Source organism: Jeotgalibacillus alimentarius (assembly GCF_000829445.1).
Lineage (GTDB): Bacteria > Bacillota > Bacilli > Bacillales > Jeotgalibacillaceae > Jeotgalibacillus > Jeotgalibacillus alimentarius.
In genome coordinates, this window is record NZ_JXRQ01000016.1 from 115,343 (window position 1) to 166,550 (window position 51,208).

53 protein-coding genes and 1 rRNA gene (1 of these 54 only partly in view) are annotated in these 51,208 nt (G+C 42.8%); 37 read left to right on the forward strand and 17 right to left on the reverse strand.

The window, feature by feature from the left end; genetic code table 11:
* The 3 genes from KP77_RS06880 to KP77_RS06890 all read left to right on the forward strand — a co-directional run.
* Positions 1 to 256 carry the 3' end of a DUF421 domain-containing protein gene (locus KP77_RS06880; protein WP_041121997.1) on the forward strand. 569 nt of this gene lie to the left of the window's left edge, so 256 of the gene's 825 nt are visible here — the last part of the coding sequence; its start codon lies off the left edge, out of view; it ends in the stop codon at positions 254 to 256.
* Between the two features lie 370 nt (positions 257 to 626).
* Positions 627 to 1,475: a YitT family protein gene (locus tag KP77_RS06885; protein WP_041121998.1), complete on the forward strand. Its 849-nt coding sequence runs from the start codon at positions 627 to 629 to the stop codon at positions 1,473 to 1,475.
* Positions 1,476 to 1,596: 121 nt separating this feature from the next.
* Positions 1,597 to 2,736, forward strand: coding sequence for a nitric oxide synthase oxygenase (locus tag KP77_RS06890; RefSeq protein ID WP_052474015.1), 1,140 nt, complete (start codon positions 1,597 to 1,599; stop codon positions 2,734 to 2,736).
* A 255-nt stretch (positions 2,737 to 2,991) separates the two neighbouring features.
* Here KP77_RS06890 and mreBH read toward each other — a convergent pair whose 3' ends face one another.
* From mreBH to KP77_RS06915, 6 genes are all read right to left on the reverse strand, one after another.
* On the reverse strand, positions 2,992 to 3,999 hold the full coding sequence (gene mreBH, locus KP77_RS06895) for a rod-share determining protein MreBH (RefSeq protein WP_041121999.1): 1,008 nt from the start codon (positions 3,997 to 3,999) through the stop codon (positions 2,992 to 2,994).
* A 283-nt stretch (positions 4,000 to 4,282) separates the two neighbouring features.
* Positions 4,283 to 5,959: a methyl-accepting chemotaxis protein gene (locus tag KP77_RS06900; protein WP_041122000.1), complete on the reverse strand. Its 1,677-nt coding sequence runs from the start codon at positions 5,957 to 5,959 to the stop codon at positions 4,283 to 4,285.
* 10 nt (positions 5,960 to 5,969) lie between these two features.
* A complete protein-coding gene (locus KP77_RS06905) occupies positions 5,970 to 6,947 on the reverse strand; it encodes a BMP family lipoprotein (protein ID WP_041122001.1) in 978 nt (325 codons plus the stop codon).
* A 150-nt stretch (positions 6,948 to 7,097) separates the two neighbouring features.
* Entirely contained in the window at positions 7,098 to 7,604 is a 507-nt protein-coding gene (locus KP77_RS06910; protein ID WP_041122002.1) for an acyl-CoA thioesterase, read from the reverse strand.
* Between the two features lie 66 nt (positions 7,605 to 7,670).
* Complete coding sequence (locus KP77_RS18125; protein ID WP_160289511.1) at positions 7,671 to 7,814, reverse strand: hypothetical protein; 144 nt, start codon at positions 7,812 to 7,814, stop codon at positions 7,671 to 7,673.
* A 79-nt stretch (positions 7,815 to 7,893) separates the two neighbouring features.
* Positions 7,894 to 9,123, reverse strand: coding sequence for an aminopeptidase (locus tag KP77_RS06915; RefSeq protein ID WP_041122003.1), 1,230 nt, complete (start codon positions 9,121 to 9,123; stop codon positions 7,894 to 7,896).
* Positions 9,124 to 9,311: 188 nt separating this feature from the next.
* On the opposite strand from KP77_RS06915, the gene motA reads away from it, so the two are divergent.
* The 6 genes from motA (at position 9,312) to KP77_RS06945 (ending at position 16,119) form a co-directional block, all read left to right on the forward strand.
* Positions 9,312 to 10,112, forward strand: coding sequence for a flagellar motor stator protein MotA (gene motA / locus KP77_RS06920; protein ID WP_041122004.1), 801 nt, complete (start codon positions 9,312 to 9,314; stop codon positions 10,110 to 10,112).
* Positions 10,099 to 10,929, forward strand: coding sequence for a flagellar motor protein MotB (motB, locus tag KP77_RS06925; RefSeq protein WP_041122005.1), 831 nt, complete (start codon positions 10,099 to 10,101; stop codon positions 10,927 to 10,929). Before motA ends, motB begins: the two co-directional genes overlap by 14 nt.
* A gap of 150 nt (positions 10,930 to 11,079) precedes the next feature.
* Positions 11,080 to 12,462, forward strand: coding sequence for an alanine/glycine:cation symporter family protein (locus KP77_RS06930; RefSeq protein ID WP_041122006.1), 1,383 nt, complete (start codon positions 11,080 to 11,082; stop codon positions 12,460 to 12,462).
* A 153-nt stretch (positions 12,463 to 12,615) separates the two neighbouring features.
* A complete protein-coding gene (locus KP77_RS06935) occupies positions 12,616 to 13,605 on the forward strand; it encodes a class I SAM-dependent methyltransferase (RefSeq protein WP_041122007.1) in 990 nt (329 codons plus the stop codon).
* 64 nt (positions 13,606 to 13,669) lie between these two features.
* The gene (locus KP77_RS06940; protein ID WP_041122008.1) at positions 13,670 to 14,182 is read left to right on the forward strand and encodes a type 1 glutamine amidotransferase domain-containing protein; all 513 of its coding nucleotides are present in this window, start codon (positions 13,670 to 13,672) and stop codon (positions 14,180 to 14,182) included.
* A gap of 143 nt (positions 14,183 to 14,325) precedes the next feature.
* Positions 14,326 to 16,119, forward strand: coding sequence for a methyl-accepting chemotaxis protein (locus tag KP77_RS06945; RefSeq protein ID WP_052474016.1), 1,794 nt, complete (start codon positions 14,326 to 14,328; stop codon positions 16,117 to 16,119).
* 45 nt (positions 16,120 to 16,164) lie between these two features.
* On the opposite strand, the gene KP77_RS06950 is transcribed toward KP77_RS06945, so the two are convergent.
* Together KP77_RS06950 and KP77_RS06955 are read right to left on the reverse strand one after the other, a co-directional pair.
* Positions 16,165 to 16,389, reverse strand: coding sequence for a DUF1128 domain-containing protein (locus KP77_RS06950; protein ID WP_041122009.1), 225 nt, complete (start codon positions 16,387 to 16,389; stop codon positions 16,165 to 16,167).
* Between the two features lie 65 nt (positions 16,390 to 16,454).
* The gene (locus KP77_RS06955; protein ID WP_041122010.1) at positions 16,455 to 17,813 is read right to left on the reverse strand and encodes an alanine/glycine:cation symporter family protein; all 1,359 of its coding nucleotides are present in this window, start codon (positions 17,811 to 17,813) and stop codon (positions 16,455 to 16,457) included.
* A 183-nt stretch (positions 17,814 to 17,996) separates the two neighbouring features.
* Between KP77_RS06955 and KP77_RS06960 the strand changes: the two genes are divergently transcribed.
* From KP77_RS06960 to KP77_RS06970, 3 genes are read left to right on the forward strand one after another with little or no spacing between them, the layout of a single operon-like run.
* Positions 17,997 to 18,425 (forward strand): hypothetical protein, encoded by a 429-nt coding sequence (locus KP77_RS06960; protein ID WP_041122011.1) that lies wholly within the window; start codon positions 17,997 to 17,999, stop codon positions 18,423 to 18,425.
* 17 nt (positions 18,426 to 18,442) lie between these two features.
* The gene (locus tag KP77_RS06965; protein WP_052474017.1) at positions 18,443 to 18,832 is read left to right on the forward strand and encodes a methyl-accepting chemotaxis domain-containing protein; all 390 of its coding nucleotides are present in this window, start codon (positions 18,443 to 18,445) and stop codon (positions 18,830 to 18,832) included.
* Positions 18,833 to 18,855: 23 nt separating this feature from the next.
* Positions 18,856 to 19,824 (forward strand): YihY/virulence factor BrkB family protein, encoded by a 969-nt coding sequence (locus tag KP77_RS06970; RefSeq protein ID WP_084218627.1) that lies wholly within the window; start codon positions 18,856 to 18,858, stop codon positions 19,822 to 19,824.
* A gap of 32 nt (positions 19,825 to 19,856) precedes the next feature.
* Here the strand turns inward: KP77_RS06970 and KP77_RS06975 are convergent, their stop codons facing one another.
* Both KP77_RS06975 and KP77_RS06980 read right to left on the reverse strand, forming a co-directional pair.
* On the reverse strand, positions 19,857 to 21,782 hold the full coding sequence (locus tag KP77_RS06975; protein ID WP_407637917.1) for a heavy metal translocating P-type ATPase: 1,926 nt from the start codon (positions 21,780 to 21,782) through the stop codon (positions 19,857 to 19,859).
* 219 nt (positions 21,783 to 22,001) lie between these two features.
* Positions 22,002 to 23,171: an MFS transporter gene (locus KP77_RS06980; protein WP_041122013.1), complete on the reverse strand. Its 1,170-nt coding sequence runs from the start codon at positions 23,169 to 23,171 to the stop codon at positions 22,002 to 22,004.
* Between the two features lie 183 nt (positions 23,172 to 23,354).
* Between KP77_RS06980 and KP77_RS06985 the strand changes: the two genes are divergently transcribed.
* A complete protein-coding gene (locus KP77_RS06985; RefSeq protein ID WP_041122014.1) occupies positions 23,355 to 23,735 on the forward strand; it encodes an OsmC family protein in 381 nt (126 codons plus the stop codon).
* A gap of 271 nt (positions 23,736 to 24,006) precedes the next feature.
* On the opposite strand, the gene yfkAB is transcribed toward KP77_RS06985, so the two are convergent.
* Positions 24,007 to 25,128: a radical SAM/CxCxxxxC motif protein YfkAB gene (gene yfkAB, locus KP77_RS06990; protein WP_041122015.1), complete on the reverse strand. Its 1,122-nt coding sequence runs from the start codon at positions 25,126 to 25,128 to the stop codon at positions 24,007 to 24,009.
* Between the two features lie 133 nt (positions 25,129 to 25,261).
* On the opposite strand from yfkAB, the gene KP77_RS06995 reads away from it, so the two are divergent.
* The 6 genes from KP77_RS06995 to KP77_RS07020 all read left to right on the forward strand — a co-directional run bounded on the left by KP77_RS06995 (position 25,262) and on the right by KP77_RS07020 (position 31,906).
* The gene (locus tag KP77_RS06995; RefSeq protein ID WP_039808085.1) at positions 25,262 to 25,450 is read left to right on the forward strand and encodes an SE1561 family protein; all 189 of its coding nucleotides are present in this window, start codon (positions 25,262 to 25,264) and stop codon (positions 25,448 to 25,450) included.
* A gap of 338 nt (positions 25,451 to 25,788) precedes the next feature.
* On the forward strand, positions 25,789 to 27,324 hold the full coding sequence (locus KP77_RS07000; protein ID WP_041122016.1) for a fumarate hydratase: 1,536 nt from the start codon (positions 25,789 to 25,791) through the stop codon (positions 27,322 to 27,324).
* An 88-nt stretch (positions 27,325 to 27,412) separates the two neighbouring features.
* Positions 27,413 to 28,177, forward strand: a complete 765-nt coding sequence (gene pdaA, locus KP77_RS07005; protein ID WP_041122017.1) for a delta-lactam-biosynthetic de-N-acetylase — start codon at positions 27,413 to 27,415, stop codon at positions 28,175 to 28,177.
* 63 nt (positions 28,178 to 28,240) lie between these two features.
* Complete coding sequence (locus KP77_RS07010; protein WP_041122054.1) at positions 28,241 to 29,107, forward strand: DNA-3-methyladenine glycosylase family protein; 867 nt, start codon at positions 28,241 to 28,243, stop codon at positions 29,105 to 29,107.
* Between the two features lies 1 nt (position 29,108).
* On the forward strand, positions 29,109 to 30,482 hold the full coding sequence (rlmD, locus tag KP77_RS07015) for a 23S rRNA (uracil(1939)-C(5))-methyltransferase RlmD (protein WP_235420689.1): 1,374 nt from the start codon (positions 29,109 to 29,111) through the stop codon (positions 30,480 to 30,482).
* 32 nt (positions 30,483 to 30,514) lie between these two features.
* On the forward strand, positions 30,515 to 31,906 hold the full coding sequence (locus KP77_RS07020; RefSeq protein ID WP_052474019.1) for an aldehyde dehydrogenase: 1,392 nt from the start codon (positions 30,515 to 30,517) through the stop codon (positions 31,904 to 31,906).
* 359 nt (positions 31,907 to 32,265) lie between these two features.
* Here the strand turns inward: KP77_RS07020 and KP77_RS07030 are convergent, their stop codons facing one another.
* Positions 32,266 to 33,171 (reverse strand): TIGR01777 family oxidoreductase, encoded by a 906-nt coding sequence (locus KP77_RS07030; protein ID WP_041122019.1) that lies wholly within the window; start codon positions 33,169 to 33,171, stop codon positions 32,266 to 32,268.
* A gap of 163 nt (positions 33,172 to 33,334) precedes the next feature.
* On the opposite strand from KP77_RS07030, the gene recX reads away from it, so the two are divergent.
* Positions 33,335 to 34,138, forward strand: coding sequence for a recombination regulator RecX (gene recX / locus KP77_RS07035; protein ID WP_041122020.1), 804 nt, complete (start codon positions 33,335 to 33,337; stop codon positions 34,136 to 34,138).
* Between the two features lie 37 nt (positions 34,139 to 34,175).
* On the opposite strand, the gene KP77_RS07040 is transcribed toward recX, so the two are convergent.
* Positions 34,176 to 34,835: an SDR family NAD(P)-dependent oxidoreductase gene (locus KP77_RS07040; protein WP_041122021.1), complete on the reverse strand. Its 660-nt coding sequence runs from the start codon at positions 34,833 to 34,835 to the stop codon at positions 34,176 to 34,178.
* Between the two features lie 396 nt (positions 34,836 to 35,231).
* Between KP77_RS07040 and KP77_RS07045 the strand changes: the two genes are divergently transcribed.
* The 5 genes from KP77_RS07045 (at position 35,232) to KP77_RS07065 (ending at position 37,129) form a co-directional block, all read left to right on the forward strand.
* Positions 35,232 to 35,540 carry a PadR family transcriptional regulator gene (locus KP77_RS07045; protein ID WP_041122022.1) on the forward strand — a complete coding sequence of 103 codons (309 nt, stop codon included), beginning with the start codon at positions 35,232 to 35,234 and terminating at the stop codon, positions 35,538 to 35,540.
* Positions 35,541 to 35,553: 13 nt separating this feature from the next.
* Positions 35,554 to 36,111 carry a DUF2812 domain-containing protein gene (locus KP77_RS07050; protein ID WP_041122023.1) on the forward strand — a complete coding sequence of 186 codons (558 nt, stop codon included), beginning with the start codon at positions 35,554 to 35,556 and terminating at the stop codon, positions 36,109 to 36,111.
* Between the two features lie 16 nt (positions 36,112 to 36,127).
* The gene (locus KP77_RS07055; protein WP_041122024.1) at positions 36,128 to 36,448 is read left to right on the forward strand and encodes a hypothetical protein; all 321 of its coding nucleotides are present in this window, start codon (positions 36,128 to 36,130) and stop codon (positions 36,446 to 36,448) included.
* An 85-nt stretch (positions 36,449 to 36,533) separates the two neighbouring features.
* The gene (locus KP77_RS07060; protein WP_041122025.1) at positions 36,534 to 36,869 is read left to right on the forward strand and encodes a YfhH family protein; all 336 of its coding nucleotides are present in this window, start codon (positions 36,534 to 36,536) and stop codon (positions 36,867 to 36,869) included.
* Positions 36,866 to 37,129: a YfhJ family protein gene (locus KP77_RS07065; protein ID WP_041122026.1), complete on the forward strand. Its 264-nt coding sequence runs from the start codon at positions 36,866 to 36,868 to the stop codon at positions 37,127 to 37,129. Before KP77_RS07060 ends, KP77_RS07065 begins: the two co-directional genes overlap by 4 nt.
* 30 nt (positions 37,130 to 37,159) lie before the next feature.
* On the opposite strand, the gene KP77_RS07070 is transcribed toward KP77_RS07065, so the two are convergent.
* Positions 37,160 to 38,143, reverse strand: coding sequence for a metal-dependent hydrolase (locus KP77_RS07070; protein ID WP_041122027.1), 984 nt, complete (start codon positions 38,141 to 38,143; stop codon positions 37,160 to 37,162).
* 144 nt (positions 38,144 to 38,287) lie between these two features.
* Between KP77_RS07070 and mutY the strand changes: the two genes are divergently transcribed.
* The 6 genes from mutY (at position 38,288) to KP77_RS07100 (ending at position 43,431) form a co-directional block, all read left to right on the forward strand.
* A complete protein-coding gene (mutY, locus tag KP77_RS07075) occupies positions 38,288 to 39,403 on the forward strand; it encodes an A/G-specific adenine glycosylase (protein ID WP_052474020.1) in 1,116 nt (371 codons plus the stop codon).
* Positions 39,400 to 40,146: an enoyl-[acyl-carrier-protein] reductase FabL gene (fabL, locus tag KP77_RS07080; RefSeq protein ID WP_041122028.1), complete on the forward strand. Its 747-nt coding sequence runs from the start codon at positions 39,400 to 39,402 to the stop codon at positions 40,144 to 40,146. Before mutY ends, fabL begins: the two co-directional genes overlap by 4 nt.
* A gap of 58 nt (positions 40,147 to 40,204) precedes the next feature.
* The gene (locus KP77_RS07085) at positions 40,205 to 40,387 is read left to right on the forward strand and encodes a gamma-type small acid-soluble spore protein (RefSeq protein ID WP_041122029.1); all 183 of its coding nucleotides are present in this window, start codon (positions 40,205 to 40,207) and stop codon (positions 40,385 to 40,387) included.
* Positions 40,388 to 40,513: 126 nt separating this feature from the next.
* Entirely contained in the window at positions 40,514 to 40,750 is a 237-nt protein-coding gene (locus tag KP77_RS07090) for a YgaB family protein (protein WP_041122030.1), read from the forward strand.
* Positions 40,751 to 40,883: 133 nt separating this feature from the next.
* Entirely contained in the window at positions 40,884 to 41,429 is a 546-nt protein-coding gene (gene ntdP / locus KP77_RS07095) for a nucleoside tri-diphosphate phosphatase (RefSeq protein ID WP_039808126.1), read from the forward strand.
* 256 nt (positions 41,430 to 41,685) lie between these two features.
* Positions 41,686 to 43,431 (forward strand): ABC transporter ATP-binding protein, encoded by a 1,746-nt coding sequence (locus tag KP77_RS07100; protein WP_041122031.1) that lies wholly within the window; start codon positions 41,686 to 41,688, stop codon positions 43,429 to 43,431.
* Between the two features lie 39 nt (positions 43,432 to 43,470).
* On the opposite strand, the gene KP77_RS07105 is transcribed toward KP77_RS07100, so the two are convergent.
* Positions 43,471 to 44,586: an FUSC family protein gene (locus tag KP77_RS07105; protein ID WP_327063108.1), complete on the reverse strand. Its 1,116-nt coding sequence runs from the start codon at positions 44,584 to 44,586 to the stop codon at positions 43,471 to 43,473.
* 137 nt (positions 44,587 to 44,723) lie between these two features.
* A complete protein-coding gene (locus tag KP77_RS07110; protein WP_041122033.1) occupies positions 44,724 to 46,010 on the reverse strand; it encodes a glutamate-1-semialdehyde 2,1-aminomutase in 1,287 nt (428 codons plus the stop codon).
* Between the two features lie 76 nt (positions 46,011 to 46,086).
* Here KP77_RS07110 and KP77_RS07115 point away from each other — a divergent pair, with 76 nt between their 5' ends.
* The 4 genes from KP77_RS07115 (at position 46,087) to perR (ending at position 49,350) form a co-directional block, all read left to right on the forward strand.
* Positions 46,087 to 46,491, forward strand: coding sequence for an ion channel (locus KP77_RS07115; protein ID WP_052474021.1), 405 nt, complete (start codon positions 46,087 to 46,089; stop codon positions 46,489 to 46,491).
* Between the two features lie 49 nt (positions 46,492 to 46,540).
* Positions 46,541 to 47,011 carry a thioredoxin-dependent thiol peroxidase gene (bcp, locus tag KP77_RS07120; RefSeq protein ID WP_041122034.1) on the forward strand — a complete coding sequence of 157 codons (471 nt, stop codon included), beginning with the start codon at positions 46,541 to 46,543 and terminating at the stop codon, positions 47,009 to 47,011.
* A gap of 219 nt (positions 47,012 to 47,230) precedes the next feature.
* Positions 47,231 to 48,772, forward strand: a complete 1,542-nt coding sequence (locus KP77_RS07125; protein WP_041122035.1) for an AbgT family transporter — start codon at positions 47,231 to 47,233, stop codon at positions 48,770 to 48,772.
* A gap of 131 nt (positions 48,773 to 48,903) precedes the next feature.
* On the forward strand, positions 48,904 to 49,350 hold the full coding sequence (gene perR / locus KP77_RS07130; protein ID WP_041122036.1) for a peroxide-responsive transcriptional repressor PerR: 447 nt from the start codon (positions 48,904 to 48,906) through the stop codon (positions 49,348 to 49,350).
* Between the two features lie 39 nt (positions 49,351 to 49,389).
* On the opposite strand, the gene KP77_RS07135 is transcribed toward perR, so the two are convergent.
* Complete coding sequence (locus tag KP77_RS07135) at positions 49,390 to 49,755, reverse strand: YgzB family protein (RefSeq protein WP_041122037.1); 366 nt, start codon at positions 49,753 to 49,755, stop codon at positions 49,390 to 49,392.
* Between the two features lie 154 nt (positions 49,756 to 49,909).
* Here KP77_RS07135 and KP77_RS07140 point away from each other — a divergent pair, with 154 nt between their 5' ends.
* Together KP77_RS07140 and KP77_RS07145 are read left to right on the forward strand one after the other, a co-directional pair.
* Entirely contained in the window at positions 49,910 to 50,770 is an 861-nt protein-coding gene (locus KP77_RS07140) for a nucleotidyltransferase-like protein (protein ID WP_041122038.1), read from the forward strand.
* A 356-nt stretch (positions 50,771 to 51,126) separates the two neighbouring features.
* Positions 51,127 to 51,208: ribosomal RNA gene (locus KP77_RS07145) — 16S ribosomal RNA — on the forward strand; the annotation flags it as partial.

Below are 51,208 nucleotides of genomic sequence, written 5' to 3' on the forward strand. Positions count from 1 at the left end.
TATCGAATGGCTGCGGGAGCAAATGAGGAAAAAAGGGGTCAGCATGTCAGATGTTTTTTTAGCTCAGATCAGTCAGGACGGAAAGATATTTCTCGATCTCTATGATCGTACTGAAAACCAGAGGGAGCTGATCTCCCTGCTTAAGGAATGCAGAGAGGACTTTATAAAAATTAGCAGAAAACTTCCTGAAAAAGAAGGGCTGTTATTTTATAAAAATGCTGAAATGATTGAGGGCTTTGCGAGAATTGTACGCTAAAATGTATGAATATTCACATGCAGGAATCATTAAAAATATCTGAAAACGTGCACGATTCTGTATGCTGGTTTCCTCCTTTACATGCCTGCTAAGAGCGCGTATAATGCGTTTTTGTGATTGAAAAAACGCTAATGGCGCAGCTGGATTGGCCCTGCACTTTTAATATAGGCTTTATTAAAGTCCAACATTGTCTTAGCACAGCTGGTGATTGCAGCGGAAGGGGACGACTCCAGCAGGAGAAGTCGGACAGGTGAGACCCCCGCAAGGCGAAGTCTGAGGAGGCTCACCGCCGGCCCTGCGGAAAGCGTTCCCCTGAAGCGGAAATCAACAGCCGACTTTAACAGAGTTTTAATAAAAGGAGGCATTTCGTATGACTAAGAAGCTTTTTACGTTTTTGATGATGAATCTTGGTGCGTTTTTTGTTGCTGTGAATGTTCATTTTTTCTTATCTCCAAATAGCCTGGCAACCGGTGGCGTCAGCGGGATGTCTATTGTGCTGAATTCATTGTTCCAGGGAATATCAATTGGACTATTTATGATTCTTGTTAATATTGTATTATTTATTTTAGGTGTAATTTTCCTTGGCTTTCAATTCGGTACTAAAACGATCTATACAAGTTTTGCGCTGTCAGGTTATGTATGGCTTCTTGAGCTGGTTGCGCCAATTAGTGCGCCGCTCAGTGATGATATTTTAATCCAGCTGATCATTGGTCAGTGTATTGCTGCGATCGGTATGGGGATTGTATTTCATCAGCGCGCATCAACCGGCGGCACTGACATTATTGCTATGATACTGAATAAATATATTAAAATTGAGATTGGCAGAGCTGTGTTATTTTCCGATCTTGCAGTAGCATTGTCATCTTCACTGCTATTTGGACCGCAGGCAGGTATGTATGCATTCTTCGGTGTGATCTTGAATGGTCTGATGATTGACTACACACTTCAGCAGTTCAATGCGAACAAAGAAGTGGTGATCATCAGTCAGAAGAGTGCACTGATTCGTATGTTCATTGTAGGGGAGCTTGGCAGAGGCGCAACGATCCACACGGCAAAAGGTGCCTTCAATTATGAACAAAAAGAAGTAATTACAACAATTCTAGGACGTAAGGATTTATCGCGTCTGAAGAATTTTGTTGGTAAGCAGGATGAAAAAGCATTTATTACTGTTCACAATATGAATGAAATACTCGGGCAGAACTTTAAGAGGCTCGCCTAATACAACCCCGCAGCGATGGCTGCGGGATTTTTTGTTCAACAAAACGTGCATATTCATTTCATCATCATTTGATTATTGTGTGTTAAGATGAGCCATATATCAATACAGGGTTGTGATGAGAATGGCTGAAAATCCATTGTATATAAAAGCGAAATCTTTTATTGAACAGTTTTATCAGGAGAATAAACTTGATGATCAGGCCTGTCTCAGAAGGTTGTCTGAAGTCAGTGGATCAATTGAGGAGTGCGGAACATATGAGCATACATATGAAGAGCTTTCATATGGAGCTAAGCTTGCATGGCGGAACAGCAACCGGTGTATCGGGCGTTTGTTCTGGAACAGTCTGAATGTTTTTGACAGGAGACATGACGTTACAGAAGAGCAGGTAAAGAAATCATTGCTTGAGCATATTGAAAGTGCTACAAACGGCGGTAAAATCCGTTCATCAATTACGATATTCGCCCCTTCTCAAGGAGGCTCAGATCCAGTCAGAATCTTTAATCACCAGTTAATCAGGTATGCTGGATACAAACAGGAAGATGGAACAGTCGTTGGAGATCCTCATTCTGTAGACATGACAGTTTTTTGTCATAATCTTGGATGGAAAGGTGAGGGGACGGCATTTGATGTTTTACCAATTGTGATTCAGATAAAGGGTCATGATCCATATTATTTTGACATTCCAAAAGAGCTGGTGAAGGAAGTTGAGATTACACATCCTGATTCCGAAAGCTTTAACGAACTGGGGTTAAAATGGTATGCAGTGCCGATTATATCTGAAATGAAGCTTGAAATCGGAGGCCTGGAGTATAAGGCAGCGCCATTTAACGGGTGGTATATGGAAACTGAAATTGCTGCCCGCAACTTTGCAGATGAAGCACGTTACAATGTGTTGAAAGATACTGCCAGAGCATTTGACATCGATACCAGCATGAATGCATCAATGTGGAAAGATCGTGCCATTATTAAACTTTGCACAGCTGTTATGCACGCTTTCAAAAAAGCAGGTGTCAGCATCACGGATCATCATACAGCGAGCCAGCAGTTTGAGCTGTTTGAACGTATGGAGCAGGAACAAAACAGAGAAGTAACAGGGGACTGGACATGGCTGATCCCGCCTGTCTCACCTGCTTCGAGCCATATCTTCCATAAACAGTACAACAACACCTGGAAGTCACCAAACTTCTTCTATCAGCCGTCTATGCTGGACGAAAAAAAGAAATTGAAGCATGGATGTCCGTTCTCTTATCATCAGCAGTGAACCGTCTTACTAAGATATTTAAAATGGACTAATTTGTCTGAAAGATCAATTGTTCTTTATTAAATCAGAGGTGAACGAAGCGGAAGGCGGTGACTCCGGAGCGATAAGCGGGACAGCTGAGACCCCGCAAGCGAAGCTGAGGAGGCCATATCGGACCACAAAACGGTCCACCGCTCGGAAAGCACCGCCTGCAGCGCAGTGAACCGGTTGTAAAAAAGAGACTGAGGGATAATCTCAGTCTCTTTTATTCATCCATTATTTAGCTGCTTTTTGAAGTTTATCAATCACCGATAACGACTTTCCTGTACCAATAGCAACTGATTCAAGCGGGTTAGGTGCGATATGCACAGGAACCACGATTTCTTCACTCAGCCATTGCTGAAGGCCATTCAACAGGGCGCCGCCGCCAGTTAGAATGACACCGCGATCAACGATATCACCGCTGAGTTCAGGAGGACAGTTCTCAAGTGTGGAGCGGATTGCTTCTAAGACACTTAATAGAGATTCCTGAATAGCAGATTGAACTTCAGTTGATTGCAATGTAATGGTTTTTGGCAGACCTGTTACAAGATCACGTCCGCGGATTTCCATTTCTCTTGCTTCGTGAGCAATTGGTGCGTGGCCCACTTCCATTTTGATCTGTTCAGCAGTGCGCTCACCAATTAACAGGTTGTACGCTTTTCTGACATGCTGAACGATATCCTCATCCATTTTATCTCCTGCAACGCGGATTGTATTACAGGATACAACGCCGCCATAAGAGATAATCGCGACTTCAGTCGTTCCGCCGCCGATATCCACGACAACGTTTGCGACAGGCTCACCTACAGGAAGGTCTGCACCAATTGCAGCTGCTACAGGTTCTTCAATTAAGTGAACGTGCTTTGCACCGCTGTGCTTCACAGCATCCTGGATTGCTCTGCGCTCAACAGAAGTAGCGCCGGATGGTGTACACACGACTACGCTTGGCTTACGCAGTGAAAAGCCCATTTTTTTACCGATTGAAGCCATAATGTGCTTCAGCATTTCAGTCGTCACATCAAAGTCAGCAATTACGCCGTCTTTTAACGGGCGGACTGCCACAATGTTTCCAGGTGTTTTACCGATCATACTTTTAGCGTCTGTACCGACAGCTAACACTTTTTTCGTATTCACATCGATCGCAACAACCGATGGCTCATTCATAATGATTCCTTTACTTTTACTATAGACAAGTATATTAGCGGTACCTAAGTCGATACCGATTTCAGCGTTTGAAAGCATTTTTCATTCCTCCGTTATCATCGTCATCCGTCATATAACTGGTTTCTCAGAGTAGTATAGACTAAATCAGGTGTCACGTAGAGTGACAAAGGTAGGGAAGGGAGAATGTTACATCTTAAGAGCTCGAGATTTAATGATAAAAACAAAGGCAAAATCCCTTCAAATCAGTCATTAATAATAAGAGATTTTCATTGGTCAGGTGTTTTGTAATAAAACAATAATAAGTTTGTAACGAAAAAAACCCTTTCAGAACTGTTTCTGAAAGGGTTTTGAAAGGATATTCCTAACTTTTATCACCGTCAGTGGGTAATTTGAATCTGCTCATTTCCTGCTGCATGTTATGACTCATGTCCTGTAATCTCATAATAGATTCTCTCACTCTTCCAAATGATACCTGCTGCTCATCTGCTGAAGCTGAGATTTCTTCAGTGCCGGCAGCCGTTTCTTCTGTCACTGCTGAGACATTTTCCATCGCGGCAGTGACTTCGGACGTATAGGAAGCGGATTGCTGCATACTTGAAGTCAGAGAGTGAAGTTCGCGGTCAATTTCCTGAACGCTCTGAGCAATTTCCTCAAATGCCTGTTCAGTCAGTCCCATCGAATGCAGCTGGTCTGAAGACAGCGTCTGTCCTTTATCTGCCGCCTCTGTCATACCGGACATTCCACTCTGAATATTACTTACCATGATATTGATCTTTTCAGTTGCTTCAGCAGATTGCATGGCAAGTTTTTTCACTTCATCTGCAACTACTGCGAATCCTTTACCCTGTTCACCTGCTCTGGCAGCTTCAATCGCAGCATTCAATGCTAGAAGATTCGTTTGATCTGCAATATCTTTCACAAAACCTGCAGCTTCCTGAATTTCGGATGTGAAAGATGAAAAGGCTGCAAGCTCTTTTGAAATAAGCTGTGAAGCCTGTGAGCTTTCAAGTGTAAAACTTTTTTGACGCTCCAGTGATTCCCGACCCGCCTTTACAGCAGTCAAAGCCTGACTTCCTTTTTCAGCAGATCTTCCTGCCAGAGATTCACTTTCAGTAAATGTCTGATTTAATTCAGACATTTTTTCTGAAGTTGATTGGATGTCCTCAGAAATTGCCTGACTACCTTTAGCAAGATCATCAGTAGATGCAGCAATCTGGTTTCCGCTTTCTTCAAGCTCACTGATTTTCCCGGATACGTCTTTAGCGAACGCTGCAACATTCGTACTTGTATGATCAACGGATTGAACCGTTGTTCTCAGACTGATAATCATTTCTCTAAATGAATGTGATAAGCGGCTGATTTCAAACTTTGACTGATCGGAATCCTCAGCAATATCAACCGTCAAGTCACCCTCAGCAACTCTTGATGCCTGAGAGAGCATTGTGTGTAACGGACGGGTGATCCGGTTGGATATAATCGTGGCTGCAGCAATAGAAATGCCGATGATGAGCACAATCGCACTTAAAGAGATCGTTACAATCAAAGAAATTTGACCTGCTGTTTCCGCTAACTTATTACTGTACCAATCATCTGCAAGCACCTTAAGATACCAGATATCATTAATGATGCCGCCTACGCGTGCAGACTGGCGGCTGGCTTCAGCCACATCACCCTGATCAAGAGCAGTACCAGCAGCATACTCAAGTTCTTCAAATTTATTCCGAACCTTCATGATCTGACTGTTCAGGGCTTGCGAGGGAAGGGAATCAGTCAGTTCATCAATCAGAATGAATGTCTGATCCATCTGATTCTGTGTAGTGAGCCGGTTATTTTCAGTAGGACTCAGGCTGAAATTGGCCAGAGACTGCTGAATGATCAATAGCTCACTATTCAACTGTTCGAGGTCAGTCAGTACTTTTGCATCTTCTTCGCCTGAAGAGTTCAGGCTGACCATTTGCCAGACAATAAATAAGATGATCGCTGTTGAGAGGATCAGCGGGATTAAAGATAATAAATATAATCGTTTTTTCAGTGTCATGATAGCTCCTTTACTGAACAGTTTCAGGGACGTCGATCTCACCTGAAATAATTTTCTTGCGGGTATCCATCATCAGTGCCTGGCCGGTAGCATCAAGCTGTATCAGCCTTATCTCAGCGAGTCCGACGCCGTCTTCTGCGAGCCCAAGATTATAAAGATCAGCAGAAAGTTTTTCTTCAGTTAATTCCTGAACCATATTAAAAACAGAAGTGTTAATATTTTTCACCATGGATGTGACAACAGATTGTTCAGCTGTATAAAACTGATCAGTATCAACCCCGGCTGTATAAATGCCATTTTCCTGTGCTTCAAGGATCGCACCTGTACCTGTATAGCCTGCTGCCGGGTAGATGAAGTCCGCGCCTTGTTCAATCTGCCTGCTGGCAATTGTCCGGCCAAGATCTGCATCACCAAAGTCACCTGCGTAATCTGAAATGATCTGAATATCCGGGTTAGCCATCTCAGCACCTGCACGGAATCCGGCTTCAAACCGTTCAATCGTCGGAGCCTCAACACCCCCGATAAATCCTATAACCCCTGATTCAGAAGTAAGTGCAGCAAGCGTGCCGATGAGATAACTGCCTTCATGATCTTTGAATGTCATTGAAATAATATTGTCTGCTTCAGACACGCCATCGATCAGTACATATTGCTGATCAGGAAAATCGGCTGCCGTCTGTTCAAGTGCTTCCTGGACTGAAAAACCCAGTCCGATAATCAGGTCATAATCCTGAGCGGATAATTCCTGAAGATGCTCCTCATAATTTCCTTCAGGGGCTTCACGATAATCAAACAGGATATTTAATTCATCCCGTGCACGGACTAGCCCTTCAAAGGCACCATCATTAAAAGAACCGTCTCCAAGACCGGTATCTGATAATAAAATGCCGACTTTAGCGGCAAACGCTGTTTCACTTTGCTCCTGTCCTGAACAGCCTGATATGAGAGCAGTCAGCATCAGAACAGCAATACATAACATTTTTTTCATATAAATCCTCCACTCGATAGAATAAATCATGCAGTCTGAAGCATTGATGTCAGACCTCTTATGAACACACTATTACTATCGACAAAAAACCCCTCACTTTAAATAAAAGTAAGGGGTTTTAATAAGAAAACTTTGAATAAATTTGTCAGATTATTCAATCGGTTTCGGTGTGAAAAATTGAGCGAGCTCCTGGCTGTGTTTCTTTCTTGCCTTACGGTGTTCAGCTCGATTTTCCGCTGTTTCGTTCAGCCATTTTTCTTCTTCTGTTTCAGGGATAACATCCTGAACAGGAATTGGCTTGCCATTATTGTCGATTGCCACAAACGTTAAGAAAGAAATGGCTGCTACTGACTGATCACCGGACAGCAAATTTTCGGTTGTGACTCTAACAAAAACTTCCATTGAACTCTTGCCCGTGTAGGACACAAACGATTCAAGTGTCACTGCGTCACCAACCCGGATCGGTTTCAAAAAGTCTACTGAATCAGTAGAAGCTGTAACAACTAATGACCGTGAATGCTTTGTAGCCGCAATTGAAGCTACATTATCAATATAGGCCATCAGCTGGCCGCCAAACAATGTTCCGTGATGATTTGTATCAGGCGGAAGGACGTGACTTGTCTGAATGGTTCTGCTTTCTTTCATTGTTTTTCCCATGTGATCAGCTCCTCTAAAAAACCAGACCTCCCGGCTGCATTGCGCAGCAAAGAAGTCTGGTGGTTATTAATATTCGTTATTTTCAGGTCTCGGGTCAATTCTTTCTGCATCCTTTGAATTTAGAGGAATACGCAAAAAGTACATTAACGCTGCACCTACCAGTCCGATCAGAGCACTGAAACCAAGCAGTACTGAAGTCATATAAGCCATCAGCTGGAGCCTCCTTTCACCGTACAAATAATTGTATCAACAATATTATAAATGAAATCCGGTGATTAGGGAATGTTTTTTAAAATGCCCAGTCGCCATTTCTGAATACAGGTTCTGAAGAGCCGTCTTCTGAGATACCATCAATATCCATTTTGTCTGATCCAATCATGAAATCCACGTGAGTAATACTTGAATTCAGACCTTTATTTGCGAGTTCTTCCTGTGAAGCCGTTTTCCCGCCTTCAACACAGAATGCATATGCGCTTCCGATTGCAAGATGGTTTGAAGCATTTTCATCAAACAGTGTATTGAAGAACAGTACATTAGATTGAGAAATTGGAGATTGATGTGGAACAAGTGCCACTTCTCCAAGACGGTGTGACCCTTCATCCGTCTCGATCAATTTCTTCAGAATGTCTTCTCCTTCTTCAGCCTGCACATCCGTGATACGGCCATTTTCAAATGTAATCTTGAAGCCGTCAATAATATTTCCGCCATAGCTTAAAGGCTTCGTATTCGTGACATATCCTGATACACCGTCTTTATGCGGAACGGTGAATACTTCCTCCGTCGGCATATTTGCCATAAATGTGTGACCTTTTTCATTCACACTTCCTGCACCCGCCCAGATATGGCCTTCAGGCAATTCGATCGTCAGGTCAGTTCCAGGAGCTGTGTAGTGAAGTTTTTTATACTTCTTAGCATTCAGATAATCTGCTTTTTCATGCAGCGTTTCGTCATGTTCTTTCCATGCTGCAACTGGGTCCTGCTGATCAACTCTGACCGCTTTGAAAATCGCATTCCACAGCTGATCAACCGCTTCGCTTTCTTCAGCGTCAGGGAATACCTTCTTCGCCCAGCCCGTTGAAGGAGCAGCAATGACTGTCCAGCTGACTTTATCTGACTGAATATACTGGCGGTACTTTTCAAGTGCCTGTCCGGCAGCTTTCTGGAAGTCAGAAATACGCTCGGAATCCACACCTTTCATCAAGTCAGGGCTTGCAGATACGATATTCATAAATGCTGCACCTTTTTCAGCTAATGCTTCACGCTCAAGCTTTTTCCATTCAGGAAATTCGCTGAAGGAGTCAGCAGGTGCCAGTTCATAGCGCATACGGGATACTTCATCGTCAGCCCAGTCTACAAAAACCTGACGCGCGCCGGCTTCATAGGCCTTTTTTGTTACAAGGCGGACAAACGGTGCATTCTCAATTGATGCACCTATGTAAAGCAGCTGATCTTTTTGAATATTGACTCCGACTCTGACAGCAAGGTCGGCATACTTTTCAAACATTTCTGAGTGACTCATATCAAAAACCCCTTTATAAGTAATTAGTTCCACTAAACATTTTAACAGTCAATGAACAAAAATCAAAAAATAACGACAATTACATTCTTTTTTCATGATATGTATAAGGAGAAAGTTCTAAAGTCGACAGTATTTTTACCGATATAGACTATGTAGAGATAGAAATCTAGTGATTGTGGGTGAATGTATTGGATCGATCCTCGCTTATTGGCGTCATCTTGGGACTGATTGCAGTTGGTGTTGGTATGGTATTAAAAGGTGTACCTGCTACAGCTCTGTTAAACGGCCCTGCTTTTATGATTATTATTTTAGGGACAGTGGCAGCAGTAATGATTGCTTTTCCGATGTCGGAATTAAAAAGAGTTCCTAAATTGTTTGGCGTAATTTTCAAAGAACCAAAAGGCACTGAAGTCCGTGACGTAATCCAGATGTTTGGTGAGTGGGCGGAACTTGCAAGAAAAGAAGGACTGCTTGCATTGGAATCAAAAACATCTGAAATTGAAGAACCGTTTTTAAGAAACGGACTTGGACTTGCAATCGATGGTCAGAATGCAGACTATATCAGAGATGTTCTGACAGAAGAAATCGATGCAATGGAAGAGCGTCACCTTTCAGGCGCTGCAATTTTTTCTCAGGCTGGTACTTATGCGCCGACGCTTGGTGTTCTGGGTGCTGTAGTAGGTCTGATTGCTGCGCTTGGTAAAATGAATGACACGACTGCACTTGGAGAAGCCATTGCAGCAGCATTTATCGCAACCCTGCTTGGTATTTTCACCGGGTATGTATTATGGCATCCATTTGCCAACAAATTGAAGCGTAAATCAACTAAAGAAGTCATGATCAAACAAATGATGATTGAAGGAATTCTATCCGTTCTCGAAGGTGAGGCGCCACGGGTAATCGAACAGAAGCTTGCCTCTTATCTGCCTGCGAAAGAGCGAGAGCAGCTGATGTCTGAAGGCGGTGGAAAAGCTGATGAAGAAGCGTAGAAAGAAAAAACATGATGAGCATATGGATGAAAGCTGGCTGATTCCCTATGCTGACATACTGACACTGCTGCTTGCTCTTTTTATTGTAATGTTTGCAAGCAGTACAGTGGATCAGGCAAAGTTTAACCAGATGTCACAGGTATTTAATGAAATTTTTGGCGGCGGGGAAAATGTCCTCGATTACGCAAGTCTTGTAGAAACTGATGATACAGAAGATGATATTGATTCTGAAGCCGGTGCTGAAGCAGAAGAAATGACCGAGGAGGAAAGACAGATTCAGGAATTCCTTCAGGAACAGTCAGAACGTGAAACGGCAGCTGCCGCTGATATGGAAGAGCTTGAAGAAATCCAGGATCAGATCGAAGAATATATCGGGACAAACAGTCTCGGTGAAACGTTTGAAACTGAGCTGACTGACGAAGGCTTGCTGCTAACGATCAGGGATAATGTTCTATTCGCGTCAGGTTCTGCTGATGTGAGATCTGAATACAGCAACGTTGCTCAGGACGTGGCAGGGCTGCTTGAATTCGACCCGCCAAGGAATGTGATTATTACCGGTCATACAGACAATGTTCCAATCAGTACTGCATCCTTCGGTTCGAACTGGGAGCTGAGCGTCATGCGTGCAGTCAACTTTATGAAACTCATTATTGAAAACCCTGACCTGGACCCACGCTGGTTCAGTGCAAAAGGCTTCGGTGAATTCCAGCCGATTGCATCAAATGATACTGAAGCAGGCCGCTCACAAAACAGACGTGTTGAAGTATTAATTTTACCGCGTGTAACAAGTGACGGAACTGTAACGAATACACCTTAACTGCCGCTGATTGCGGCAGTTTTTTTGTGCTTATTTTGAGGGGGATTGTTCTAAATCATGTGTAGATTTCTTTTTCTTCCGTTTAACTTCTTATATGTAGGGAAAAGGACTACAGCTTCCGTATTATACTAATTTTAGGAGGAGATTCTATTGGAGGGATTTATTAATGTCGTTACAACGTTTTCTGCCTGGCTTTGGGGAATACCGTTAATAGCTGTTTTACTTTTTTCAGGACTTTATATGACTTTTAAACTCGGTTTTTTTCAATTCAGACATCCGCTATACATATTTAAACAAACCTTTGGCAGTGTAACGAAGAAACCAAAGGGCAAAGGAACGGTTACACCATTTCAGGCGTTAACGTCCGCTTTATCATCCACAATCGGGGCTGCAAACATTGTCGGGGTTCCGGCAGCGATCATGTTTGGTGGGCCGGGTGCAGTTTTCTGGATGTGGGTGATTGCACTTGTCGGTATGTCACTGAAATTCTCAGAAAGTGCACTGGCAGTACATTACCGTGAAAAGAATGAAAAAGGCGAGTACGTAGGCGGACCAATGTATTACATGACAAAAGGTCTCGGTATGAAGTGGCTTGGCATATGGTTTTCATTTGCACTGATGCTAGAATTAATTCCAAGTGTAATGGTGCAGGGGAACTCAGTAGCCAATACAGTGAATGAGTCCTTTGGTGTTCCTGTACTATGGACAGGAATCATCATCGCCGTTTTAATCGGTATTATTGTTTTTGGCGGTATCAAGAGAATCGGTCAGGTGACGCAGGTTGTCGTACCGTTTATGGCTTTAATCTACATTGGCGGTGCCCTTGTTATTTTATTTATGAACCTTGGTGCATTACCTGAATTCTTCACGTTAATTTTCTCGAATGCTTTTTCACCGGCTCCTGTCATTGGCGGCTTTGCCGGGGCAGCACTGGTTGATGTCATCCGATGGGGCTTTGCGAGAGGGCTGTATTCAAATGAAGCAGGTCTTGGTACAGCACCAATGGCTCACTCAGCTGCTACTACTGATCACCCCGTCAGACAGGCATTCTGGGCTGTATCAGGTATCGTAGTGGACACGCTGATCATTTGTACAGCTACAGCATTTGTCGTGCTGTCATCAGGTGTATGGACAGATGAAGGCGCAATGGAAAACAGTAGTGCATTAACAACGATTGCATTTGCTGAATACTTTGGTGAATTCGGCAGTATTCTCGTCACAGTCTCGCTTGTATTCTTTGTATTTTCAACTATTCTTGTGGTCATATTCTATGGTGCAAAGCAGGCAGAGTTCCTGTTCGGTCTGAAAGCGTCATATGCCATTCAGGCAGTGTATCTGATTGCGATTGTATTCGGTGCAGTCGGTGCTGCAGAATTGATCTGGAACTTCCTTGATATTATGCTTGCAGCTATTCTTTTACCGAATATCCTGGCGATCTTATTACTCAGCAATAAAGTGAAAGAACTAAAAACAGAGTTTTTCACTTCAGATAAATATTATTTGAAGGATATTGGTAAAACAAAAGGAAAGTAACGTGCGCACATCCGTCTATCCGGCGGATGTGTTCTTTTTTATAAACATAAGTTTCTAAACAGTGAATTAAGGATACACAATAGAGTAAGAATGAAAAATGATGTCATAAATAGTTACGAATAGAAGTGAGCGCGGGAAGAGGAGGGGTTTTGGATGATTAAAGACCTTAATAATATGTGGAAAGCACGAACGTGGATGAAAACGAATGTACCATTTTTATATAGCTGGCATGCCTATGTGGGATATGAGCTTGATTTATTCGAAGCGTTCAGACGGCCAGTCAGGGTTGAAGATGTTGCAGATGCTTATGACCTCGAAGAAGAACTGCTTACTCAGTGGGTGGAAGTCGGAATTGCGTTAAAGCATCTGAAAAAAGATGATAAAAACAGGGTGAAAATCTCAAAAGCCTGGAAGTTACCGGGTTCAAAGAAAGATAGCCCTTCTTCAGGGGACCTGTTAAAAGAAATGATGGAACTACATATTCCTTCCCTTTTACACTATCCCGAACTGATGAAAGAAAAGAAGAGACAACATTTTGATAATGAAAAACACGGCTCAACAGTGGCAAAGACGTCCACGCTTCTTGAGATGCTTGCATTCCGGCTGATTAATCAGAATGTGAAAAAGCATCAGACAGACTCGATTCTCGATATTGGATGCGGTGAAGGCGGGTACCTGCTGAAGCTTGCGAAAAAGCACCCAGATATGAACCTGACAGGTATTGAAATCAATGAAGAAGTAGCAGATTCAGCGAAAAAAGCAACAAGTGACTTTGACCGGATTCATATCGTACAGGGAGATATTCATGAATATGAACCTGACCGGAGATTTGATTATGTCATGGTCAATAATCTATTACACTATATTCAGCCTGAGGAGCGGAAAGACTTCTTCAGTAAGATCAAAAATATTACTGAGAAGGATGGGATCATCACCATTATTTCCCCTCTGCAAAAAGCTAAATATGGAAAACAGTTTTCAAGTGCATTTAATAGTTTCTTTATGACATTTGATAATTTATACCCGATTCCTTCAGAAGAAGAACTCCGAAAGATCGCGGAAGAGTGCGGTTTTGAACAGCAAAGTCCTTTCCCCGTTATTCGCGAGGGAGGCTGGTTCTTCATCAAGTGGATTAAGAAGTAAAAGGTTTAATGAGGTAAATATGTGGAATATATACATTATAGATAAATAAAAGGAGATGTTATAAATGGCTAAAATTGCAGCACTATTAACTGATCAATTTGAAGATGTAGAATATACAGATCCGGCGGAAGCGTTCAAAAAAGAAGGACACGAGGTCGTGACCATTGAAAAAGAATCAGGAAATACCGTCAAAGGAAAACAGGGAGAAGCTACAGTAACAATTGACAAGTCTATTGATGACGTGAACCCTTCTGACTTTGATGCGCTATTTATACCAGGCGGTTTCTCACCTGACCTGTTAAGAGGCGACGAGCGCTTTGTAAAATTCGCTAAGGCGTTCATGGATGGTAACAAGCCGGTACTGACGATTTGTCACGGCCCGCAGTTACTGATTACAGCTAAGACACTTGAGGGACGTAAAGCTACAGGCTTTAAATCAATCAAAGTGGATATGGAATATGCAGGTGCAGAATATCATGATGAAGAAGTCGTTGTCTGCGGCAACCAGCTGGTAACAAGCAGAGACCCTGACGATATTCCAGCGTTCATCAGAGAATCATTAAAATTAATTTCATAAAACAATTTAACTGAGTCCTTAACAGGGACTCAGTTTTTTTGCGAAAAAATTTCGGAGGATTCTAAAAACTATGTTCATTAGGTCGATATACATATATAATAGATGTAGTTCTTTGAGATTACATAATGAAGGGGGATCGTTTTGTGAAAAAGTTAAAATGGAAGCTGATGTCGGCATTTTTTATTCTTGTATTATTCATAGGTGGATTGGCTGCTTTTAATGTTTACTCAATCACAAATATCAATGAAGAAACTGAAAACCTGATTGAAGAAGAGCTGATGCTTTTATCAATCGATCAGGAAATGAAATTCAATGTGTCACAGCAGATTGCTCTGACACGGGGATATGTATTATATGGGGAACCCGATTACAGCGAAGGTTTTGATGAACTTGCGGCCGTGAATGATGAATTAGCTGAGACGCTGCAGGGTTATGACGTCAGTAAAGAAATGAAATCAGTGCTGACAATTACAAGAGTCTGGCAGGAGGGTGTCAGAGAACGCGTATTTTCAATGTATGACAATGGCAGAGAAGAGGACGCAAGAGTTCTTTTCAGAGCTAATTTTGAGCCGACTGCCAGAGGGATCATGGATAGTCTTGAAAAAATTTCAACAGCCCGTGAAGCAGAGATGGATCAGGCCGGACAGGCAATTATACAAAATGGTCAGCAGACAATTACAACGATTCTGGTGATCAGTGGGGTTGTGATGCTGTTAGCGATTTTAATGAGCGTAATCGTAGCCGGACAGATTACAAAACCGATCAGTATGGTGACGAAAAGAATGAAAGCGATTGCGCGCGGGTCTCTTCCTGCTGAATCTTTACATACTAAAAGCAAAGATGAAGTTGGACAGCTGGTTCATGCCGTCAATGATATGAATCAGCAGTTAAGAGATCTTGTCAGCGGCGTATCAGGCGTTTCCACATCTGTCCTCGAAAAAGGTAATCACCTTTCAGAGAGTGCTGAAGAAGTCAGAGAGGGAAGCCGTCAGATCGCAGTGACAATGAGTGAATTAGCAGACGGGGCCGGTGTGCAGGCGGAGTCATCGTCATCTCTCAGCGAAAAGATGAATGGATTCATTTCAGTGATTAAGTCATCTGCTGAAAAAGGAACCGAGGCTCAGGAAAAGACTGATGATATGCTGGAGCTTTCCAGAGACGGCGGCGTAAAAATGAATGAGACGATTCGCACTGTCAACGGAATTAACACGAGCTTTAAAGAAGCAATGGAAAAAGTGAACGGTCTTGATACACAGGCACAGAGTATCTCTAAGCTCGTACAGGTAATCCAGGACATTGCAGATCAGACAAACCTGCTTGCATTGAATGCGGCGATTGAAGCTGCGCGTGCAGGTGAACATGGAAAAGGTTTTGCGGTTGTAGCAGATGAAGTGAGAAAACTCGCGGTTCAGGTATCCGCATCCATTTCAGATATTACAAGTATTATCGGTTCTATTCAGAAAGAATCAAAAGATACAGTTGCTGTCCTTCAGGATGGATACGGAAAAGTAAGTGCCGGAGCTGAACAGATGGAAGAAACATCTGAGTCATTCACTAAGATTGACGATCAGGTGAAAGCGGTATCTGAGCAGATGAAAATGATTGCTGCTTCACTATATGAAATTGTTAATGGCTCTGAAGAAATGCATCAGGAAATTGAACAGATTGCATCAGTATCTGAAGAATCAGCAGCGGGTATTGAACAGACAAGCGCGAGTGCCGAGGAATCAAGCACGACAATGGAGATGGTCTATGATTCTTCAAGAGCGCTGATTCATGATGCAAGAGACCTCAGAGATCGAATTGGCATGTTCAGAGTTGAAGAGTCAACTGTTGCAGAAGAGACGCCTGATGAAAGTACAGAAACAGACAGCTATGAAGAAAGTGATGAGGTTGCAGAAAACGAAGAGCAGGAGAATAAAGATCAGGCATCATAAAAAGAAGAGGACACCACTTAAGGTGTCCTCTTCTTTTACAGCTGATTAAGCTTTTCTCAGATTGCCGAGTTCTTCAGCAATTGCCTGCATTTCACTTGGGCTGAAAGTTTCTCTTTTCATCACCATTGTATACAGTGAATGGAGTTCTTCGTACTGCTCTTCATCGAAAGCAGATACTTTAAGTGCTCCAGCGTTTACTATGCGCAGACGGTCTTTGATTTTTTCAACCATATATTCAGCATTTTCAGTACTTTGAACCGTTAAATCCATATTGATCAGTCCTTTCATTCACTAGATACAATCTTTCCATGCTTCAAAGGATCTGTCAATACGCATTAAGCGGCTTTACTCTGTGCTTTTTCTTCTTTGATCTTTTCACGGATGCGTTTTGTTTCATATGCAACGACGCCGGAAAGTCCAAGAAGTCCAATCAGGTTAGGGAATGCCATCAGACCGTTCATTACATCTGAGAACGCCCATACAACATCAAGTGTTGCGACTGAACCAACCATTACTGCAATAACGAAAAGCAGACGATAGAATACATTAAATTTCTTTGTTCCTACAAGATACTGGAAACACTTCTCTCCGTAGTAAGACCAGCCAATAATTGTAGAAGAAGCAAAGAAGATCAGTCCGACTGTAACAATGATTGGTCCAAGACCACCAAGGAAGTATTCAAATGATGCAGATGTTAACGCACCACCCTGTAAGTCTCCTCCTTCATACAGACCGGCCATAACAATCGTTACACCTGTAATTGAACAGATAATCAGCGTATCGATTAATACCTGAGTCATTGAAACAAGTCCCTGACGTCCAGGCATATCAGTTTTTGCTGCAGCAGCAGCGATTGGTGCAGATCCAAGACCAGCCTCATTCGAGAATACACCACGTGCTACACCATAACGGATGATTGCTCCGATCACACCACCGGCAATGGCTTCATTACCGAATGCAAGTGAGAAAATTGTTGCAAATGCAGAAGGTACTAAATCAAAGTTTAAGATCATAACAATAAGTCCTGCAAGTAAATAAAATGCTGCCATAAAAGGAACAAAAATAGCTGTTACTTTACCAATACTCTTAATACCGCCAAGAATAACAAGCGCCGTAAAGATTGTCAGCGCAATACCGGTAACCCATGTCGGGATCGAGAACGTATCCTGCACGACATCTGATACAGAATTCGACTGTACCATGTTTCCGATACCAAAAGCAGCGATGGCACCAAAAAGGGCAAATAACACACCGAGCCATTTTTGTTTCAGACCACGTTCAAGGTAATACATCGGTCCACCTGACATTTCGCCATCTTCATCCTGAACACGATACTTTACCGCTAAAACCGCTTCAGCATACTTAGTAGCCATTCCGAAAATAGCAGACAGCCACATCCAGAATATTGCTCCAGGTCCACCAAGCACAACAGCTGTTGCAACACCGACAATATTACCGGTACCGACAGTTGCTGCCATCGCAGTCATCAAAGACTGAAAGTGAGAGATATCACCTTTGGATTTATTGTCCTGATTGCGGGAAAAAGCCAGCTTGAGTGAATAGCCTGTTAATGAGAACTGAACCAGTCCAAGACGGAATGTCAGGTAAATACCCGTTCCGACGAGAAGGATCAGCAGCGGCGGCCCCCATACGAGTCCACTGATTTCATTCAGAAAATCTGTAAAGCCTTGCATCTAATTTCCCCCTTACGTCTTTTTACAGGTCATAAATATGAACAAAATATGTATGCCTTACATTAAATATTCCGAAAATTCACCCCTTGTTGTCAAGTTTTTTTTAAATATACAGTGCTAAAAAGGTTTCAAGTCAAAGGGCTTAGGAAATAGTAAACCATATCCTGTATAAGGAGAGAGATGATGAAAACAGTATTATTCCTTGTACAGACTCACTTGTCAAGCTGTTCATTACTGGCTGCGGAATTTGTAAAGGTAACTGACCAGCAGGTTCTGTTGAGAGGTACATTCGCGTGGCAAAGTCAGGAAATGTCGGAATATTCTTTTGAAGGAATGAGCGGCTCTGCTATCGAAGAAGAGTTTTCAGAGTTCAGGCAGCTGCAACGGAAAGAACTTGAAGAGGTACAATGTATAGTCGTAAGTGAATCAGCTGAGGAAGCTCTCATCCACCTGTTAAAGTCAGCATCAACAACACCTGAGGTCGTCAGCATACGAGACCTTGGCGGAAAGCGGGAATCAGAGTTGGATGATCTGCTGATGCAGGGTCAGACTGAGAAAGCACTGAACGACATAAAGCAGAAAAGCCTTATACTGCTTGAGAAGTTGAATTAAAAATTGGAGGAGAAGACATGGCGAAAAACAAATTACCGGCAGCAATTATAATCGGGGCAGTTACCGGAGGCATTTTAAGTATGCTTGACCCCGGTACAAGAAAGAAGACTTCTGAATCATTAGCCAATACAAAACGATCAATTTCCTATTATTCAAGAAATCCTCAGGAGCTTTCTGAAAGAGCTTCACAAAAAGCGGAACAGTGGAGGGAAATGGCAGAAAAAATTCAGGAGGATATCGCTTTCCTTTCAGAAAAATATGAAGAAGTTAAAGCGATGGCACCTGAATTGAAAGAAACTGTTCAGGAAACAAAAGAAGCATTTACAGAAGATCAGCAGCATTCAACTTCTGCAAGTACATTGCCTCAGGGCGGTCCAGGTGGACTTCCTGAAAAAAAGACGATGTAAAATCTGACTCCAGGAGGGATGGAATGACTTCGCACAAAGACAATCCCGCTCCGGATCGCCAGCAGGAAGGTGAATGGAAGGAAGGAAAGAAAAACAGACATTTAGAAGATATGTCAGAGGCGGTACATAAAGGTGGACGGGAAGGACATTATGAAACGTTCACAGGTTTTGTAAAAGCTGTTCTTAGACGATTTACAGAAACAGATACACCCGGACTTGGTGCGCAGCTTGCCTACTACTTTTTGCTATCATTATTTCCATTACTTATCTTTGCGCTGGCATTACTGCCATACCTGGATATTACTCAGGCTGAATTACTGGACATGTTCAGGGAGTTCGCGCCGGGGGATGCTATGGCGCTGATTGAGTCAACGATATCGGAGGTAGCAACCGGTGAGAGTGCCGGGCTTCTTTCTGTGGGTATCTTAGGAACACTTTGGTCAGCCTCTAACGGAATGAATGCAATTATGAAGGCCTTTAACCGTGCTTATGAAGTAGAAGAGACAAGAGCTTTTTATATGGCGCGTGGAATGGCGGTCGTGTGGACGATTGTCATGGTGTTCATTTTTGTGGTCGCTTTGTTACTTCCTATTTTCGGTGAGCAGATTGGAGAATTAATTTTCTCATGGTTTGGTCTTGGAGATCAGTTTATGACAATCTGGACGATCCTGCGATTTGCTATTACACCATTTGTATTATTTGTTGCATTTGTCGGCTTATATGCATTTGTTCCAAATGTGAAAATCCGTTTTATTTCTGTGATTCCAGGTGCTTTGTTTGCTGCGGTCGGATGGTTGCTGACTTCTTCACTGTTTTCGTTCTACGTCAGCAGTTTCGGGAATTATTCAGCATCTTACGGAAGTATCGGTGGCATCATTGTACTGATGATCTGGCTGTATCTGTCGGGTATCATTATTCTTGTGGGTGCACAGGTTAATGCGACAATGGCTGCAAAACGCCGTCATAAGCCAATTGTTCCAAAAGAAGCATAACAAAAAAGGGTGAGGCGATCTCACCCTTTTTCTTATGCTTTGAGAAGCCGCAGGCCATTTAAAATGACGAGAACTGTACTGCCTTCATGACCGATGACTCCAAGTGGAAGATCAAGTGCCTGAAAGAAGTTAGAGGTGATCAAAAGCGCGATCACTGCAATACTGAACACGATATTCTGTTTAACAATCCGGTTCATTTTTTTAGACAGACGGATCGCTTCAGCAATTTTTTTCAAATCATTTTTGACGAGGACAATATCGGCTGTTTCAAGTGCAATATCAGATCCTGCACCCATGGCTACGCCGACTGTCGCTGTGGCAAGTGCAGGTGCATCATTTATTCCGTCTCCAACCATAGCGACAGAACCGTATTTTTCTTTCAGCTTCTTCATTTCATTTACCTTTACACCCGGAAGGCACTCCGCTTTAAACGTATCAACACCTGTTTCCTTTTGTATAACAGCAGCTGTGCCTTTGCTATCGCCAGTCAGCATCACAGTATAAATACCTGCAGATTTCAAATACTTCACAGCGTCAATTGTTTCCTGTCTCACCTGATCCTTCAGTGCAATCAGACCGATTACTTCAATACTTTTTTCAATCAGGACAACTGTTTTACCTTCTTTTGAGAGTTGTTCAATCTGCTCCAGCATGTCTTGTGCGATCATGTTCCGGTCAAACCAGTCAGGCTTCCCGATGCTCCACACCTCATTGTCACGGATAGCTCTCAGACCAAATCCTGTTACATCCTCTACAAGATCCATCTTGAGTGAATCAGGGATATGCTTTTCTTTTGCAAATGTAACAACTGCCTGAGCGAGCGGATGATTAGATTGCTGTTCAATCGCCGCTGTCGCTTGTAAAACCACTGTCTGATCCAGGTCCTGCCGGATGAACCAATTTGTCACTTTCGGTTTACCTTCTGTTAATGTGCCGGTTTTATCAAAGGCAATTGCTTTAATCTGATTCAGGTTTTCAAGGTGCACGCCGCCTTTGAATAGTATCCCTTTTTTCGCCCCGTTAGAAATGGCGCTGAGTGATGCGGGCATAATGGAAGCAACCAGCGCACAGGGTGATGCCACTACGAGAAGTACCATGGCTCTGTAAAAAGTTTCTTCCCAGCTCCAGCCGAAAAAGTAGTACGGAAGAAACATCATTATTACTGTAAAGCCGAGCACTGATTTTACATATCTTCCTTCAAACCTTTCTATAAATAATTGTGAAGGAGACTTCTCACTCTGCGCAGATTGAACCAGCTCAATGATCTTTTGAAACATCGTCTCATGATTCTTTTTTGTCACCTCAGCCTGCACAGCTCCAGTTAGGTTGACTGTACCGGCAAAGATTTCGGAAGCTTTTGATTTCACAACAGGCATTGATTCTCCGGTGAACGCAGCTTCGTCTACAGATGTCTGGCCTTTTGTAATTAAGCCATCAGCCGGAATTCTTTCCCCGGGCTTTATGCTGATGATATCCCCGGGCATTAAAGAAGAAGCACTTACCTTTACTTCCTGACCATCAATGAGCTTCCATGCTTCTTCGGGTTGAAGGTCAAGAAGGGAAGAAATTTCACTTTTACTTTTATTCAGGGTGTACGTCTCAAGTGCACCGCTTAATGCAAAAATGAAAATCAGGATTGCCCCTTCAGTCCAGTAACCGATCCAGGCTGCTCCGAGTGCCGCAATAATCATTAACAGTTCAACATTTAAATCTCTATTTTTAATCGTGTTAGAAATCCCTTCAACTGCCTTGAAATAGCCGCCGGTGAAATAAGCAGTAATATACATACCTGCTGACGCTGTCGTATAGCCTTCATGCATGAGGAGCCATGCAATGATAATGAGCACACCGCTCGTTATGGCCATAACTAATTCAACGTGCGTTCGCAAAAAAGTCAGACGGCCGGTTTTTGATGTTGAAGGAAGAGGTAAAGTATGTGATTTAACCAATGTTGCCACGCCCTTTCAAGTACGTATTGAGAAAGAGAATCGAAATCAATAGCCTTAAAAAACAGCGAATGCTGCTGTCAAATGACAGCAGCATAGAAAGCAGTTTATATTAAATTTTGATAAAGCAGTCAGCAGTATTAGTGACCTGCACAGACTAAACAGTGCCGGATCATTTGAGTCATATATCGTACTTTTATTATACCACTTTGTTTAATAGAAATGTATATATTAAGCAGTTACATATTTCTTTCGCAGTGAGAATGCAACAAGACAAAGTCCAATCGTGATCAAAAGGGCTGAGATAAAGTAAAAGAACCCTTCAGTGAAAAATTCTATGATCAACCCGCCGATTGCAGGTCCGCCTATACTGCCAAGACTGAAAGCAACTCCACACATAATATTGCCGGCTGGAAGCAGGTTTTTTGGCAGCAGATCTGTCATATAGCTGATGCCAAGTGAAAAAGTAGAACCGGTTGCCATTCCAGCCGTGAAAAATGCAGCCGTCAGCCATAGAGGGGAGGACCCTGCAAGACCTGCTAACACAAAGAAGAATGCACCGGCAAACAGCACACTCATTAAAATGCGATGCCGGCCAAATTTATCACTCAGCATCCCAAGCGGCAGCTGAAACACAATCGCCCCAATTGAAAATGCGGGAAGGATATAAGCAATCGCACCAGCTTCAATTCCACTCCTGAGTGCGTAAATTGGGAAATTACCATGCAGGGAAGCTTCAAGCAATCCATAGCTGAGTGGAGGCAAAAATGCGACCCAGGCATATTTCCATACCTGACTGAATCTTTTCATCGTGCCAAAAAATGAAGTGGATTCGGATCCGCCATGATCAGGAAAGTCATTCCTGAGTAAAAAGACAAATCCCCAGGTCATAAAGGTCATGATCCCGGAAACAATAAAGGGGAGTGTAGGGCTAATTTCAATGAGCTTACTCATTGCCGGTCCAATCGCGAATCCCAATGAGAAAAACAAACCGTAGACTGCAATATTTCTACCCCGTCTGTCAGCTTCTGAAAATGAAGTGATCCATGTCTGAGTAGAAAAATGCAGCATATTATCCCCAATCCCAATAAGCAATCTCAGTACAAACCAGAACCAAAACGACTGCCAGAGTGGAAAAGCAAGAAGGGACAGTCCAACCACAAGTCCCCCGGCAATGATCATCGGCTTATATCCAAAACGCCTGAGCGGTGCTTCCATTAATGGTGAAGCAATTAAAATTCCTATGTATATCCCTGTTGCATGCAGCCCGTTCATCGCAGAAGACACGCCCTGCTGTTCAAAAATAATCGCAATTAAAGGAAGAAGCATCCCCTGGGAAAATCCTGAGATTGCGACAATCCCAACTAATATCCAAAACCGAACTCTTGGTGAAACACCCATATTAAAACTCCTGACATGTGTAATAGTCTAATAAATTTTTAAATCGTATCATTAAAGTTGAATGTTGTACTAGCGTAGATCATGCCTTGATGCCGCAATCGTTTTCAAGCAAAATAATCGAGATCTAAAATAGACAACGCTATAATCTTACTATATTCACTCAACAGAAAGAAGGAGATTGCAATGGAATTTAATATGAAAGAAGGCGGATTTACAACAAACCTTGAATATGGGGAGCTTCATATTTCAGGAAACGAAGAATACGGATTCCGCCCTTACCAGCTGCTAGTATCATCGGTGGCTGTATGCAGCGGTGGCGTACTTCGTAAAGTACTTGAAAGAATGCGTATAGAATTCTCGGATATAAAGGTGTCAACAGAAGTGGAACGTAATGAAAAAGAAGCAAACCGCGTAGAAAAAATACACATGCACTTTACGATTACTGGAGATCTGAAAGAAGAGAAAGTAAAGAAGGCGCTTGAGGTTACACGCAGAAACTGTTCAATGGTTCAGTCAGTGAAAGACAGCATTGATATTACAGAGAGCTTTGAAATCAAAGCATAATAAAACCCGGTTTATTCTTAATTAAAAGAGTAAACCGGGTTTTATGGTATTCGTATCTTTATGCTTCTTTCCATATAAACGCACTTTTTATTTCACAAGCGCTTCTCATCACTCTCCTTTACGAAAGGTTTTCTCAGAATGATCTGAAGCAGCCCCCCTTTAATGAATGTAAATGAAGTATAGCACGAATTTTAAATAGTGTAAATATTCAAAATAGATAAATAATTAAAAAGTACCGGATTGATGAAAAATCCGGTACTTTGGTTTGAACCTATTTTGTCAGCAGGGCACTTCTTTTCGTAAAGTCTGCTCCGCTATAATACATATCCTTTACAAGAAGGTTAGGACCAAGACAGCTGACAGCTGGGCAATGGCAGTTGACGCTTTTTGCATCCTCAGTTGTCATCCACCTGTTAAAGACATCAGGCAAAGTGTCCTGTTGGATATTTCCGAGCGGTGGCGTATTGTTAAAATCAGTCACGATCACGTCTCCTGTAAACACATTCACGTTTAACCTGGATCGGCCATCCGGATCATTTCTGACAGTTACGTTCTTTTCACTGTAAAGTCGCTGAAGCAGCTCCCGATCTTTTTCAGACGTGCTGCAGGCGTAAAATGGCAGCGTGCCAAACAGCATCCACGTCTTCTGATCGCGGGTATCAAGTAAACGTTCAATCGCTTCGCGTGTTTCTTCTAGTGAAAGTGTTTCAAGTGATTCTGCGAATGAGCTTGGATACATCGGGTGAATTTCATGTCTTGCACACTTCATATCATGAACCACTTCCCGGTGAATTCTCTCCATGTGCGGCAGCGTTTTTTTATTCAGCATCGTTTCAGCAGAAACCATGATACCTGCTTCACTCAGTGCACGGCTATTTTCGATCATTTTTTGGAAAAGTGCTGCGCGCTGTGCTTCAGAAGGCTTACGCTCCATTCTCGCAAACCCGGTATGGATGAATTCATCAACGGTTCCCCAGTTATGTGAAATATGTAAAACGTCCAGATAAGGAATGATCGGCTCATAGCGCTTCAGATCAATCGTCAGATTTGAATTCATCTGTGTGTGGACGCCTCGTTCATGGGTGTATTTCATGAGCGGCAGAACTGTGTTCTCTACAGATTTCTTCGACAGCATCGGCTCACCGCCTGTGATACTGAGCGTTCTGAGGTGTTCGATCTCATCAAGACGCTTTAAGATTAAATTCATATCCAGCGTTTCAGGATCTTTATTAGACAGGCTGTAACCAACCGCACAGTGCGCACATCTCATATTGCAGAGCGTCGTTGTTGTAAATTCCACATTGGATAAAGTCAGCTGTCCGAATTGCTTCATATCTTCATAAGCTTCCCATGGATCGTAGGAAGTTGTAATTGGCTGTTTTGTTATAGTCATCGTATGATCTCCTTTTTAAGTACATTTGTTAGTATGGAAAAACCGTCTGTATAAGTCAATGAATATTCAGGGAAAGTTGCAGAAATGAGCAGAATCCGTTACGATAAGGACGGATTTGAAAGGAGTGAGAGGCATGGGTAATGCTATTCACGATAATGACTCTCAGGTACTATACCTGAAGCAGCGTTTATCAATGTTTTTAGAAGTGCTGGAATCCGTAGATGCAGAAAGTACAGATCTTGAAGATATCGATCGCATGATTCAGATGCTTGATGATTTGGAATTAAAGGTACAGCAGTTTAAAAAAGACGATAACGAATAACAAAACAGGCCTTCCGGGGTCTGTTTTTTGTTTTATAACGGATATCATCGTAGAGAGGGGCTGGAATACGACCACAACAGAGCTCGATGCGACTACAACCAGGTGGAATACGACCACAACAGAGCTCGATACGACCACAACCAGACGGAATACGACCACAACCAAAGAAAATACAACCTCCGCTGGCAACTATTCGACCTTCATCATAATGGGTATCCCATGCTAACCAGTTCATTCAATGTTTCTATTTTCGAAAACGTTTCCAAACACCCTTTCCTTCAATAAAGCACCGGGTTATAATAAATCCGTTGAGTTTTGGGAGAGGGGTATACATACAGATGAATATTGAAGCATTGGAAAACAGTGTATATGAATTAATCGTGGAAACATCCACTAACCTGCCAAAGGACGTGCGCCGTGCGATTCGCAAGGCGAAGGCGCAGGAGAACGCAGGGACACGTGCAGCAATGAGTCTTGCAACGATCACACAGAATATCCAGATGGCAGATGAGAAAGTTTCGCCGATCTGTCAGGATACGGGGCTTCCGACTTTTAAAATCAAAACCCCAATCGGTGTGAATCAGCTGGAAATAACCAAAGCGATTAAGCGCGCAATGGTACGTGCCACTGAAGACGGCAAAATGCGTCCAAATTCAGTTGATTCAATTACAGGAGAAAACAGCGGTGACAACCTTGGGGAAGGATTACCGGTGATTAAATATGAGCAGTGGGAAAAAGATGATATTGATATCCGTCTGATTTTAAAAGGCGGCGGCTGTGAAAATAAAAACATTCAGTACAGCCTGCCATGTGAACTTGATGGTCTAGGCCGTGCCGGACGCGACCTCGATGGCATCCGTAAGTGCATTATGCATTCTGTCTATCAGGCACAGGGACAGGGCTGCAGCGCAGGTTTTATCGGTGTGGGGATCGGGGGAGACCGTTCTTCAGGATACGACCTTGCAAAAGCACAGCTGTTCCGTTCATCTGAAGATGTAAATCCGAATGAGGATCTTAGAAAGCTTGAAGAATATGTCATGGACCATGCAAATGAGCTTGGTATTGGTACAATGGGCTTTGGCGGTGAGACGACACTGCTTGGCTGCAAGGTTGGTGTTATGCACCGTATCCCTGCAAGCTTCTTCGTCTCAGTTGCTTACAACTGCTGGGCATTCAGACGCCTTGGTATTACAGTAAATCCTGAGACTGGAGACATTCAGGAATGGCTGTACCAGGAAGGTGACAAAATTTCATTTGATGATGATCAGGCAGAAACGCCTGATGAGAAGCCTGAAATTGTTAAGTTGTCTGCCCCGATTTCTGAAGACCAGATCCGCACCTTAAAAGTAGGTGATGTCGTACAGATCGACGGCATGATGTACACTGGACGCGATGCGATCCATAAACATTTAAGCGATCACGACGCACCTGTAGATCTGAATGGTCAAATCATTTATCACTGCGGTCCTGTCATGATGAAGGATGAGGAAGGAAACTGGCACGTGAAAGCAGCCGGTCCTACGACATCAATCCGGGAAGAGCCTTATCAGGGAGATATCATGAAGAAATTCGGGATCCGTGCTGTGATCGGTAAAGGCGGTATGGGACCTAAAACGCTCAAAGCGCTTGAAGAACACGGAGGCGTCTACCTGAATGCAATCGGAGGAGCCGCACAGTACTATGCAGACTGTATCCAGGGCGTTGAAGGCGTTGACCTGATGCAATTTGGCGTGCCGGAAGCAATGTGGCATCTGCGTGTTAAAGGATTCACAGCTGTTGTAACAATGGATTCACATGGAAACAGCCTTCATAAAGACGTTGACCAGTCATCTCTTGAGAAGCTGTCACGCTTTAAAGAGCCTGTATTCAGATAAATTCCGAAGCACTCACTTATAAGTGGGTGCTTTTTCTATGTATACCACCAATCCAACTGCACAATTTAATGATAGAAGGGAGGTTCATATGAAAACACTTTACTCAATTATAGTGGTACTTTTTTTATTCCTGGGCTACTCACTGTCAGTCTATGCCCAAACTCATCACTGGGGGTTCAAGCGGTCTGCGGGCGGCGAACAGCCTGATGCGGGCGCTGTGTATAATGACTTGCTTGAAAAGCACGGCGCTTACTATAAAGGGTCTCCAGATGAGAAGATTGTATACTTCACATTTGATAACGGTTTTGAAAATGGTTATACAGAAAAGATCCTTGATGTACTGAAAGAAGAGAAAGTGCCGGCGACATTTTTCCTGACGGGTCACTACCTTGAAAGTGCAGCGCCGCTGGTAAAAAGAATGGCAGATGAAGGTCATATCATTGGCAACCACTCCTGGGGACACCCTGACTTTTCAACACTCAGTGAAGCGCAGATGAAAGAGGAGTGGGCGAAGGTTAAAAAGAAAACTGAAGAACTGACCGGACAGAAAGAAATGAAATATGTCAGGCCGCCTGAAGGGGTATTTAATGAGCTATCGTTAAAAGTTGCAAATGATGAAGGCTATACGCATGTTTTCTGGTCGCTGGCATTTGTAGACTGGTATCACGAAAAGCCTCAGGGGGCAGATTACGCCTACAATGAAATTATGAAACAGCTGCATCCGGGTGCTGTGATTTTGCTTCACACCGTCTCTTCTGACAATGCCGGCGCGCTACAGCGGGTTATTCATGATATGAAGAAGCAGGGGTACTCATTTGAAACGCTTGATCACCTGACAAAGAATCCTTCTTAAAACGGGCAGCTGCCCGTTTTTTTAATGGGTGCATGTTATAATCAGAAAAAAGGCGTGAAGCAGATGTGGCAGCATGAAATAAATATAAAAGGCCCATACGATTTTGAACGTGTACTGGACAGAATGCGACTCGATCCGCTTGTTGTAATTGATCAGGCAAATCTGCGTCTTTCCCTGCCGGTTGAAATTGAGCACAAACAGGCAGTACATATTACATTTACAGGAAGCGTGGATTCACCTTCTTTCAAAGTGGAAGGCAAACATGACCAACAGGCAGCCATTCAGGTTGTAAAACGGGTGCTGCAGCTTGAGCGGGGACTGCACGAGATACATGCGCATTTTAAGGATTCATCACTCAAGGCGATCTTTGAAGAGCATGCAGGAACGCCACTTGTACTCGAGCCGACACCATACAGCTGTCTGTTAAAAAGTGTGATTCATCAGCAGCTGAATATGTCTTTTGCAGCGACATTGACAGAGCGGTTCGTTAAAACGTTTGGTGAGCAGGTGGATGGCGTATGGTTCTATCCTGATCCTGAAAAAGTCGCAGATATCCCGCTTGAAAAGCTGAGGGAAATGCAGTTCAGCCAGAGGAAAGCTGAATATTTGATCGGAATAGGTGAAAAAATCACCTCAGGAGAGCTTGATCTGAATGCACTCAGTCAAGAGGATGACGGAGAAGTCATCAAACAATTAGTGAAGATCAGAGGAATTGGCCCCTGGACCGCTCAGAGTGTGCTATTATTTGGGTTTGGCAGAATGGATATTTTTCTGCCGGCAGATATCGGTATTCAAAATGCATTGAAAAAGCATTTTCAATTAGATGATAAGCCTGCTTTGGATGACATGGAGGTTTGGCTTAAGGACTGGCGTCCGTGTTCGAGCTATGCCTCCCTTTATTTATGGCGGAGCATTGAAACAGGGAAGTGAAATGATGAAACAGGTTGATATAGAAGTGAAGCAGGAATTCCCGCTGACGATCAAGCGTCTCGGCATTAATGGTGAAGGCGTCGGTTATTTTAAAAAGCAGGTTGTTTTTGTGCCGGGTGCACTGCCTGGAGAAGAGGTTGTTGCTGAGGTAACAGATGTTAAACCAAAGTTTGCAACAGCTAAAATTAAAACAATCCGGAAAGAATCACCTGAACGTGTTCAGCCTCCTTGTCCTGTCTATGAAGCCTGCGGCGGATGTCAGCTGCAGCACGTGACATACAGTGAACAGCTGAAGTTCAAAAAAGATCTGATCCACCAGGCGCTCGAACGACATGCGAAGGATCTTGCAGACAGCATCGAAGTAAAAGATACAATTGGAATGGAAGATCCGTGGCGCTACAGAAACAAAAGCCAGTTCCAGATGGCAAAACAGGGTAAAAAGGTCATTGCAGGCCTTTACAGTATGAACTCCCACGAACTGGTTGATATCAAAGAATGTATTGTGCAGCGTAAAGAAACGAATAAAGCCACTCAGGTTGTCAGAAAACAGCTTGAGAAGCTCGATATTCCCATTTACAATGAGCGCACGAAAAAAGGCTGCGTCCGTACAATTGTGACGCGTGTTGGTATTCATACAGGTGAAGTACAGATCGTGCTTGTCACAGCTGATGAAGAGCTGCCGAATAAAGACAAGCTGATCACACAGCTTGAAAATAAAATGCCTGAAGTAAAATCGATTATGCAAAACATTAACCCGACTTCAACTTCAATGATTTTCGGAAAGAAAACAGTGAAGTTATCCGGTAAGGCGACGATTGAAGAAAAACTTGAAGAATACACGTATCACTTATCTGCACGCGCATTTTTCCAGCTGAATCCTGTTCAGACGGTAAAGCTGTATGACGAAGTAAAAAAGGCAGCTGCACTTACAGGGAAAGAAAAAGTAGTGGATGCCTACTGTGGGTCCGGAACAATTGGTCTCTGGCTTTCAGACGGAGCATCAGAAATCCGCGGAATGGACGTCGTGAAAGAATCGATTATAGATGCCCGTCAGAATGCGCAGAATCACGGCGTGAAAAAGTACGATTATCAGGTCGGGACTGCAGAAGAGTGGATGTTCAAGTGGAAAAGAGAAGGTTTTAAGCCGGATGTAGTGGTTGTGGATCCGCCGAGAACCGGGTGCGATGAGAAACTGCTTGATACAATTCTTTCTCTGAAGCCGAAAACATTCGTCTATACGTCATGTAACCCATCGACACTGGCAAAAGATTTGAAGAGACTGTCGGGACAGTATAAAATTGAATCTATTCAGCCAGTCGATATGTTTCCTCAAACAAGCCAGGTTGAAAGTGTCACAAAGCTTGTATTGAAGTGAAGCTGATTCCTGCTGGAAAAGGAGGAACAATAGTGGATATTCAGACAAAAGAAGATGTTCAACAGATCATTGATCAACAAAAGACATTCTTTCACAGCGGTGTCACGAAAGATGTAAAGTTCCGTATCAGCCAGTTGAAGAGGATGCAGCGGGTGATTAAAGAGTATGAACAGGACATTCTTGATGCTTTAAATAAAGACCTCGGCAAAAATGAATTTGAAGGGTATGTCACAGAAATCGGTTTTACACTAAAAAGTATTAAGACCATGATTAAAAACGTAAAAGAATGGTCTCAGGACGAAAAGGTGAAAACACCGATTTTCCAGATGCCTTCAAAAAGTTTTATTATGAAAGAACCATATGGCAGCGTATTAATTATCGGGCCATTCAACTATCCGTTTCAGTTACTGATTGAGCCGCTTCTTGGCGCGATGGCAGCGGGGAACTGTGCGGTGCTTAAGCCTTCTGAAAGCACACCTGAAACAGCAAAAGTTGTACGTAAAATGATTGAAGACAACTTTGATCCGGCATATCTGAAGGTCGTTGAAGGTGAGAAGGAAGAGACATCTCTTCTGATCAATGCACCATTCGATTATATGTTCTTCACGGGCAGTGTGCCTGTCGGTAAGATTGTCATGGAAGCCGCTTCTAAAAACCTGGTGCCACACACACTCGAACTCGGTGGGAAAAGTCCAACAATTGTTGACGAAACTGCCGACCTTGATAAAGCGGCACGAAGAATCATGTGGGGTAAGCTGATCAACTCAGGGCAGACATGTATCGCACCTGACTATCTGGTGGTGCATGAATCAGTGAAAGATGAACTCGTTGAAAAGTTGAAAGAAACGATCTATGAATTTTATGGGGACGATATTCAGCAAAACGATGAATTTGGCCGTATTGTTAACGAAAAGCACTTCGACCGTCTTCAGGACATCATCAACCGTGACAAGGACCTGATTGTGTTCGGCGGGAAAACTGACCGTGATGATAAATATATTGAGCCGACGATTCTTGACGGTGCTGACTGGTCAGCTGCAGCGATGGAGGATGAGATCTTTGGTCCGGTTCTTCCTGTACTGACGTATACAAAGCTTGATGATGCGATTAACATGATTAATGAACATCCGAAGCCTCTGGCGCTTTATGTGTTCACAGAGAACAGTCATAATGAAAATCAGGTGCTTGGCCGGATTTCATTCGGCGGAGGCTGTGTGAATGATACGATCAGTCATGTATCGAATGAGTACCTGCCATTTGGCGGTGTGGGTCATTCGGGCGTTAATGCGTATCATGGTAAACACAGCTTTGATACGTTTACGCACCGGAAGAGTATGATGAAGAAGAGTACGAAGGTGGATGTGAAGTTAGCATTCCCGCCTTATAAAACGAGTCTGGATACGATTAAGAAGCTGCTTGGATAAGTAGGGCAGTTTTCAATAACGCGTCCCTGTTCCGTGGAGGACTGCGCTTTCCTGCCCCCGGGCGGTGAGCCTCCTCGAGCTTCGCTCTGCGGGGTCTCACCTGTCCCTTCCTGGGGCGGGAGTCTCCGTCCTCCACTCCACAGGTCCGCTGAGTCAAATGAAAAAGGAAAGAATGCTGTCTGTATAAAGCACTCTTTCCTTTTTTATTACATAATTTTAAAGTAAAAACTAGGTGAGCGTAGTGGAAGGCGGTGACTTCGGGACGATTAGCGGGATAGCTGAGGAGGCTCAGCGACCGCCGTCCGGAAAGCACCGCCTGCAGCGCAGCGAACCGGTTACTAAGACTGAGGCATATACTATTATTTATCATAAATCTCCTTCAAAGCATCATGCAGCAACGGATATTTAAAGCTAAAGCCGTGTTCTTCAAGTACTTTAGGAAGCACTTTGTTTCCTTCAAGAACGAGCGCGCTTTTGTCACCGAGGGCAATCTTCAATGCAAACCCCGGTACAGGCATCCAGTGCGGGCGATTGAGGACTGATCCGACTGTTTTGCCGAAATCCTTCATTTTCATCGGATTAGGAGCTGTCACATTCACAGGACCCTCAAGTGTTTCGTCTTCAATCGCATGCCACACTGCTCTTGCCACATCTTCATGGTGGACCCATGAGAGCCATTGTCTGCCTGATCCCACTGTGCCGCCGGCCATTAATTTGTATGGAAGGACAATGTTAGGCAGGGCGCCATCATCTTTCCCGAGAATGATCCCAAAGCGTGCGCATACAACACGAACGCCTTCATCTTCAGCAAGCTTTGCTTTATGCTCCCAGTCAATCACTGTTTCAGCAAGAAAATCACTGCCTCTTTCATGCGCGCTTTCTGTATAGATTTTTGTCTCAGAAGGCGGATAGATCCCGATTGCACTTGCATTGACGAGCACTGAAGGTGTGTCTTCAAATGAACGGATCAGCCTCAGAATTTCATCTGTTGCTTCCATACGGCTGTCATAGATTTTCTTTTTCTGCTCATCACTCCATCGTCCGTTATTAATGGATTCTCCTGCAAGGTTAATCACGGCATCAATCTTCGGCAGTTCTTTTTCAGGTGCTGCACCATCAGTCAGCCACTTCACATACGTCACATGCGGTCTGGATTGTTTATTTGTACTTCTGGTTAGTATAAAAACTTCATGCCCTTTATCAGTCAGAAGTTTTGTGATTGATTTTCCGGCAAATCCTGTTCCGCCGCTTAGTAAAATATTCATCTGTATCCCCTCCGGCACTATGATTAAATACTCTTTTCCACTTCAATACCCCGAATCCCTGCTTAACATGTGCTGATGAGAAATGATAATGTGTTTTAATATTCGAACATGTACAAAGCCATTTTCAAAAAAGTATGATATTGTTTGGTTGGAGGTGTCTCACATGCCCGTTATTACTAAGATTACAAAGCAAAAGCGCAATGAAGAGCGCTATAATATATTTCTTGATGGAAAGTATGCATTTAGTGTGGATGAAGCTGTGCTGGTCCAGCATCAGCTGCAGAAAAATAAGGAACTTGATGATTTTGATATTGGTGAAATTGAGTATGAGGATCAGGTCAGAAAAGGTTTTAACAAAGCGCTTGTTTACTTGAGTTACAGAATGCGTTCTGAAAAGGAAATATTCCTTCATTTGAAAGAGCATGAAATGGGAGAAGCTGCAATTGAAGAAGCGCTTCATAAGTTGAGACACTATGGTTATGTCAATGATGAGGCTTTTGCTAAAGCTTTTATGAATACAAAAATCAATACAACTGATAAAGGGCCGCTCCAGATCAAATCCGGCTTAAATGAGAAGGGTGTAGCAAATGAAATCATAGAAGCCCTGCTCAGTGAAAAAGATGCGGAGGAATGGAAAGAGCGTGCAGCTGCCATTATGGAGAAGGTCATTAAGAAGAATCCAAAGCTTTCCCCGCTTCAAATTAAAAAGAAAGCACAGGATACACTTGCAAGAAAAGGTTACAGTGGACAGACTGTATCTGCAGTACTTGCTGACTTGTCTGTTGAAAGAGATGAAGATGAACAGAAAACGGCTGTATTATCCCAGGCGAAAAAAGCGCATAACAAGTATGCCCGTAAGTTTGAAGGTTATGAATATGAACAGAAGATGAAACAGGCTTTATATCGGAAAGGTTTTACAATGGATGAAATAGAGTGGTCAATCGAAGAATTAAAGGAAGAAGATTAAAAACGGCTGACCTTATATAAGGATCAGCCGTGTTAGATCAGGATACCTGAATTTCATCCTGATCTATCTGGTTATAAATTCTTTCAGCGATTTCTTTTGGTGCAGGAAGTCTTTCAGGATCGGAAACATAATGGTTATGATCCCAAAATGGTGTATTCATTCCGCCCATATAAGCTCTCACTACTCGTATGCCATCTTCGGCAACCTCTTTCGCCAAGCTTTCTGAATAACCTCTGAATGCATACTTTGAAGCAACATAGCCGGTTTCATTCACTTTACCTTTTTGTGCCGCTGTAGACAGGATGTTCAGGATAATGCCGCTTTTTTTCGTTTTCATATCCGGCAGCAGCTTATTTGTTAAAAGCATCGGCCCGATTGCATTAATGTGCATCATTTCGTTCAGCTGATCATAGCTTAAGCTCTCAGCTTTTCCGAAATGTCCCACGCCGGCGTTATTGACAAGCAGATCCGGCAGCAGGTCTTTTTCGTTCAACTGCTCATAAAGTTCCTGTATGGAAGCGGTATCAGATACATCAGCTGTCAGTACGGTACTGTCAGGTAGCGAGGATGCAACATTTTCAAGCTTATCGGCTGTTCTGCCGACGAGTACGATATGATAATCCTGTCCGAATAACAGCGCGAGTTCTTTTCCAAGACCGGACCCGGCGCCTGTGATTAAAGCGATTTTTTTAGACATTTGAATTCTCCTTTGTTCACATTAAAAAAATTTCAAACAAGGTAAAACGTTCTTAACCTTTATTATCAGGTTAAGGGACGTTTTTTTATTTGGCACTGTTAAAGAGGGCTGTTGATTTCCGCTCCAGGGGGAACGCTTTCCGCAGGGCGTGCGGTGAGCCTCCTCGACGCGTTACGTCTGCGGGGTCTCACCTGTCACGCTTCTCCTGCTGGAGTCGTCCCCCTTCCGCTCCAACCACCAGCTGTGCTAAACAACATTGGTCTTTAACATAGCCTTTTATTTTTAAAAAAACAACAGTGTTCCCCCTAAATAAGACTGAATATTTATGTTGTTAAGTATATCACACTTCGCTATAATTATTTATATCGCAGTACGCTATAAAAAGGTGGTGTTGAATTGGATAAAAGAATACGCAGATTTTATATGCCGATGACAGAAACCAGCTTTTATATCCTGTTTGCCTTACAAAATGAAATGCATGGTTACAGTATCATGCAGTATGTAAAAGATCTTACTGAAGGAGAAATCAATTTAGGTGCGGGAACGGTTTATACCAGTTTATCCAAAATGGAGAAAGACGGGTTAATCGTACTTGCGAAAACGGAGAGTAACCGGAAGTTTTATAATATGACTGACCTGGGACGTGAAATATTAGACATTGAAATTCTGCGTATCGAAAGGTTATATAAAAATTCAAGGACATAGGGGGGATGTCATCATGGTTAAAAAGATCAGAAAAAAATTTTATCTTTCCGATTTTGAGGAGGAACAGGCATTTTTATCTTCTCAGCGCAGTGCAGGATGGAGGCTGACTGAGATCAGAGGAAAAAAATACTTCTTTGAAGAATGCGATCAGGAATCTGTTGTCTATCAGATAGATTTTAATCCTAAAGAGCAGCAAAAAAGCGAGTACATACAATTATTCACTGACTTCGGTTGGACCTTCATTACTGATAAAGAAGGGAAATACTATTTTTCAAAACCGGCTTCACAATACAGTGAAGATCAACTATTTAGTGACCGTGAAACGAAAATGATGATGTGCAATAAAATCATGAAGCGTAAGCTGATTCAGTTGATTCCGCTATCAGTTATAGCAGTTATCATTTCGACAGTTCTGGCATTGAACTTATTTTATCTGGACCTCTTTCCAACAGGCATTCTTTTCATCTTATCGCTCATATGGATTGGCTGGTTATCGCTGACTCTTTACTCAATGAAATACGTATCAGGGTTTTTCAAACTGAAAAAAATCATCAATGGGAATTTGAATTAGAAAGGGGATCAGATGTATGTATGGGTGGTTAAATATTGGAAGTCTTGTGCTGGGGTTGATTGCATGGATCATACCTGTTGTATTGCTTGCAAAGCACGATAAGAAAAGTCTTCAAAGCTGGGCATTGTTTTCAATCGCAAGTATCAGTGCCTGTGTCATAGCAGTGCTTTTTCAGATTTTATATAACGATTATTTAATCAGAATAGAGGCCTGGGTGTCGCTGATGGATACGACTAGAGCTGTCGTTGTTCTTTCGAGTATTCTTGCAGGAGTAACGATTATATTGAATGTCATAACTGCAATCGTATATAACAAAAAAATTCATAAAAGCACATAAAGGCAGAGCAGATATAACGATTTTATACTGCTTCAACCGTGATTTTGTTTTGCCTAACCATTATAATGCTCATGAGGTGTTAAAAATGTCTACTGAAAAAAGATATAGTACAATGACTGAATTCGAACTGAAGCAGGAAATCGCCCAGCTGAAAGAAAAAGCGCGTAAAGCGGAAGCGCTCGGCATCGTAAATGAATTCGCCGTTTTAGAACGGAAGTCCATTATGGCAGAAGCTTACCTTTTAAACCCGAAAGATTTTCATAAAGGTGAAGTGTATGCGATCAAGAATGATCCCGGGACATATTTTAAGATTGATTATCTGAACGGTGTATTTGCCTGGGGATACAGACTCGGGGGACAAAGGCAGCAGGAAGCCCTGCCGATCTCACTGCTTGAGCAATCTAAAGGAGGTCAATCATGAATGAAATCAGACAGGAATTAATTGATAAACTCCGGATGAAGGACCCGTCGCTCTCAGAAACCAAAGCGGGTATGCTGATCGATCTGCTGAGAGAAGACTTTGAAGCGACCTATGCAAAAGCGGGCTATGAGTATCAGGGTGAGGAAATGTCAAAGAGAATCGTTGAACAGTGGATTGAAAACTACGGAGACAGAATCAGTGATGTCGCTTCAATGAACGAGAAGTACGCGGCTATATTAAAAAGTGACGATATCCATTAAAAAAGCAGCAGGCTCATGCCTGCTGCTTCGTTATTCATTCGGCAGAATATCGAGCTTCTTCTGCAGCTTTTCTTCACTGAAGATCCAGCCGGTATAAGAACTCTGAATATCCAGTTCCTTATCCATCTGGACCACCGCAACAAATGGGTAATGATCATTACTGCGGTATCTCAGGTCAATAAACCGTACCTCGTACTGATCATCGCCTTCACTCAGCTCCCACCTATAAAGAGGAGAGAAAGATAAGAAAGCTGACACATTGCGGTCAGTTTTGGCTTTTTGAAAAATTTCATTATCCGGAATAGACTTCTTTTTGAACTTGTCATATATCGTAATCGATCTTCCATATGCCCGTCCCACGTAAAAATGCTCTTTTGTCTCAGCTGCAATTCGCCATTGGTAAAAGCGGATTGTAGGTGCGATAATAACATTATCTGCTTTCGGTATCGTTTTTTTAATTGAATGACGAACAGCGGATTGCAGCATAAACCTGATCACATAGTACCCGACAATGACTGTATACATAATGAGAAAAGTCGGGACGGGATTTGCACCAAATCCCCAGATGATCAGTCCGATTACATGTATACCAAAGATAATCGGATCAAATGTATTGATGACACCAAGCGCCACCCATCTTGATGAAAAAGGCCTGAGTGCCTGAGTGCCATAGCTGTTGAAAATATCAACAAAGACATGCAAAAATACAGCAAGAAAAGTCCATAACCATAAGTGAAGCAGGTTCGCTTCAGGAAAGAATGGAAAGATTGCTGCAGTAATGGCAATCGGCCACAGCATCACAGCCGGAACAGAATGTGTAATCCCCCGGTGGTGTCTGATATATACAGCATTATTACGGAGTTTCAGCACTGTGTCAGCGTCAGGAGCCTGTGAGCCAATCACAGCAGCTATTAATACGCTCTGGGCAGTTGCAGGATCGTTTGCAACAACTGGGTCAATGGCAGCAAGTCCGCCAATCGCAAATCCCATTACGATATGAGTACCAGTATCCATGTGCAACCCCTCCTAACGTACGTTTCAGTTTTTAATTATGTCGTATTTTAAGTATATAATGCAAGAAATGATCTGCCCACTAAAACGGCTGTCAATACACTATTCCCCTGAACAACGGTGATTTAACACAAAGGATGATGATTTATGAATGAAGAACTAGAAAAGCGAATAAAAAAGGTAATTGCCAAAAAATTTGGTGAAGATCTTGTTGGATGGTTTGAGCAGGAAATGAGAGAACTCCCGTGGCGCGAAAGCCGCGATCCATACAGGGTGTGGGTCTCTGAAATTATGCTCCAGCAGACGCGTGTTGATACGGTTATTCCTTATTATAACCGTTTTATGGAGCAGTTTCCTTCCGTTGAGGCGCTCGCTTATGCACCTGAAGAAGATGTTTTAAAAGTATGGGAAGGACTCGGGTATTACTCAAGAGCAAGAAATCTTCAATCAGCTGTAAGAGAAGTGCATGAAAGTTATCAGGGAATTGTCCCGGATAACCTGAAGGAAATTTCTTCACTTAAAGGTGTAGGTCCTTACACAGCAGGTGCTATTTTGAGTATCGCCTATGGCAAGCCTGAACCGGCAGTAGACGGCAACGTGATGAGAGTGATGTCGCGCATTTTATCAATTGATGATGACATTGCAAAGCCTGCTTCAAGGAAGAAGTTCGAGGCTGCAGTAAGAGCGATTATTTATGAAGAGAATCCATCTTATTTTAACCAGGCACTGATGGAACTAGGGGCAATTGTATGTACTCCGACTTCACCTTCATGCTTTTTGTGTCCCGTTCAATCACACTGCACTGCATTCGCAGAAGGAACACAGCATGAATTGCCTGTGAAAAGTAAAAAGAAAGCGGCAAAAACAGTTGAACTGCTGACTGTTATCGCTGAAAATAATAAAGGTAAAGTGCTGATCAGCAGGAGACCTGAGCAGGGACTGCTTGCTAACATGTGGGAGTTTCCGAGCTTTGAAAGAACACCCGGTCTAAATGCGGGGCAGCAAATGACTGATTACTTACAGTCAGATCATGAAGTAGAGGCAATCCTGACTGAAGAAAAGTGGATGACTCAGGATCATATATTCACTCATCTTGTCTGGAAGATGCAGGTTGGGCGTCTCAATGTGACGAATGAACCTGTGCTGACAGAACAGATGAAATGGGTGGATCAGGCGGAGATTGAAAAGGTGGCAATGCCTGTTTCTCACAGGAAAATCGCTAACGCCTGGAAAGAGTCAACAGAAAAGGGGACAGAAAAATGACAAACAAAGTAGCATTAGTAACAGGAAGCAGCAGAGGTGTCGGTAAAGCAGCAGCGATGGCACTGGCTGAAAAAGGATACGATATCGTGATTAACTATGCACGAAGCAAAAAAGCTGCGCAGGAAACAGCAGCTCAGATTGAAGAAATGGGCCGTAAAGTACTTATTGTCCGTGCAAACGTTGGAGATAATGAAAAAATTAAATCGATGTTTGAACAGATTAAAGAACATTTCGGGAGACTGGATGTCTTTATTAATAATGCAGCATCAGGCGTCCTGCGTCCTGCAATGGAACTTGAAGAATCACACTGGAACTGGACGATGAATATTAACAGTAAAGCTTTGCTGTTCTGTGCGCAGGAAGCAGTAAAGCTCATGCCTGAAGAAGGCGGCAGAATTGTCAGCATTTCATCACTCGGATCGATCCGTTATCTTGATAATTACACAACAGTAGGCGTATCAAAAGCAGCGCTTGAAGCATTAACGCGCTACCTTGCAGTCGAGCTTGCACCAAGGAAAATCGTTGTGAATGCAGTATCAGGTGGTGCTATTGATACAGAAGCACTGACTCATTTCCCTAATCGTGAGGAGCTGCTTGAAGACGCAAGAAGTAAGACCCCCGCTGGAAGAATGGTCGAAATTGACGATCTTGTAAAAACCATTTTATTCCTTGTCTCGGATGATTCATCCATGATCTGCGGACAGACAATCATTGTCGATGGCGGCAGATCACTTCTTGTATAAGTCATGAATAAGATTCCACACTCCGGACCATATTAAGTGTCACGGAGGTGAGATCTCAATGAAAAAACAGCCAAACAAAACACAAGCCGGCACAAATGTTGAAAAAGTAAAGCAGCAAAATGCAGGAGCATTTGCTGAAGAGTTCGCTTCAGAAACAAATGCTGCTGAAGTAAGACAGCAGAACAAGCAATCTGAAGCTAATAAAGGCAATCAGAACCAGCAGCAGAACAAACGCTCATAATGAATGTCGAAAAAACCGCCCACGGGCGGTTTTTTTGTCGTAATTTTTATGGACGGACGACAAAAGGAGTCAAAGGGAAAACCGATTAAAAGTGGAATCTGTTCTTATCAGGAGGGATTTCACTTTATGAATACATTCAAAGAAAAGGTCTATCAGCAAATGGAAACTGCAGAGGAATTACTTCATCTCTATGCAGAAATTGAGAAGAAAAAGAAAATGCGGGAGTTCTTACTGTCCATGGAAATTCACGATTCTGCAGAGCAGCTTTATATTCAGCTTCAGGAACTCGACTGCAGGTTAAAAGAGGTACAGGAGAAGTTTGATGATCAGATGAATGAAGTCATCCATACAGCAACTGAATAGAATCAACGAAGCAGCTGCCCGTCTGGGTGGCTCTTTTTTTGTGAAAGAGTTATAATAGTGAAATACATACATGGGCGGACCTGACATTCATCAGGAAAATGTAAATTTTTTAATCAAAGGCAGGAGATGGAGGATGACGCTACCAGTAGAAGGGCAGAGTATACAAATACACAGCTACAAACACGATGGGCTCATTCACCGGGTCTGGCAGGAGACGACTGTTCTGAAAGGAACAAGAAATATTGTCATCGGAGGTAATGACCGTACGATTGTGACTGAATCCGACGGCCGTACCTGGCTTACGAGAGAGCCTGCGATCTGTTACTTTCATGCGGAACACTGGTTTAATATTATCTGCATGCTCCGTGACGACGGGGTCTATTATTACTGTAATTTGAGCTCACCTTTTGTGTATGAAGATAAGGCAGTAAAGTACATTGATTATGATCTTGATATAAAAGTGTATCCGGATATGTCATATACACTGCTTGATGAAGATGAATATGAGGAGCACAGGAAGCTGATGGGTTATCCTCCGGTAATCGACAGAATTCTTCAGCGCAATGTTGATAAATTGATACGCTGGATTAAGCAGAGAAGAGGTCCTTTTGCACCTGACTTCATCGATGTTTGGTACAGCAGATATCAATTTCAGAAAAGATATCGTTTAAAAGAATGAACACGACCATTCCTGTTGGCCAGTTTCAACAGGTTTTTTTATGTTTTTATCTTTATAAGTCTGGCTGATGATTTCCGCTTCAGGGGACGCTTTCCGCGGACGAACGCTCAGGTCGGGCAGAAAAGCACTGCCCTGCGGGGGTCTTTCCCGATCGTTTTTTAAGCAGGAGTCGCCCCCTTACGCTTCAACCATCAGCTGCGCAATTAAAAAATATGGTTTTTTGAATAAAGTTTATTAAAAGTGGAGGGGAATCCAAATGGACAGTATAAAGAGATATATGAAATTCGTAGCACCATATAAATGGCAGATTATCTTTACGCTGCTGATCGGTGTAATCAAGTTTGCCATTCCCCTGTTAATACCGGTTCTGATTCAATACGTTATTGATGATATTGTAAACGGGGATATGGGGGCAGATGAAAAGCTGAACCAGCTTTACTGGCTCATAGGTGGAGCGATGGTGCTCTTTGTGATTGTACGGCCGCCGGTTGAATATTACAGACAATATTTTGCCCAGTGGACAAGCAATAAGATTTTATTTGATATTAGAGATCAGCTGTTTTCACATTTGCAGAAATTAAGCTTTAAGTATTATTCCAATACAAGAGCAGGTGAAGTCATTTCACGGGTCATTAATGACGTTGAGCAGACGAAAAATTTTGTCATGACAGGACTGATGAATCTGTGGCTTGATATCGCCACGATCCTGATTGCAGTCGGAATTATGCTCAGCTACGATGTGAAGCTGACACTTGTCTCATTAATCGTTTTCCCGCTCTATGCATTTTCTGTCCAGTACTTCTTCGGCAGACTGCGTTCACTGACGCGCTACCGCTCACAGGCACTCGCTGAAGTGCAGGGTTATTTACATGAACGTGTACAGGGAATGAGTGTCATTAAAAGTTTTGCAGTAGAACCGCATGAACAGAAACAGTTCGATCAGCGGAACGGAAACTTTCTGGATAAAGCCATTGACCAGACAAAGTGGAATGCAAAAGCTTTTGCAGTTGTGAACACGATTACTGATATTGCGCCATTAATTGTTATCGGGTATGCAGGTTACAGCGTCATCAACGGTGATCTGACACTTGGGGTGATGGTTGCATTTATCGCTTATGTCGAACGTTTATATAACCCGCTCAGAAGACTGGTGAACAGTTCAACTACACTTGTTCAGTCGATCGCATCAATGGACCGCGTTTTCGAACTTGTTGATGAAAAGTATGATGTAGATGATAAGCCGGGTGCAAAAGAGGTTAGTAATGTAAGGGGAGAGGTCTTTTTTGACCACGTTTCTTTTACTTACGATGAGAAGGAAGAGGACGTCTTAAAAGATGTTCATCTGCACGTACGCGCCGGTGAAACAGTCGCTTTTGTCGGTATGAGTGGCGGCGGTAAGTCTACCATCGTCAGTCTGATCCCGCGTTTTTATGATGTAACCAAAGGGAGAGTCCTGCTTGACGGGAAGGATATCCGCGATGTGCAGGCACGCAGTCTGAGAAATCAGATTGGCATGGTGTCGCAGGACAATATTCTCTTTAGTGAATCTGTGATGATGAATATTAAAATGGGGAATCCTGAAGCAACGGAAGAGGAAGTCATTGAAGCGGCAAAAGCAGCTAATGCCCATCACTTCATTATGGAACTTCCGGAAGGCTACCACACGAAAGTCGGGGAGCGGGGCGTGAAGCTCTCAGGCGGACAGAAGCAGCGTGTGGCCATTGCCCGGGTCTTCCTGAAAAATCCGCCGATTCTGATTATGGATGAAGCAACTTCAGCGCTTGACCTTGAAAGTGAACAGCTGATTCAGGATTCAATTGAGAAGCTTGCTAAAGACCGGACTACTTTTATTGTGGCTCACAGACTTTCAACCATTACACATGCTGACCGGATCATTCTAATCAATCACGGACAGATCGCAGAAAGCGGCAGTCATCAGCAGCTTATGGAGAAGAAGGGTCTCTACTATAATCTGTTCCAGGTTCAGCAGCTTGGAGAATAAAAAAACGCGATTGGAAAGTTGACTTTCCAATCGCGTTTTTTAAATATCACGTTCCTGCAGCTGTACTTCCTGATCTTCCTGGTGATAACACTGCATTGAAGCAATCAGCGTATCAAGGTGAGACAGGTGTTCTTCATACTCAAGCATCGCGGAAAGCACATGCAGCAGGTGATAACCGCTGTTTTCTTCTTCATCCCGCGCCTGATTAACTTCCTTCATAAATATATCCGTTAGTTCTTTATGATTCATGCACGTGTGATTGATCTGCTCGTTATCGATAGAAGGCTTAATTTTTCCTGCAAATCGCATCAGCAGCTGTTCATGATAACTCATCAGACAATCAAGCTGTTCCTGAATAATCATCTGAAGTGACTCAGGTACATGATGGATATCATTTTCAAAGCGGTGAAGTCTTTTAAGGATTTCAAAGCTTCGTCTCTCAGTTGAAATCATCTGTCGGTAAACAACAAGCTTACGCGTTTTAGCAACAGAATTCTTTTTCAAAATGCCGCGTTCTTCTTTATATAATAGATAGATCTGATCAATCTTCATTAACCGTTCTTTAAACTTTTCAATATCCTTTTTCAGCAGCTGATGTTCAGTCGCATGACGCGTGCTCAGTCTGATCCATTTGATCATATCGTCAGTTGTGGTGGAGATATGATGAAAAAGTCTATTTTCGTACTTAGGCGGAATAAAAATAAGATTAACAATAAATGATGACAATACGCCAAGCATAATCGCTGCAAAACGCAGCAGTGCAAAGGTGATGAATTCCTCATTCTGTACTTCCATAATCGCAATCAGTGTAACAAGTGCAAGACCGATTGTTGACTCGATACGGAGCTTCAGAATAATTGTGATTGCAATGACGGCCGCAAAGCCGATTACCACTACATCATTGCCAAATAGTAATACGAATACAATTGCAACAACAGCACCAATGACATTTGCCTGAATATGCTCAAGAATGGAGACAAATGAACGGTAGATTGTCGGCTGAACGACAAAGGCTGCAGCGATCCCGGCAAATATTGGAGTCGGCAGGTTCAGCTGTTCAGCTAAAAAGAGAGCAAGGACAATTGCAATCCCCGTTTTTAATACGCGGGCTCCAAGCTTCATGTATAAAATAAGTCCTTTCTTAACGTAACTCACGCTTATTATTGCGCCTGGCAATAGTAGTAATATACATTGGATTAGGGCTTACTGCAAGAGAATTAAACAAGAAATTGACATTGAAAAAAAGGAGGCGTTTTCACTTGGAAAACGCCTCTTGTTATATTAAATCTTGTTTATAATTTCGAAAATGCAACATCCACTGCTTCCAGGGTCTGATGAATGTCTTCTTCTGTATGTTCAGTCGTCAGGAACCAGGCTTCGTATTTTGATGGAGCAAGGTTAATACCCTGTTCAAGCATCAGTTTGAAGAAACGCGCAAAGATTTCCCCATCCGTTGCTTCAGCCTGTTCATAATTCACGACTTTCTGATCGGTAAAGTAGATTGTCAGGGCACCTTTCAGACGGTTAATTGTGATTGTAACATCATGCTTTTTGGCAGCTGCTGAGATCCCGTCTTCAAGGACTTTGCCAAGACGGTCCATTTCCTCATATACGCCGGGCTGCTTCAATACTTCAAGACACGCAATGCCAGCCTGTATGGAAGCCGGATTACCGGCCATTGTCCCTGCCTGATAAGCCGGGCCAAGCGGTGCGATCTGTTCCATAATATCCACTCTTCCACCGTATGCCCCGATTGGCAGGCCTCCACCGATAATTTTTCCCATTGCAGTCAGATCAGGCTTAATATCAAGCAGGTCCTGAGCACCGCCGTACATGAATCGGAAGGCAGTGATCACTTCATCATAAATTACAAGTGCACCTGCTTTGTGCGTCAGTTCATTGATCTGCTTCAGGAAGCCTTCTTTCGGTTCAACGATTCCAAAGTTCCCGACGATCGGTTCTACAAGAACGCCTGCAATTTCATCTCCCCACTTTTCAAGTGCCTCTTTAAATGGTTCGATTTCATTAAACGGTACTGTAATGACTTCGCTTGCGATATTTTTTGTAACCCCTGCAGAGTCAGGTGTGCCAAGCGTTGAAGGGCCTGAGCCTGCTGCGACTAATACAAGGTCGGAATGTCCGTGATAGCAGCCGGCAAATTTAATAATTTTATCTCTGCCTGTATAAGCTCGTGCTACACGGATTGTGGTCATTACTGCTTCAGTCCCGGAGTTGACAAATCGCACCTTCTCCATTGCAGGCATCGCTTCTTTCAGCATTTTTGCAAAGGTAACTTCGTGTTTTGTCGGCGTTCCGTAAAGGATCCCGGTTTCAGCTGCATGCTGGATTGCTTTTGTGATATGGGGATGTGCATGACCGGTAATGATCGGACCGTAGGCTGCAAGGTAATCAATATATTGATTGCCGTCAACATCCCAGAAGTATGCGCCTTTTCCGCGTTCCATTGCAACTGGCGATCCACCGCCTACTGCTTTGTAAGATCTCGATGGACTGTTCACTCCGCCGACAATATGTTCAAGTGCTTCAGCATGAAGCGCTTCAGAATTCGTATGTTTCATTTGGTATCCTCCTGTCATTGATTCTTACGTATTTTAATATGATCAATATAGATCTGCAAACGAAAGGAGTATGCATATGGGATGGCTGCTTGTTGGAGCAACAATCTTCACCATGACACTCTCAGTCAAAACATTATTAAAGCTTCCATGGGAAGGTTATATGTTCTCGCTGAGGAATTTCCTTTATTTAAGCTTAACATATACAGTGCTGTTAATTGGATTTGCAGTCATTTATACCGTATGTCAAATAGAAGGGATGGATGTAGTCGATCACGCTGAGTCAGAATCGTTCTGGCCGCTTTTTTTGACGATGCTGTACTTCAGTGCCATGATGATATTTTCAGTCGGTAATGGTGAACTGCTCCCTGAAGGATTAGGCAGAGGGATCGCGATTGCAGCCGCTTTTATTGGACAGGTTCTTCCGGTTACTGTTATCTGGACCCTGATTGCAAATGGAGGCAGTCAATCTTTTGAAAAATAAGGTCCTGTCCGTTATGATTTAGTCAACAATGAATCAGGGAGGTTTTTTGATGACTGCAGCTAAAGGACAGAAGGCACCGGATTTTACATTAAAAACACAGGATGGCAGTGAAGTCTCACTATCGGATTACCAGGGAGAAAAACAGGTCATTCTTTACTTTTACCCAAAAGATATGACGCCCGGTTGTACCACACAGGCCTGTGATTTCAGGGACAACCATCAGTCATTTGAGGAACTTGATGCTGTCATTTTAGGTATCAGCCCGGACCCGGAAGAAAAGCATAAAAAGTTCGCAGACAAGCATGATCTGCCTTTCACACTGCTTGTGGATGAAGATCACAAAGTGGCTGAAGACTATGGGGTATGGCAGCTCAAAAAGAATTTTGGTAAAGAATATATGGGTATTGTCAGGTCAACCTTTGCGATTGATAAAGATGGTACGGTCCTTGAAGAGTGGCGCGGTGTAAGAGTAAAAGGACACGTAGAAGAAACACTGCAATACTTAAAAGATCGCAATTAATAAAGTCTTTATGCCAGAATCAGGGCATGCGGATAGGTTATAAGATAACAAGGCTGAGACAATTGTTTCAGCCTTGTTTTTTTAATGATAAGAATATTGTTTTTATTGTGGATTTTGCTGTAAGTCTTTAAATTTCTGAAAAGGATCATTATAATGACTTTACCTGTCGTCAGGTGAGTTTTTAGAAAATTGACTTTTGTGAAAAAGTGGGGGAATTCAATGGACACTGCAAAAAAGCGAGGTTTTTTTACCAAGGGGCTTGATGGAATCGAGCGCGTTGGTAACAAGCTTCCTCATCCGGTTACGCTGTTCTTTCTATTTGCAGCGATTGTTGTATTAGCGTCAGCACTTGGTTCAGCTTTAGGCTGGACGGTTCAAAATGCTGAAGGGGAAGAGATTACAGTATTTAATCTCTTAAGCTCTGCAGGGATTCTGTATATGTTCGAGTCAGCTGTCACGAACTTTACAGGGTTTGCGCCGCTCGGAACGGTGCTTGTAACAATGCTTGGTATCGGGCTTGCTGAGAGATCAGGACTGATCTCGGCAGCGCTGAAAGCACTTGTTACATCAGTTCCAAAACAGCTGTTAACAGCTGCACTTGTATTCGGTGGTATCATGTCTTCGATGGCCGCTGATGCGGGTTATGTCGTACTTACACCGCTTGGGGCAGTATTATTTGCCGGTCTTGGACGTCATCCGCTTGCTGGTCTTGCTGCAGCTTTTGCCGGTGTATCGGCAGGTTTCTCAGCAAACCTTCTTGTTACGTCACTCGATCCGTTATTAGGTGATCTGACAATTGCCGCCGCCTCAACTTTTGATCCGGCTTATGCTGAAGGCATGAATATCCTGATGAACTATTACTTCATGATCGCATCAGTGGTACTGCTGACGATCGCAGGTACATTTGTCACGGAAAAGATTGTAGAACCACGCCTTGGAACATACAAAGGAACGTATGCAGGTGAAGAAGGCGAAGATATGACAACAGTCCGTCCTGAAGAGAAAAAAGGTCTTTGGGCTTCACTGATTGCCATCATTGTTACTTCAGCTTTAATCGCACTGCTTGTTGTGCCGTCATGGGGACCGCTTCGTGCAGGTCTGCCAAATGATGAAATCCTGTCAGCACCTTTCTTCCAGACGCTTGTGCCGATTCTGTTCATCTTCTTCCTGATTCCTGGTGTTGTCTATGGAATTGTAACGAAGAATATTAAAAATGATACAGATATTGCGAATCAGATGGGCGACACGATGGCAACAATGGGTATGTATATCGTTCTTGCCTTTGCTGCAGGTCAGTTCGTAGCTTACTTTAATACGAGTAACCTCGGACAAATATTTGCTTATAATGCTGCAGGGTGGCTGAGTGAAGCAGGCCTTGATGGTATGCTGCTTGTACTGGCCTTTATGTTTGTAGTAGGTGTAATCAACCTGTTTATCGGTTCATCTTCAGCTAAATGGGCATTCATGGCCCCGGTATTTGTGCCGATTATGATGAAGCTTGGATATGCGCCAGAATTTACACAGGTACTGTATCGTATTGCAGATTCAACGACGAACATCATTTCGCCGCTGATGCCTTACTTTGCAATTGTGATTGCATTTGCTCAGAAGTATGACAAAAAGGTTGGGATCGGTACACTGATCTCTACGATGATTCCTTACACAATTGTATTCTCGATTGTCTGGGTGATTATGCTTCTTGTATTTATGTACACAGGTATAGATCTTGGACCTGGCGCGAATATTTTCTATGATAAATAATGAGAAGAAAGGACTCCTTTATAAGGGGTCCTTTTCTTATTTCTACCTATATATATTTGACAAATATAATAAGAGGCAGGTACACTATTTATAAACATTATAAAGTAAGACTTTATATAGAAAGAAGGTGCATGGCGGTGTCAGAAGTGCAATTAAGAGATGCATTAGATTCGCTGAAAGGTACAGGAGTACGTATTACTCCCCAGCGTCATGCGATTTTGGAGTATCTGGTAGACGCGATGTCACACCCGACTGCTGATGAAATTTATAAAGCACTCGAAGGGAAATTTCCGAATATGAGTGTGGCAACCGTTTACAACAATTTGCGTGTATTCCGTGAAGTAGGGCTTGTAAAGGAACTTACGTACGGAGACGCTTCAAGCCGCTTTGATTTTGTAACAACAGATCATTATCATGCGATTTGTGAAGACTGCGGAAAAATTGTGGATTTCCATTATCCAGGACTTGATGAAGTTGAACACCTGGCTTCTCACGTAACAGGTTTTAAGGTAAACAATCACCGTATGGAAGTATACGGAACATGTAAAGAATGTGAAGCCAAAGCAGGCGCTCATTAATTTGAACAATAAAAAAGCAGCTCCACTGGAGCTGCTTTTTTATTGTTCTGCAGACTGTTTTTTCTTCTTATTATAGTTTTCATCAAATTCTTTACCGTCAAGATCAGGATCAAGCGTAAGTGGTTCGCGGCAGTGCATACACATATCCACGCGGCCGAGTACTTTTGTCGGCTTCTCGCAATTCGGACATGTAACCACGACAGCCCTGGTTGATAACATCCCAATCCAGAAATAAACCACCATGCTAAAAAGAATAGACAGCATGCCGAGTGAGATAAAGATCAGCATAATGATCGGATTGTCTCTGAAAAAAATTCCGCCATACATGACAATGACACCGATAAAAACAAGCGCCAATGCGAAAGAACGGATTTTGTTAATTTTATTAGAATAAGTTTTTGCCATAATTGTCCCTCCTGCACTTTTACTATATCATAGAAAGCTGCAAACAAAATATTGAAATCGTGACGGAATAATTAAGAAAACACATGAAGGAAATCAAGACCTTATGTCGAATAAATGTAGTTGAGCAACTTAAACAGTGAAGGAGCCATGACACATGGAAGATATTCTGCGTCCGATCTATCAGGAGCGTGCCAGTCAGACCAACACGCTCGGGATCGTTATTATGGAAAAGAGAGATAAAAAAAGTCCGATTACAGATACGTTTGATACAATTCTGTTGATCATTGTAAAAGAATCTGAAAATCCTGTTTTTATTAAGCACTACACATATGAAGATAAAAAAGCTGCTATGCATATCGTCACAGAAGAACGCCTGAGAGAGTGGCTGCTTCTCGGGTCGAACCGCAAAGTTGTCGACTGGCTGTTAAATGGAAGAGCCGTATTTGACCGGAATGAATTTATCGATCAGCTTCGTCAGGAACTGAAAGATTTTCCTTTCTACGGTCGTAAAATCAAAATGGGTATTGAATATGCAAAGCTCATCAGAAGATATATGGATGGCAAATCATTCTTTGAATCAAAACATTTTCTTGATGCATATAATCATGTCGTCCATTCCCTTCATCATCTCGCTAGACTTGCTGTAATTGAAAATGGATTCCACCCTGAAGTCACAGTGTGGAATCAGGTCAGACAAATTGAACCGGAAATCTATAAGTTATATGAAGAGCTGGTGAATAGTGAAGAAACAATTGAGAAAAGGCTCGAACTATTATTCCTGGCAAGCGAATTCTTAATCCATTCAAGAATAGAAGTCGGATCCGGCCACCTGGTCAGCATCATGGAAGAGAAGGAGAGCTGGAGTTTTCAGGAGCTTCACCTGCATGATGAGTTGAGCTATTACTCGGTTGACCTTGCAGTGATGATTGAGTTTCTGCTTGAAAAAGGTGTAGTGCGTACCCAGCCTGTAGAGACAAAAGGTAAAGGGATTTATCACAGACACTATTACGTATAGGTGCTGATTAAGAGCAGGCGGGAGACCTGCTCTTTTACTATGAATACTCTGAAAATATGTTTTTTGAAAAACTTTTTAAAAAGGTATTGATCTTTCTGTTTTCCCTTGTTAAGATATTAAATGTCGCTGATGAGGCGGCAACAACGCGACAAAATAAAATTTAAAAAACTTATTGACGCAGCGGAATAAATTATGCTAATATAAGAAAGTCGCTTGAGAGAGCAACACCGACTTCCTTCCATATAAAGAAGGGAGCGGAAAAAAAGAATTGAACCTTGAAAACTAAACAACCAAACGTCAACGTTTAAGATTTTAAGTCTTTTTCGAACAAAAAAGACAATGAGCTTTTCAAACACTTTACGGAGAGTTTGATCCTGGCTCAGGACGAACGCTGGCGGCGTGCCTAATACATGCAAGTCGAGCGAACAGATGAGGAGC

What these genes read in the sequence shown, in the direction of transcription:
- KP77_RS06995 (WP_039808085.1), top strand. Translation starts at nt 25,262, where the DNA reads ATGGGTAATGCTATTCACGATAATGACTCTCAGGTACTATACCTGAAG.
- mutY (WP_052474020.1), top strand. Translation starts at nt 38,288, where the DNA reads ATGAATGAAGAACTAGAAAAGCGAATAAAAAAGGTAATTGCCAAAAAA.
- KP77_RS06980 (WP_041122013.1), bottom strand. Translation starts at nt 23,171, where the DNA reads ATGGGTGTTTCACCAAGAGTTCGGTTTTGGATATTAGTTGGGATTGTC.
- ntdP (WP_039808126.1), top strand. Translation starts at nt 40,884, where the DNA reads ATGACGCTACCAGTAGAAGGGCAGAGTATACAAATACACAGCTACAAA.
- KP77_RS06985 (WP_041122014.1), top strand. Translation starts at nt 23,355, where the DNA reads ATGGAATTTAATATGAAAGAAGGCGGATTTACAACAAACCTTGAATAT.
- KP77_RS07090 (WP_041122030.1), top strand. Translation starts at nt 40,514, where the DNA reads ATGAATACATTCAAAGAAAAGGTCTATCAGCAAATGGAAACTGCAGAG.
- KP77_RS06915 (WP_041122003.1), bottom strand. Translation starts at nt 9,123, where the DNA reads ATGAGTCACTCAGAAATGTTTGAAAAGTATGCCGACCTTGCTGTCAGA.
- KP77_RS06940 (WP_041122008.1), top strand. Translation starts at nt 13,670, where the DNA reads ATGGCTAAAATTGCAGCACTATTAACTGATCAATTTGAAGATGTAGAA.
- KP77_RS07065 (WP_041122026.1), top strand. Translation starts at nt 36,866, where the DNA reads ATGAATGAAATCAGACAGGAATTAATTGATAAACTCCGGATGAAGGAC.
- bcp (WP_041122034.1), top strand. Translation starts at nt 46,541, where the DNA reads ATGACTGCAGCTAAAGGACAGAAGGCACCGGATTTTACATTAAAAACA.
- KP77_RS07140 (WP_041122038.1), top strand. Translation starts at nt 49,910, where the DNA reads ATGGAAGATATTCTGCGTCCGATCTATCAGGAGCGTGCCAGTCAGACC.
- KP77_RS07125 (WP_041122035.1), top strand. Translation starts at nt 47,231, where the DNA reads ATGGACACTGCAAAAAAGCGAGGTTTTTTTACCAAGGGGCTTGATGGA.
- recX (WP_041122020.1), top strand. Translation starts at nt 33,335, where the DNA reads ATGCCCGTTATTACTAAGATTACAAAGCAAAAGCGCAATGAAGAGCGC.
- KP77_RS07050 (WP_041122023.1), top strand. Translation starts at nt 35,554, where the DNA reads ATGGTTAAAAAGATCAGAAAAAAATTTTATCTTTCCGATTTTGAGGAG.
- KP77_RS07040 (WP_041122021.1), bottom strand. Translation starts at nt 34,835, where the DNA reads ATGTCTAAAAAAATCGCTTTAATCACAGGCGCCGGGTCCGGTCTTGGA.
- KP77_RS06905 (WP_041122001.1), bottom strand. Translation starts at nt 6,947, where the DNA reads ATGAAAAAAATGTTATGTATTGCTGTTCTGATGCTGACTGCTCTCATA.
- KP77_RS07100 (WP_041122031.1), top strand. Translation starts at nt 41,686, where the DNA reads ATGGACAGTATAAAGAGATATATGAAATTCGTAGCACCATATAAATGG.
- KP77_RS07110 (WP_041122033.1), bottom strand. Translation starts at nt 46,010, where the DNA reads ATGAAACATACGAATTCTGAAGCGCTTCATGCTGAAGCACTTGAACAT.
- KP77_RS06935 (WP_041122007.1), top strand. Translation starts at nt 12,616, where the DNA reads ATGATTAAAGACCTTAATAATATGTGGAAAGCACGAACGTGGATGAAA.
- KP77_RS06885 (WP_041121998.1), top strand. Translation starts at nt 627, where the DNA reads ATGACTAAGAAGCTTTTTACGTTTTTGATGATGAATCTTGGTGCGTTT.
- KP77_RS07010 (WP_041122054.1), top strand. Translation starts at nt 28,241, where the DNA reads ATGTGGCAGCATGAAATAAATATAAAAGGCCCATACGATTTTGAACGT.
- rlmD (WP_235420689.1), top strand. Translation starts at nt 29,109, where the DNA reads ATGATGAAACAGGTTGATATAGAAGTGAAGCAGGAATTCCCGCTGACG.
- KP77_RS06960 (WP_041122011.1), top strand. Translation starts at nt 17,997, where the DNA reads ATGAAAACAGTATTATTCCTTGTACAGACTCACTTGTCAAGCTGTTCA.
- pdaA (WP_041122017.1), top strand. Translation starts at nt 27,413, where the DNA reads ATGAAAACACTTTACTCAATTATAGTGGTACTTTTTTTATTCCTGGGC.
- KP77_RS18125 (WP_160289511.1), bottom strand. Translation starts at nt 7,814, where the DNA reads ATGGCTTATATGACTTCAGTACTGCTTGGTTTCAGTGCTCTGATCGGA.
- yfkAB (WP_041122015.1), bottom strand. Translation starts at nt 25,128, where the DNA reads ATGACTATAACAAAACAGCCAATTACAACTTCCTACGATCCATGGGAA.
- KP77_RS06965 (WP_052474017.1), top strand. Translation starts at nt 18,443, where the DNA reads ATGGCGAAAAACAAATTACCGGCAGCAATTATAATCGGGGCAGTTACC.
- KP77_RS06955 (WP_041122010.1), bottom strand. Translation starts at nt 17,813, where the DNA reads ATGCAAGGCTTTACAGATTTTCTGAATGAAATCAGTGGACTCGTATGG.
- mreBH (WP_041121999.1), bottom strand. Translation starts at nt 3,999, where the DNA reads ATGCTTTCAAACGCTGAAATCGGTATCGACTTAGGTACCGCTAATATA.
- KP77_RS07070 (WP_041122027.1), bottom strand. Translation starts at nt 38,143, where the DNA reads ATGGATACTGGTACTCATATCGTAATGGGATTTGCGATTGGCGGACTT.
- KP77_RS07030 (WP_041122019.1), bottom strand. Translation starts at nt 33,171, where the DNA reads ATGAATATTTTACTAAGCGGCGGAACAGGATTTGCCGGAAAATCAATC.
- KP77_RS07135 (WP_041122037.1), bottom strand. Translation starts at nt 49,755, where the DNA reads ATGGCAAAAACTTATTCTAATAAAATTAACAAAATCCGTTCTTTCGCA.
- fabL (WP_041122028.1), top strand. Translation starts at nt 39,400, where the DNA reads ATGACAAACAAAGTAGCATTAGTAACAGGAAGCAGCAGAGGTGTCGGT.
- KP77_RS07055 (WP_041122024.1), top strand. Translation starts at nt 36,128, where the DNA reads ATGTATGGGTGGTTAAATATTGGAAGTCTTGTGCTGGGGTTGATTGCA.
- KP77_RS07060 (WP_041122025.1), top strand. Translation starts at nt 36,534, where the DNA reads ATGTCTACTGAAAAAAGATATAGTACAATGACTGAATTCGAACTGAAG.
- KP77_RS06910 (WP_041122002.1), bottom strand. Translation starts at nt 7,604, where the DNA reads ATGGGAAAAACAATGAAAGAAAGCAGAACCATTCAGACAAGTCACGTC.
- KP77_RS07115 (WP_052474021.1), top strand. Translation starts at nt 46,087, where the DNA reads ATGGGATGGCTGCTTGTTGGAGCAACAATCTTCACCATGACACTCTCA.
- KP77_RS06890 (WP_052474015.1), top strand. Translation starts at nt 1,597, where the DNA reads ATGGCTGAAAATCCATTGTATATAAAAGCGAAATCTTTTATTGAACAG.
- KP77_RS06950 (WP_041122009.1), bottom strand. Translation starts at nt 16,389, where the DNA reads ATGGATTTAACGGTTCAAAGTACTGAAAATGCTGAATATATGGTTGAA.
- KP77_RS06900 (WP_041122000.1), bottom strand. Translation starts at nt 5,959, where the DNA reads ATGACACTGAAAAAACGATTATATTTATTATCTTTAATCCCGCTGATC.
- KP77_RS06970 (WP_084218627.1), top strand. Translation starts at nt 18,856, where the DNA reads ATGACTTCGCACAAAGACAATCCCGCTCCGGATCGCCAGCAGGAAGGT.
- KP77_RS07085 (WP_041122029.1), top strand. Translation starts at nt 40,205, where the DNA reads ATGAAAAAACAGCCAAACAAAACACAAGCCGGCACAAATGTTGAAAAA.
- perR (WP_041122036.1), top strand. Translation starts at nt 48,904, where the DNA reads ATGGCGGTGTCAGAAGTGCAATTAAGAGATGCATTAGATTCGCTGAAA.
- motB (WP_041122005.1), top strand. Translation starts at nt 10,099, where the DNA reads ATGAAGAAGCGTAGAAAGAAAAAACATGATGAGCATATGGATGAAAGC.
- KP77_RS07000 (WP_041122016.1), top strand. Translation starts at nt 25,789, where the DNA reads ATGAATATTGAAGCATTGGAAAACAGTGTATATGAATTAATCGTGGAA.